Annotated in this window: 51 protein-coding genes (2 of these 51 cut by a window edge); 11 read left to right on the top strand and 40 right to left on the bottom strand. The window is 58.1% G+C overall.

What is annotated here, in order from left to right:
• From ABVF61_RS18735 to ABVF61_RS18655, 17 genes are all read right to left on the bottom strand, one after another.
• Positions 1-951 carry the 5' portion of a xanthine dehydrogenase family protein molybdopterin-binding subunit gene (locus ABVF61_RS18735; RefSeq protein WP_353995052.1) on the bottom strand. 72 nt of this gene lie to the left of the window's left edge, so only the first 951 of its 1,023 coding nucleotides appear in the window; it begins with the start codon at positions 949-951; the stop codon falls past the left edge of the window.
• 2 nt (positions 952-953) lie between these two features.
• Positions 954-2,813, bottom strand: a complete 1,860-nt coding sequence (locus tag ABVF61_RS18730) for a xanthine dehydrogenase family protein molybdopterin-binding subunit (protein WP_353995051.1) — start codon at positions 2,811-2,813, stop codon at positions 954-956.
• The gene (locus ABVF61_RS18725) at positions 2,813-3,295 is read right to left on the bottom strand and encodes a (2Fe-2S)-binding protein (protein WP_353995050.1); all 483 of its coding nucleotides are present in this window, start codon (positions 3,293-3,295) and stop codon (positions 2,813-2,815) included. The genes ABVF61_RS18730 and ABVF61_RS18725 overlap by 1 nt, the downstream gene beginning before the upstream one ends.
• On the bottom strand, positions 3,295-4,098 hold the full coding sequence (locus ABVF61_RS18720; protein WP_353995049.1) for an FAD binding domain-containing protein: 804 nt from the start codon (positions 4,096-4,098) through the stop codon (positions 3,295-3,297). Before ABVF61_RS18720 ends, ABVF61_RS18725 begins: the two co-directional genes overlap by 1 nt.
• 3 nt (positions 4,099-4,101) lie before the next feature.
• Positions 4,102-4,545: an SRPBCC family protein gene (locus ABVF61_RS18715; RefSeq protein ID WP_353995048.1), complete on the bottom strand. Its 444-nt coding sequence runs from the start codon at positions 4,543-4,545 to the stop codon at positions 4,102-4,104.
• A gap of 17 nt (positions 4,546-4,562) precedes the next feature.
• Entirely contained in the window at positions 4,563-5,021 is a 459-nt protein-coding gene (locus tag ABVF61_RS18710; protein ID WP_353995047.1) for a nuclear transport factor 2 family protein, read from the bottom strand.
• Positions 5,022-5,057: 36 nt separating this feature from the next.
• The gene (locus tag ABVF61_RS18705; protein ID WP_353995046.1) at positions 5,058-5,495 is read right to left on the bottom strand and encodes an SRPBCC family protein; all 438 of its coding nucleotides are present in this window, start codon (positions 5,493-5,495) and stop codon (positions 5,058-5,060) included.
• On the bottom strand, positions 5,495-8,977 hold the full coding sequence (locus tag ABVF61_RS18700) for a flotillin family protein (RefSeq protein WP_353995045.1): 3,483 nt from the start codon (positions 8,975-8,977) through the stop codon (positions 5,495-5,497). The genes ABVF61_RS18705 and ABVF61_RS18700 overlap by 1 nt, the downstream gene beginning before the upstream one ends.
• A gap of 21 nt (positions 8,978-8,998) precedes the next feature.
• On the bottom strand, positions 8,999-9,826 hold the full coding sequence (locus ABVF61_RS18695; RefSeq protein WP_502949977.1) for a phosphoenolpyruvate hydrolase family protein: 828 nt from the start codon (positions 9,824-9,826) through the stop codon (positions 8,999-9,001).
• A gap of 2 nt (positions 9,827-9,828) precedes the next feature.
• On the bottom strand, positions 9,829-11,997 hold the full coding sequence (locus ABVF61_RS18690) for an ABC transporter permease (protein ID WP_353995044.1): 2,169 nt from the start codon (positions 11,995-11,997) through the stop codon (positions 9,829-9,831).
• Complete coding sequence (locus ABVF61_RS18685) at positions 11,990-12,805, bottom strand: ABC transporter ATP-binding protein (protein ID WP_502949976.1); 816 nt, start codon at positions 12,803-12,805, stop codon at positions 11,990-11,992. The genes ABVF61_RS18690 and ABVF61_RS18685 overlap by 8 nt, the downstream gene beginning before the upstream one ends.
• On the bottom strand, positions 12,802-13,869 hold the full coding sequence (locus ABVF61_RS18680; protein ID WP_353995043.1) for a branched-chain amino acid ABC transporter permease: 1,068 nt from the start codon (positions 13,867-13,869) through the stop codon (positions 12,802-12,804). Before ABVF61_RS18680 ends, ABVF61_RS18685 begins: the two co-directional genes overlap by 4 nt.
• Positions 13,870-13,872: 3 nt before the next feature.
• Positions 13,873-14,886 (bottom strand): branched-chain amino acid ABC transporter permease, encoded by a 1,014-nt coding sequence (locus ABVF61_RS18675; protein ID WP_353995042.1) that lies wholly within the window; start codon positions 14,884-14,886, stop codon positions 13,873-13,875.
• Between the two features lie 204 nt (positions 14,887-15,090).
• A complete protein-coding gene (locus ABVF61_RS18670; RefSeq protein WP_353995041.1) occupies positions 15,091-15,924 on the bottom strand; it encodes a helix-turn-helix domain-containing protein in 834 nt (277 codons plus the stop codon).
• A gap of 149 nt (positions 15,925-16,073) precedes the next feature.
• Positions 16,074-17,504: an aldehyde dehydrogenase family protein gene (locus tag ABVF61_RS18665; RefSeq protein ID WP_353995040.1), complete on the bottom strand. Its 1,431-nt coding sequence runs from the start codon at positions 17,502-17,504 to the stop codon at positions 16,074-16,076.
• Positions 17,504-18,652, bottom strand: coding sequence for an iron-containing alcohol dehydrogenase (locus ABVF61_RS18660; protein ID WP_353995039.1), 1,149 nt, complete (start codon positions 18,650-18,652; stop codon positions 17,504-17,506). The genes ABVF61_RS18665 and ABVF61_RS18660 overlap by 1 nt, the downstream gene beginning before the upstream one ends.
• Before the next feature lie 83 nt (positions 18,653-18,735).
• Positions 18,736-19,992, bottom strand: coding sequence for an ABC transporter substrate-binding protein (locus tag ABVF61_RS18655; RefSeq protein WP_353995038.1), 1,257 nt, complete (start codon positions 19,990-19,992; stop codon positions 18,736-18,738).
• Positions 19,993-20,374: 382 nt separating this feature from the next.
• On the opposite strand from ABVF61_RS18655, the gene ABVF61_RS18650 reads away from it, so the two are divergent.
• Positions 20,375-20,890 (top strand): redoxin domain-containing protein, encoded by a 516-nt coding sequence (locus tag ABVF61_RS18650; protein ID WP_353995037.1) that lies wholly within the window; start codon positions 20,375-20,377, stop codon positions 20,888-20,890.
• A 126-nt stretch (positions 20,891-21,016) separates the two neighbouring features.
• On the opposite strand, the gene ABVF61_RS18645 is transcribed toward ABVF61_RS18650, so the two are convergent.
• From ABVF61_RS18645 to ABVF61_RS18585, 13 genes are all read right to left on the bottom strand, one after another.
• Positions 21,017-21,970 carry a hydrogen peroxide-inducible genes activator gene (locus ABVF61_RS18645; protein WP_353995036.1) on the bottom strand — a complete coding sequence of 318 codons (954 nt, stop codon included), beginning with the start codon at positions 21,968-21,970 and terminating at the stop codon, positions 21,017-21,019.
• A gap of 81 nt (positions 21,971-22,051) precedes the next feature.
• On the bottom strand, positions 22,052-23,848 hold the full coding sequence (locus ABVF61_RS18640) for a tetratricopeptide repeat protein (protein WP_353995035.1): 1,797 nt from the start codon (positions 23,846-23,848) through the stop codon (positions 22,052-22,054).
• 27 nt (positions 23,849-23,875) lie between these two features.
• Positions 23,876-24,832 carry a hypothetical protein gene (locus ABVF61_RS18635; RefSeq protein WP_353995034.1) on the bottom strand — a complete coding sequence of 319 codons (957 nt, stop codon included), beginning with the start codon at positions 24,830-24,832 and terminating at the stop codon, positions 23,876-23,878.
• A gap of 33 nt (positions 24,833-24,865) precedes the next feature.
• A complete protein-coding gene (locus tag ABVF61_RS18630) occupies positions 24,866-25,258 on the bottom strand; it encodes a DUF4150 domain-containing protein (RefSeq protein WP_353995033.1) in 393 nt (130 codons plus the stop codon).
• An 11-nt stretch (positions 25,259-25,269) separates the two neighbouring features.
• Complete coding sequence (locus tag ABVF61_RS18625; protein ID WP_353995032.1) at positions 25,270-26,340, bottom strand: pentapeptide repeat-containing protein; 1,071 nt, start codon at positions 26,338-26,340, stop codon at positions 25,270-25,272.
• On the bottom strand, positions 26,337-29,321 hold the full coding sequence (locus ABVF61_RS18620) for a DUF2169 family type VI secretion system accessory protein (protein ID WP_353995031.1): 2,985 nt from the start codon (positions 29,319-29,321) through the stop codon (positions 26,337-26,339). Before ABVF61_RS18620 ends, ABVF61_RS18625 begins: the two co-directional genes overlap by 4 nt.
• 59 nt (positions 29,322-29,380) lie before the next feature.
• On the bottom strand, positions 29,381-30,085 hold the full coding sequence (locus tag ABVF61_RS18615) for a DUF3540 domain-containing protein (protein ID WP_353995030.1): 705 nt from the start codon (positions 30,083-30,085) through the stop codon (positions 29,381-29,383).
• A gap of 428 nt (positions 30,086-30,513) precedes the next feature.
• The gene (locus ABVF61_RS18610; RefSeq protein WP_353995029.1) at positions 30,514-31,377 is read right to left on the bottom strand and encodes a metal ABC transporter permease; all 864 of its coding nucleotides are present in this window, start codon (positions 31,375-31,377) and stop codon (positions 30,514-30,516) included.
• Positions 31,377-32,270 (bottom strand): metal ABC transporter permease, encoded by an 894-nt coding sequence (locus tag ABVF61_RS18605; RefSeq protein WP_353995028.1) that lies wholly within the window; start codon positions 32,268-32,270, stop codon positions 31,377-31,379. The genes ABVF61_RS18610 and ABVF61_RS18605 overlap by 1 nt, the downstream gene beginning before the upstream one ends.
• On the bottom strand, positions 32,270-33,142 hold the full coding sequence (locus ABVF61_RS18600) for a manganese/iron ABC transporter ATP-binding protein (protein WP_353996455.1): 873 nt from the start codon (positions 33,140-33,142) through the stop codon (positions 32,270-32,272). Before ABVF61_RS18600 ends, ABVF61_RS18605 begins: the two co-directional genes overlap by 1 nt.
• A 109-nt stretch (positions 33,143-33,251) precedes the next feature.
• A complete protein-coding gene (locus ABVF61_RS18595) occupies positions 33,252-34,136 on the bottom strand; it encodes a metal ABC transporter substrate-binding protein (RefSeq protein WP_353996454.1) in 885 nt (294 codons plus the stop codon).
• Between the two features lie 183 nt (positions 34,137-34,319).
• Positions 34,320-35,234 carry a response regulator gene (locus tag ABVF61_RS18590; RefSeq protein WP_353995027.1) on the bottom strand — a complete coding sequence of 305 codons (915 nt, stop codon included), beginning with the start codon at positions 35,232-35,234 and terminating at the stop codon, positions 34,320-34,322.
• Positions 35,224-38,613 (bottom strand): hybrid sensor histidine kinase/response regulator, encoded by a 3,390-nt coding sequence (locus ABVF61_RS18585; RefSeq protein ID WP_353996453.1) that lies wholly within the window; start codon positions 38,611-38,613, stop codon positions 35,224-35,226. The genes ABVF61_RS18590 and ABVF61_RS18585 overlap by 11 nt, the downstream gene beginning before the upstream one ends.
• 282 nt (positions 38,614-38,895) lie before the next feature.
• On the opposite strand from ABVF61_RS18585, the gene urtA reads away from it, so the two are divergent.
• From urtA to ABVF61_RS18550, 7 genes are all read left to right on the top strand, one after another.
• Positions 38,896-40,179 carry an urea ABC transporter substrate-binding protein gene (gene urtA, locus ABVF61_RS18580; protein WP_353995026.1) on the top strand — a complete coding sequence of 428 codons (1,284 nt, stop codon included), beginning with the start codon at positions 38,896-38,898 and terminating at the stop codon, positions 40,177-40,179.
• A gap of 168 nt (positions 40,180-40,347) precedes the next feature.
• Positions 40,348-41,967: an urea ABC transporter permease subunit UrtB gene (gene urtB, locus ABVF61_RS18575; protein WP_353995025.1), complete on the top strand. Its 1,620-nt coding sequence runs from the start codon at positions 40,348-40,350 to the stop codon at positions 41,965-41,967.
• The gene (urtC, locus tag ABVF61_RS18570; RefSeq protein WP_353995024.1) at positions 41,964-43,202 is read left to right on the top strand and encodes an urea ABC transporter permease subunit UrtC; all 1,239 of its coding nucleotides are present in this window, start codon (positions 41,964-41,966) and stop codon (positions 43,200-43,202) included. Before urtB ends, urtC begins: the two co-directional genes overlap by 4 nt.
• A gap of 4 nt (positions 43,203-43,206) precedes the next feature.
• Positions 43,207-43,953, top strand: coding sequence for an urea ABC transporter ATP-binding protein UrtD (urtD, locus tag ABVF61_RS18565; protein WP_353995023.1), 747 nt, complete (start codon positions 43,207-43,209; stop codon positions 43,951-43,953).
• 3 nt (positions 43,954-43,956) lie between these two features.
• Positions 43,957-44,652 (top strand): urea ABC transporter ATP-binding subunit UrtE, encoded by a 696-nt coding sequence (urtE, locus tag ABVF61_RS18560; protein ID WP_353995022.1) that lies wholly within the window; start codon positions 43,957-43,959, stop codon positions 44,650-44,652.
• Positions 44,653-44,832: 180 nt separating this feature from the next.
• Positions 44,833-46,140: a UDP-glucose dehydrogenase family protein gene (locus tag ABVF61_RS18555; protein WP_353995021.1), complete on the top strand. Its 1,308-nt coding sequence runs from the start codon at positions 44,833-44,835 to the stop codon at positions 46,138-46,140.
• 258 nt (positions 46,141-46,398) lie between these two features.
• Entirely contained in the window at positions 46,399-47,145 is a 747-nt protein-coding gene (locus tag ABVF61_RS18550; protein ID WP_353995020.1) for a sugar transferase, read from the top strand.
• A gap of 27 nt (positions 47,146-47,172) precedes the next feature.
• Here ABVF61_RS18550 and aroQ read toward each other — a convergent pair whose 3' ends face one another.
• A complete protein-coding gene (aroQ, locus tag ABVF61_RS18545; protein ID WP_353995019.1) occupies positions 47,173-47,616 on the bottom strand; it encodes a type II 3-dehydroquinate dehydratase in 444 nt (147 codons plus the stop codon).
• Between the two features lie 199 nt (positions 47,617-47,815).
• Here aroQ and ABVF61_RS18540 point away from each other — a divergent pair, with 199 nt between their 5' ends.
• Positions 47,816-48,037 (top strand): hypothetical protein, encoded by a 222-nt coding sequence (locus ABVF61_RS18540; protein ID WP_353995018.1) that lies wholly within the window; start codon positions 47,816-47,818, stop codon positions 48,035-48,037.
• Between the two features lie 24 nt (positions 48,038-48,061).
• On the opposite strand, the gene ABVF61_RS18535 is transcribed toward ABVF61_RS18540, so the two are convergent.
• Complete coding sequence (locus ABVF61_RS18535; protein WP_353995017.1) at positions 48,062-48,592, bottom strand: response regulator; 531 nt, start codon at positions 48,590-48,592, stop codon at positions 48,062-48,064.
• Between the two features lie 253 nt (positions 48,593-48,845).
• Here ABVF61_RS18535 and ABVF61_RS18530 point away from each other — a divergent pair, with 253 nt between their 5' ends.
• Complete coding sequence (locus ABVF61_RS18530; RefSeq protein WP_353995016.1) at positions 48,846-49,025, top strand: hypothetical protein; 180 nt, start codon at positions 48,846-48,848, stop codon at positions 49,023-49,025.
• A 27-nt stretch (positions 49,026-49,052) separates the two neighbouring features.
• On the opposite strand, the gene ccoS is transcribed toward ABVF61_RS18530, so the two are convergent.
• The 8 genes from ccoS to ccoN all read right to left on the bottom strand — a co-directional run bounded on the left by ccoS (position 49,053) and on the right by ccoN (position 57,103).
• Positions 49,053-49,211 (bottom strand): cbb3-type cytochrome oxidase assembly protein CcoS, encoded by a 159-nt coding sequence (gene ccoS, locus ABVF61_RS18525; protein ID WP_353995015.1) that lies wholly within the window; start codon positions 49,209-49,211, stop codon positions 49,053-49,055.
• Positions 49,211-51,466 carry a cation-translocating P-type ATPase gene (locus ABVF61_RS18520; RefSeq protein WP_353995014.1) on the bottom strand — a complete coding sequence of 752 codons (2,256 nt, stop codon included), beginning with the start codon at positions 51,464-51,466 and terminating at the stop codon, positions 49,211-49,213. Before ABVF61_RS18520 ends, ccoS begins: the two co-directional genes overlap by 1 nt.
• A 9-nt stretch (positions 51,467-51,475) precedes the next feature.
• Positions 51,476-51,991: a FixH family protein gene (locus tag ABVF61_RS18515; protein ID WP_353995013.1), complete on the bottom strand. Its 516-nt coding sequence runs from the start codon at positions 51,989-51,991 to the stop codon at positions 51,476-51,478.
• A gap of 10 nt (positions 51,992-52,001) precedes the next feature.
• Entirely contained in the window at positions 52,002-53,465 is a 1,464-nt protein-coding gene (gene ccoG / locus ABVF61_RS18510; protein WP_353995012.1) for a cytochrome c oxidase accessory protein CcoG, read from the bottom strand.
• 190 nt (positions 53,466-53,655) lie between these two features.
• Positions 53,656-54,534, bottom strand: coding sequence for a cytochrome-c oxidase, cbb3-type subunit III (ccoP, locus tag ABVF61_RS18505; protein ID WP_353995011.1), 879 nt, complete (start codon positions 54,532-54,534; stop codon positions 53,656-53,658).
• A gap of 3 nt (positions 54,535-54,537) precedes the next feature.
• Positions 54,538-54,693, bottom strand: coding sequence for a cbb3-type cytochrome c oxidase subunit 3 (locus ABVF61_RS18500; RefSeq protein ID WP_297578633.1), 156 nt, complete (start codon positions 54,691-54,693; stop codon positions 54,538-54,540).
• Between the two features lie 5 nt (positions 54,694-54,698).
• Positions 54,699-55,433, bottom strand: a complete 735-nt coding sequence (gene ccoO / locus ABVF61_RS18495) for a cytochrome-c oxidase, cbb3-type subunit II (RefSeq protein ID WP_353995010.1) — start codon at positions 55,431-55,433, stop codon at positions 54,699-54,701.
• 14 nt (positions 55,434-55,447) lie between these two features.
• Complete coding sequence (ccoN, locus tag ABVF61_RS18490) at positions 55,448-57,103, bottom strand: cytochrome-c oxidase, cbb3-type subunit I (RefSeq protein WP_353995009.1); 1,656 nt, start codon at positions 57,101-57,103, stop codon at positions 55,448-55,450.
• A gap of 395 nt (positions 57,104-57,498) precedes the next feature.
• Between ccoN and ABVF61_RS18485 the strand changes: the two genes are divergently transcribed.
• Positions 57,499-57,671 carry the beginning of a DMT family transporter gene (locus ABVF61_RS18485; protein WP_353995008.1) on the top strand. It continues 724 nt past the right edge of the window, so only the first 173 of its 897 coding nucleotides appear in the window; the start codon lies at positions 57,499-57,501; its stop codon lies off the right edge, out of view.

The following is a 57,671-nucleotide window of genomic DNA, read 5'->3' as shown; positions in this document are numbered from 1 at the left end:
AAGCGTGTCGCAGCGCACGCCGACCGCATTGTAGACCGCGTTGGCGATTGCTGGCAGAACGGGATTGGCACACATCTCACCCGGCCCCTTGCCGCCGAAGGGTGCGTCCTCCGCCGGCCGTTCAAGCACGGCAATGTTGTGGTTCACGACCTCGCCTGGGCCCGGCATCAAATAGGAATTGAAGTCCTCCGGACCGTGGCTTCTGTCCGGATAGTAGGGCTCGGTGGTCTCGTAAAGCGCGTGCGAAACACCCATCCAGGCCCCGCCGATCAGCTGCTGCTCAACCAGGCGCGGGTTCAGCGCCCTCCCGACTTCATAAGCCGAATTGATTTCGGTGACGGAGACTTCGCCCGTCTCATCGTCCACCTCCAGATCGACGACAAGGGCGGCGTGCGCGAAGCAGGAAACCGGCGTCATCTCGCCGGTATCGGGATCAACGTCTGAGGGCGGGATCAGAAAGATCCCGCGCCCGGAGAGCGTCCGGCCCTGCTTGAACTGGGCTGCAATGGCCGTGTCGGCAACGGTGATGGTCCGCCCCGGCGCTCCTTTAACCTGGATGTTGCCCTGCCCGTCCGTTTCAAGATCGCTCGCATTGACTTCCAGCTCTTCTGCCGCCGCCTCCAACAGAGCCTTTCGGGCCTCTGTTGCCGCGCGGATGACCGCATTGCCAACCCTGTGCGTCCCGCGCGAGGCGAACGAGCCCATGCAGTGTGGTCCGGTGTCGCTGTCCGCCGTGTCGACATAGACATCCGAGACCGGAACACCGAGCGTTTCCGCAGCGATCTGACGCGTGACCGATTTCATGCCCTGCCCCAGATCGATGGAGGACAGGGACACCATGAACTTGCCGTCCGGTGTCGAATGAACCAGCGCCTGGCTTGGGTCGCCGCCGAGATTCATGCCGATCGGATAGTTGATGCAGGCAAATCCGCGCCCCTTGTGAATGGCCATGATCAGCGCCTCCTCGAACCGGACAGAAACCGCGAGACACCGGGTCGTTTGACACCTCTGGAAAACGGCTGCTCGGGCTTGTAAGGCGCAGCTTCAGCTGGCGCCTGAGGAGCTTGCGCGGCAGGAGCCTGTGGCGCGGCTGGTGGTGATGCAGGCGGTGGTGGAACAGGAGGCTGTGACCACACGGGCACCGACGGACTGCTCTGCGGAGCCGGCGTGGCCGGTGGCACTGGCGGTCTCGCCGGTTGGCTGGGTTTTTGCGGCGATGCCGCCGGGGCATGACGGAACCCCATGCGCACCGGATCTCCAACCATATCCTCGTCCTGCGGCGCAGCGGCAACAATCGGCACGCCCTGCGTCCCGGCAGCAACGCGGCCCTTTGACGGCGCCCCCTGCCCCGGCTCGGTCGGGATCGAACTTGTCCGGCGCTCTCCGATCCGGCCAACGCTGTCCGTGAGGCTCTCCGGAATATTTGCCCTGTCGCCGCCACCGCCAGAAAGGCTGGACTGGCGCGCGGCATCGGCGCTGATCGGCCACCCGGCTTTCTGGCTGGCAACCTGACAGCATTCAATAAGGGCCGCGTTCTTGGCGAGCCTGCGATGCGGTTTCATGTCCCCATCGCGATAGGCATTCAGGATCCTGAGTTCTATCGGGTTCATGCCGACAGCCTCGGCAACCTTGTCCATATGGCACTCAATGGCGAAGTCGACGCCGGTAATGCCGAAGCCGCGCATGGCCGTTGCCGGCGTCCGGTTGGTGAAGACGCAAAAGACATTTGAGGCGACATTCGGGATCGAATAGGGACCCGGGATATGGCCGGTACACTTGATGATGGCGTATGAGGACAGCCGCGTATAAGCGCCGGCATCGAAGAAACCGGTAAAGGCGCGCGCCAGGATCCTTCCATCACTGGCAATGCCGTCCTTGATCCGCCAGCGCTCCGCACCGCGCGGTGCGCCCACCTGCATTTCCTCCGCGCGGTCCCACATGAACTTGACGGGCCGCCCGGTCAGGACGGCTCCCAGAACCGAGAGCGGTTCCACGATGCTGTCGACCTTGCCGCCGAAGCCGCCGCCCACCGTACCGCCGACGAAATGCAGTCTCGACGATGCCATATTCAGGAGCTTCGCCGTGGTGCCGAGGGAGAAGAAAAGCGCCTGGGTCGAGGTGTAGCAAACGAAGCGGTCGTTGGTTTCCGGTGCTGCAATTGCACCGCAGGTCTCAATCGGAGCCTGTTCGATGGGCGACATCTGGTATTCGCCCTCAACAATGTGATCTGCTTCGGAGAACCCTTTTTCGATATCCCCGAAGCGCAGTTTCTGGTGATCGTAGCGATCGTGATAGTCGAAGGTGTTGTTGGGATAGACCTCATTGACGACAGGCGCGTCCGGTACCAGCGCCTCTTCCGGATCGAGCACATGCGGCAGGACCTCGTAGTCGACCCTTATGGCCGCACAGGCAGTCCGTGCCTGACCTTCCGTCTCGGCGATCACCGCGGCGACTGGTTCGCCGACATAGGCAACCTTGGTGTCCTGGATGAGTTTTTCCTCATCCTTGCCGAAATTGATCAGCGACAGCAGCGTGTTCAGGTTGTTCGGAACATCGCGTGCCGTCACGACACGAACGACACCGGGCATGCGTTCGGCCTGAGAGGTGTCAATGGACCGGATGCGGGCATGGTGATGCGGCGAACGCACACACCGCATATGCAGCAAACCGTCGAAGAGGTGATCGTCATAGTAGGGCGAGCGGCCCGTGACGTGTCCCAGAATATCCTGGCGGCGCGTCGGTTTACCGATTTCCTGCAGGTTGTCGTCCCGCTCATCGGCAAAGAGATCTTTTCTGAATTCAACCGAAGACATCAGCTGGCCCTCCTGACGGGCTGACCGCTGGCTGCCATGATGGCGTCGATGATCGGCTCATAGCCTGTGCACCTGCAGATGTTGCCTGAGATTGCCTCGACAACTTCCTCCCGGCTCGGCCTGGGCGTTCGGTCCAGCAGTGCCTTGGCCGCCATCAGCATGCCTGGCGTGCAGTACCCGCACTGGGCGGCGAAATTTTCCATAAACGCTTCCTGAAGCGCATGAAGATCGGGGCCGTTCGCGAGACCGTTCGTGGTCTCGACACTTTGGCCTTCCACGGTTTCAGCCAGCGTCAGGCAGCTCAGGCGCGGCTCTCCGTCGATAAGAACGGTGCAGCTGCCGCAGGTTCCCTGACCGCAGCCATATTTGGGTGACAGATCCCCCACGCCTCGGCGCAGCAGATCAAGGAGGTTCTGGCCTTCGTCGGTGAACACCGCAACGGGAGACCCATTCAGCTGAAACTGGACCGGACGTTTCGTCATTATCTGCCTCCCTCACCCAAAAGCAGGCGTTTCAGATGAACCGGCGCGACCTGAGTCCGGTACCAGCCGGACGCAAGTGGATCATCCGGTGGATTGAGCCCCTGCGCTGCAGCTGCTATTGCGCCGCTGATGCTGTTCGCATCGAGTCTCACCCCTTCGAGAGCAGCTTCAACGGCCTTGATCCTGACGGGTGTCGGCGCCATTGCGCCGTAGGCAACGCGTGCCCCGGCGATCCGCCCGGCGCGGCGCGGAAGCCATGCCGCCAGGCTCATCAGAGACACGCCCTTCGGCTTGACCCGGCTGACTTTCCGGAAGCGGAAGTCGTCCCCAGCCGGCCTTGCGATGGAGACCGATTCGACCAGGCGCCTTTCACTGCCGCGCGCGGCGAGCAGGGTCTCCAGATCAAGATCACTGCCATCCGACATGCGCAGCCGCGCATCAAGCGCAAGCAAAGCAACAGCAAAGTCGCCATAGGGGTGAGGCGCGAAGATATTACCGCCGACGGTCGCCATGTTGCGGACCGCGGGACCGCCCACCTGACGGGCAACGGTATGAAGCGCAGCACAATCCGAGGATCTAAGAACGTCACCCATCGTCGCAGCCGCACCCAGGACGATACGGTCACCTTTGGACCGGATACTCCGCAGGCTATCCTGGCTGCGCAGGCGCACGATTTCAGAAATCTGCTGGTCACCATAGTTCACGCCGCGCATCACGAGGGTTCCTCCCCCGAGATAGACAGCTTCGCGCCCGACGCCTGCTGCGGCCTCCTGAAGCGTATCGACTGTCGTTACCGTAACCATTCGCTACGCCTCCACACCCATATGTTCTGCAATTGCCTTGAAACCGGCGACGTAGATGTCATCGCCAACCAGCGAGGCCAGTTCCTTGTCCCGCCCGGCGGGCGTATCGAACCGGCTCTCCCATTCCCACACGGTCCAGTCCCCGTCGGTTACCGGGAAGAGCCGGACATGTGCGACGTAATTGAAGAGCGGAACCGGCGTATCGAGCAGGCAATAGGAAAAAGCCTGTTCCAGATCGGAGAGTGTCAGCAGTTGCTCGCGCAGTTCCGAGCCATCCTGCAGCCGGAACCGGCGGACCGCGCCGACCCTGTCCGAGCTCTCACCCCGTTCCATCTGGCTTGTTGTGACAGCGGGGTGCCAGCGGTCGTGGCCGTTGAAGTCGCGCAGGATCTCCCACACGGCGTCAACCGGTGCCTTCAAAACTGTACTGCGGACAACCTTGACCACGACCTTGCCGCCTTCGCCTACTTGAACTTCATGTCGTTGGGATCGAACGTGGTGACCTGTGCGTACATCAGTCCGTCGCGCGTCACATATGCATCCGCGCCCTTGTAGGGCTCAGCAAGAAAATCTGCTTCCACGCGCCAGGACACGTTCACCGTGTCGCCGATTGTCTTCACTTTTTCTGCAATGAAAGTCGCGCCCTTGAAGCCGCCTTCTTCACGCGGTTTACAGAAACCCGCAAAGACGTCGCCGATGTTCCTGCGGCCTTCGATCCATACACCGTTCGGCAGGATGAAGAGCACTTCTTCGGGATACTGGGCCATCAGCCGGTTCCAGTCGCAGGCATTGAGCGCGTCGATATGTTCGAAGGTCACACGCTCGGCGTTAGGCTGCATCACGAGCGGTGGCAGATCCTGTGCCGAAGCCGCGGTTGTGCAAAGGGCGAACCCCAGTGCGCCCAAGATAGTCCGGTATGTCATTGTCCTTCCTCCTCTTTTGACAACGAAACCTTGCGTTCAGCCCCCAAAGTGCCTCTTCAGCGCGTCGAAACCTCCCTGAAAAACATTGCTGCCAATCCCGGTGACCAGGTCGTCCTCGTTTTCTGCGCTGCATTCAAATTCCGCGGACCACTCAATGAAGGTACGATCGCCTTCCGTGACGGGTGTCAGCCGGAGTGTCGCTATGTAGTCGCTGAGCGGCATCGGCCCCTCGAGCATTGAGTAGCTGTAGAAAAGGTCGTAGTCGGACAGCCCAAGCAGCTGCTCGCGGATATTGTCCCCGTTCTGCAGATTGAAGTTGCGGATGCAGCCGATCTTGTCTGCGGGCAGAGCGTCTTCAATCCGGCTCTCGCGAATCCGCGGATGCCATTTCGGCAGGCCGTTGAAGTCGCGGATCCGCTCCCAGACCTTTGCGGCCGGCGCATTGATCACGGAAGAGGTATAAACGCGGGCCATTATTTGCTCTCCTTCGAAGAGCCGGACCCCTTGGGCTTGTCATCCGCTTTCAGCCGCTTCATTTCATTGGCCGCGCGCGTCATGTCGTTGGCCGTACGCATCACGTCAGACTTGGCCAGGTTCGAGCCGTCGATGCCGATATCGCTCAATAGGCTGTCGACCATCGGCGCCTGGACGCGGTAACGCAGGGCCGAGTTGATGACCTCGTCCGTCGGGCTGCCGCCTCCGCCGCCACCGCCACCGGTGGCCGCTCCGTTGCCGTCCGCCCATCCGAGACCGGCCGCACCGTTGCCGCCGAGCTGCATGATCTTGATATCGTTGATCTTCTCCAATGGCTTGACCGACGCGGCGACAATGCCTTCGACGTGCTCGAGCATCTTGCGCTTGAAGAGGGAATGACGGGCGCTGTCCGTAAGCACGTTTTCCGCCTCGTTGATGAGCTTCTGAGCTTCGGCTTCCACTGCCTTGCGAATGCGCTCGGCTTCCGCCGCGATGCGTTTTTCCTCCGCATCCTTTTCGGCCAGAACCACGTCGACAGACTTGCGGCGCGTGGCAACTTCGGTTTCCTGAGCCGTCTTGACCTTTTCCGCCGCTTCGGTAGCGCGCGCCCGTGCAGCCTCGGCCTCTACGGCAGCTGCGCTTTCATCAAGCGACTTCTTGTAGAGCTCGATTGCCTTGTCCATCTGGGCGCTTTCGACAGATTTCTCGCGTTCGATCTCCAGACGTCTGCGCTCCGTCTGATGACCGATGCGGGCATCGTCGAGGCCACGTTCTGACGCAATCTGCGCGCGTTCGATCTCTTCCTGGCTGACGATTTCGGCTTCGCGCAATGCCTGGACGCGGGCGATCTCGAGCTGCTCGAGCACCTTTCTGCGCTCCAGCTTCTTGGCGTCGATTTCCTGCTCGGCGAGGATCTTTTCCGCGTCGATGGATTTCGCCTTGGCAACCCTTGCCGCCTCGACGGCCTGATCTGCCGCCACCTGGGCTTCGTCGATCGCCTGGTTGCGGGCAATTTCCAGGGCGCGGATCTTTTCGTCCCGCGCGATCTTTTCCGCCGTCGTTTCCTGTTCCCGCGCAATCCGGACCTGTTCGACAGTACGTCGGGACGACACTTCCGCCGTTTCGATCGCTTCGGTCTTTTCGATCTCGCGCGTGCGGATTTCCGCGTCCTTTGCGATCTCGGCCGTACGGACCTTGTTCTCCTGCGCGATACGTGCAGCTTCCACCAGTTCCTGAGCGGAGATATTGGCGACATCGACCGCGCGGTTGCGGGCGATTTCGCGCTCTCTCAGATCCTGCTCGTATGCGATACGCTCTGCCGCGACTTTCTTTTCCTTGGCAATGCGTGCCGCTTCCGTTGCCTCGATCTTGGCAATTTCCGCCGCCTCGATGGCCTTTGCACGGGCGACGTCGCGTTCGCGTGTCGTTTCTTCGCTCTCGATCCGCTGCAGCGTGATCTTGGCTTCCTGCGCGATCCTTGCCGCATCGACGGCTTCGCGCGCGGCAATCTCGGCTTCCTCGACGGCCTTGTTACGCGCGATCTCGAGCCCGCGGGTCTCCTGTTCGAAAGAAATGCGTTCGGCCGCAATCACCTTCTCCTGGGCAATCCGCTTGGCTTCCGTTGCTTCCTTGGCGGCGATATTGGCCGCATCCAGGGCTGCCTGGCGGGCAACATCGCGCTCGTCGGTCGCTTCCTGCGCTGCAATGCGCTCGAAGGAGAGTTGCTTGTCCTGGGCGATCCGTGCCTTCTCAACGGCTTCACGTGCGGCGATCTCTGCTTCATCGATCGCCTTGTTGGAGGAAATTTCAAGGTTCCGGATACGCTCTTCCTGGGCAATCCGGGTCTTGTTGGTTTCCTCGCGCGCGGCGATCTGGGCGATATCGATCTCGCGCTGGCGTTCAATCTCCAGTGCGCGGGTCGCCTGTTCGGAGGCAATGCGCTCGGTGGAGAGGGCCTTTTCGCGCGCGATACGTGCCGCTTCTGTCGCCTTCTGGCTGGCGATCTCCGCCTCTTCCAGAATTTTCTGACGCTCGATTTCAAGGCGGCGGGTTTCGCGGTCGGCCTCAATACGCGAAGCGTTGACCGTCTGCTCCTGTGCGACCCGCAGTTTTTCAGCCGCCTCGCGCGAGGCGATCTCGGCCTGCTCTACCGCGAGATTGCGGGCGATTTCCCGCTCGCGGGTCGAGCGTTCGAACGTAATCCGCGCTTCCGTGACGGCTTCTTCCTGCGCGATCTTCGCCTTTTCGATCAGCTCACGCGCGGCGATATCCGTCTCCTCGATCGTCTTCCTGCGTTCGATTTCGAGAGCTTCCGTTTCGCGATCCTTGGCAATGCGCGCCTCGGTCAGCGTCCGTTCCTGAGCAATCCTCGCCTTTTCCACCGCTTCCTTGGCGGCAATGTCGGCGGCTTCCGTCATCTGCTGCGTCTTGATGCGCTCTTCGGTGAGGTTCTTTTCCTGGCCGATGCGCGCTTTTTCGACGGCCTCACGCGTTACGATTTCCGCTTCGTCGATGACCCGCTGCCGGTCTATTTCCTTCTGGCGGACTTCCTTTTCCGAAGCGATCCGCGCCTCGGAAATCAGCCGTTCGTTTTCAATCCGTGCCGTTTCGATTGCTTCGCGGCTCAAAAGCGATGCCTGTTCGGCTTCTTTCTCCCGCTCCGCACGCTCCCGGACGAGATCCGTGTGCTGCTGCGCGCGGCGGAATTCAATCTCACGTTCCTGCTCCAGGCGCGCATTTTCGCTTTCACGTTCAATGTCGAGCACCTGCTTTTCCGCTTCCAGATTGCGCGAACGGATGCGGATCATGGAATCCTGCTCGATGTCGTTACGCAGTTTCCGGCGATCTTCGATTTCACGGATAACGGTTGTCAGGCCTTCGGCGTCAAACCGGTTGGAGGGATTGAAATACTCGATACCGGTCTGGTCGATGTCGGTGATGGCAACGCTTTCCAGCTCCAGCCCGTTCTTGTCGAGCCCGACCTGAGCCGCTTCCAACACCCGGTCGACATAGACATGCCGGCTTTCGTGAAGCTCCTCCATCGTCATTTCGGAGGCGACGGTTCTCAGCGCCGAGACGAATTTACCCGACAGCAAAGAATGGATGCGCTCCGGTTCCAGCGTGCGCCGCCCAAGCGTTGACGCCGCCAGGCTGACCGCAGTTTTCGTCTGACCGACGCGGACGTAAAACTCCGCATCCACGTCGACGCGTAATCGGTCTTTCGTGATGAGCGCGTCTTCCTTTTCGCGTGTCAGCCCCATCTGTAGCGAATTCATGTTGACCGGCGTGATGTCGTGGATGATCGGCCACACAAAGGCGCCGCCGTCGATCACGACCTTCTCGCCCAGGAACCCCGTTCGCACGAAGGCAACTTCCTTGGTCGAGCGCCGGTAAAGCCAGTGCATCACCCAGTAGAGAATAAAAACAACAATGACCGCGAGAATGAGCCAAAGCACCAATTGCCCGATGAGCTGACCAGCCATGATCGATCCTCCCACCCCGGCTCAAGAGCCGCGGATTTCCTTGAATTTTTTGGTTTGTTCGACGAGCGCGATTTCTGTCGGCAAACGCTCCATTGACGATGCGCCGTAGAAGCCGTGGCAGTTGCGCGTATTCTTCAAGACGAATTCTGCGTCCTCGGGCATGGCGACCGGGCCGCCATGGACCAGAACGACGGCGTCCGGATTGACCGCCAGTGCTGCAGCGGACCATTCATCGACAATTGCCGGACAGTCTGAGAGCTTGAGCGAGGTTTCAGCGCCAATGCTCCCGCCCGTCGTCAGGCCAAGGTGGCAGACGATGATGTCCGCACCGGCCTTTGCCATCGCCGTCGCATCCTCAGTGGAAAAGACGTATGGCGTCGTGAGCATGTCCTTCTCGTGCGCCATCGCAATCATGTCCACTTCGAGCTGATAGGACATGCCGGTTTCCTCCAGGTTAGCCCTGAAGTTGCCGTCGATCAGGCCGACGGTCGGAAAGTTCTGAACGCCTGAAAATCCAGCGGACTTCACTTCATCAAGGAACTTGTCCATCAACCGAAACGGATCCGATGCGCACACGCCTGCCAGAACCGGCGTGTTCTTCACGACCGGCAGGACCTCGCCGGCCATTTCCATCACCACGGAGTTGGCATCACCGTAAGGCATCAAACCGGCGAGGCTGCCTCGGCCCGCCATCCGGTATCGTCCGGAGTTGTAGATGACGATCAGGTCAATCCCGCCAGCTTCCTCGCCCTTTGCCGAGAGCCCCGTGCCGGCACCGCCACCAATGATCGGCTCGCCGCGTGCGATCATCGCCCGGTACTTTTCGACAAGCTGTTTGCGTTCAAACATGGTCAGTCTCCTGCTGCACGGCTGCGCCGGCTGGAATGGAAGCCGCGGAAGGTTTCGACGATCAGGTCGGCAAATTCCGGGTCGTTGATGTTGTGGGGTACCCTGATCAGCCTGCGTTCGCTGGTCTGACGGACGGTGTCTTCGAGAGATCGGAAAAGGGCCTCGTCGGCGGCCGGGTCGTGGAAGGCCATGCCAGGTGCATCCAGCAGAGAAACTCCGCCTTCCGGCAGGAAGAACCGCACGGGACCTGTCATCTCGTTGAGCCGCGATCCGATAAAGCGGCCCATTTCGATATTCTCATCGACGGTCGTGCGCATCAGCGTGATCTGCGGATTGTGCTCGTAGAAAAGCCGGCTGCGATATTTTTCAGGCACTGTTTCGGGCGCATTGAAATTGACCATGTCGAGCGCGCCGCATGCTCCGATATAGGGAAGGCCTGCCCGGATCGATGCGCCGAACCTGTCTTCGTTCGCAGCGAAAACACCACCGGCGACCATGTCGCAGATTTCCGTTGTCGTGAGATCGATAACGGCTGACAGCATGCCGCTGTCCATAAGCTTCTCCATGGAACGCCCGCCGACGCCGGTGGCGTGGAAAACCAGGCAGTCGAAATCACTCTCGAGCGCAGCCGTCACTTGCTGAACGCATGGGGTGGTCACGCCGAACATGGTCAAGCCGATTGCAGGCTTGGCGTTCTGGACCGGCTTGCGCTTCTTGCGGGCGCGCACTGCCCCTGCAAGCGCACCGGCCCCGTTGCCGAGGACTTCCCGGGTGATCGAATTCAGTCCCTGCACGTCCGCAACCGAGTGCAGCATTATGATATCGGACGGGCCGACATATTGTTCCACGTTGCCGCTGGCGACCGTAGATACGATCACCTTCGGGATGCCGACCGGAAGCGCCCGCATGGCTGGGCTCACAAGCGCCGTGCCGCCGGAACCGCCCGCGGAAATGACACCCGCTACATCGGTCTGCGCCCGCATCCATCGCTCAAAAGCGAGGGTCATGCCGGCAACCGCGGTACCCCGGTCGCCGGTGAAGACACCATTGGCGCCACGTGGGTGAAAGGCAGCGACCGCGTGTGGCGGGACTTCCGCGCCGGACGGTTTCCCGCTAGTCGACAAGTCCACAAGGCGAACCGTCAGGTCCTCGGCTTTCAGCACATCGCGAATGTAGCGCAGTTCCTCGCCCTTGGTGTCGAGCGTTCCGGCGACATAGACCATTGCTCCACCGGATGTCCGCTGTGCATAGAGCGGCGTGACATTCTGTTGTGCCGTCGCGGCCACAGACGTGCTTGTCCGGGAGGTGTTTTCAATGACACGGACGGGCACAGGCCGCGACCAGCGTGTCGGCGTTTTCGGGTTGGAGAGGTAGATCCGTTGGACATGCGGTGATGACGGCACGGCCTGATCCGGCTCCTGATCGCGAACCGGAACCGGTGTTTCGTCGTGGGCATGGCGACCGACACCCAGGAGAGCCTGTTGCAGGTCCCGATCGGACGCCAGTTGGGACGACGGCAAGATGCGGTTGATGCGGCCATTGACCATGATCGCGACCTGATCGGCAACCGCGCAAGCAACACCTATATTCTGCTCAATCACCAGAACGTCGATATCGCCTTCTTCGCCAAGGCGAACCAGCATCTCGGCGACCTGATTGACGATCACGGGCGCAAGCCCTTCCGTGGGCTCATCCATGACCAATAGTCTCGGATTGAGCAGCAGGGCCCGGCCGATCGCCAGCATCTGCTGTTCACCGCCCGAGAGCTGTGCGCCGCCGTTGCTGCGCCGCTCCGCCAGTCTGGGGAAGACTGAATAGACCCGCTCCGGTGTCCAGGCACCACCACGCCTTGCAACCAGTTTCAGGTGTTCGTCGACGGTCAGCGATCTCCAAAGACGCCGCCCCTGCGGCACATATCCAATACCGAGACGCGCGATTTCTGCAGGACCGAGCCCCGACAGATTGCGACCGGACAGGCTGATTGAACCGGACGCAACAGGGACGAGACCCATGATTGCCTTGCAAGTCGTCGTCTTGCCCATACCGTTGCGCCCGACAACGGACAGGACGCCATGGTCAAGCGTCAGATTGACGCCTTGGAGTGCGTGCGACTGACCATAGAAAACGTTGAGATCCTTGATCTCCAAGGCGGGGGATGAACGGTCAGCCATGGCCAAGCCCCTCCTCTCCGCCCAGATAGAGCGCCTGTACTTCCTCGTCGTCTTCGATTTCTGCCGGTTTGCCCTCTTTGAAGATCCGGCCGTTATGCATCATCGTGACTGACTCAGCGACGCGCAGGGCGACATCCATGTCGTGTTCGATGATGATGAAACCCATGTGCCCGGGCAATCCGGTCAGAATTTCGATAAGCTCCTGCCGCTCTGTCGGCGAGAGCCCGGCCGCAGGTTCGTCAAAGAGAATGAACCGCGGTGCTCCGGACAGCGCCATGGCGATTTCCAATTGCCTTTGCTGTCCGTACGAGAGTTCCGAAACCTTGGTGTCCCGCGATTCATCCAGATGCACCACATGCACAAGGTTCTCGGCGCTCGCCATCAGCGCATCGTCCCGGCGGGGTCGAATGAACGAGAACCGTCCGCGTGAGACACCGCAGCACGCGAGATAGACGTTGTCGAGAACCGAAAGGCCGGTGAACAGAAGCGAGATCTGGTAAGTCCTGCGCAGTCCGCGCCGAATGCGCTCCTGTGCCGGGAACGCAGCCACTTCCTCACCGAAAAACCGGATCGAGCCCGTTGTCGGCGCGAAGTCTCCCGTGATGCAATTGAACAATGTGGTTTTTCCGGCGCCATTCGACCCCAGCACCGCGCGCCGTTCGCCGGGCTTGACGATCAGGTCGATATCAGAGAGTGCGGTCAATGCGCCAAACAGCTTGCTGACGCCGCGCAACTCCAGCGCATTCGCCGTTCCGGTAACACTCAGCCGGTCAGAGACAGATGTGCTGGGGGCGTCGAGGAGCGTCACAGGCGATCCTCACTTCTGTCCAGAAGGGGATCGCGCTTGCGGTATTCCTGCCAACGATCCCATAGCCCCAGCAAGCCGTCAGGTGAAAAGAAGACGATCGCCAGGAAACCAAGCCCGATCAGCAGCTGAAACCGTTCGCCGCTCAGGCCGACCGACAGCAACACGTCGATGGCAAAAGTTTTCAGGAGCACGTAGATGAACGCGCCGATGAACGGTCCGATCGGGCGGCTCATTCCGCCGATGACCGCAATCACGAGAATATCGATGGCAGGACCGATCCCGGCCGTTCCAGGGGAGATCTGGGCGGATTGCCAGGTCAGCAAAATGCCGCCGGTTCCGGCGATCAGTGCAGCGAAGGCATAGGCCGCGATCCGGTGGGCGTTCACGTTGTAGCCGAGCGCCGCCATCCTGCGGGGATTGTCGCGCACGCCTTGCAACGCAAGACCGAAGGGAGCGCGCGATATGTAGAGCACTGCAAAATACGAAACTGCCGCCCAGAACAGTGTCAGGTAGTAAAACGGAATACTCTGCCGCCAATCAACGCCGAACAGATTTGGTGGCAACACTCCGTTAAATCCGGAAAACCCGTTGAAGACGGCGTAGTTCTGACGCGTGAAGTAGAAGAACGCCGCTGCCACCGCGAGCGTGATCATGATCGTGTAGATACCTTCGGTGCGCACGGCGAGCGAACCGACGATCGTGCCGAACACGATCGCAACCATCAACGCAAGGGGAATGGCGATGTACCAGGGCCAGCCCAGACTGATATCCGTGATCGCACTATCGCCAAAGATCGCGACCATGTAGCCGGCGAGGCCCGCCACTGACATCTGCACGAGGCTTACCATCCCGCCATAACCGCCGAGGAACATCAGGCTGAGCGAGATCATGCCGAGAATGAACGACCAACCGAACACCTGGTAAAGCGTGAACTCGCTTGCGAAGGCCGGCATGATCAACAGGGCTATGCAGACAACCCAATAACCCGCCGGGATCCGCTCGAACCAGTCCCGCTCACGTGCATCGCGCACCTTGTTTGCCGGGGTGCCTTCAACCAACGCCATGGATCACGACCTTCCCATAAGGCCCTGAGGACGGAAGGCTAGCACCAGAACCATGATCAGGAATGTGAGCACGACCGCATAAGTCGGGAAGTAAACCGAGCCGAATTGTTCCGCGAGGCCGATCAGAAGTGCACCAAGGGCGGCGCCAGTGATCGAGCCCATGCCGCCGACAATGACGACGACAAGCGAAGCCAGGAGAAACCTGATGTCTTCTCCCGGGGCGACGGACTGGAACGTGCCTCCAACAACGCCCGCAATCCCGGCAAGACCTGCGCCGAAGGCAAAGACGCCGACAAAGACCAGCTGAATGCGCGCGCCGGTCGCCGACAGCATGTCACGATCATCGACACCGGCCCGGATCATCATGCCGATCTGTGTCCGGTTGAGGATCAGCCACATGGCGACGCCGATGACGACCGAAGCCAAAAAAATCACCACCCTGACCACCGGATACTTCAGGTAAATCAGTTCGCCCGACGAGCGCTTCACGCCCGTCACCAGCAGTGTTTCCATTGGTCCACTCAGCCAGCTGGGTGGGGAGATATTGTAGAAATCTCCGCCGAACCCCCAGAGCATCAGGTCCGCCATGACGATGGAAATACCGATCGTGACGAGCGTTTGCCTGAGATCCTGACCTTCCATCCGGCGGAAGATGAATATCTGCATGAAGATGCCGACGATCGCGACGAGAACAAAGGCAACGGGAAAGGCAAGAAGCCAGTAGCCGGTGGAACTGGCGACGAAATAGCCGATGTATCCGCCGAGCAGATAAAGCGAGCCGTGGGCCAGATTGACGTTGCGCATCAGGCCGAAAATCAAAGTAAAGCCGCTGGCCACAAGGAAATAGAGACCACCGAGTGTGATGCCGTTGAAGACAGCGTTCAGGAACACCTTCTTGCGGCCGATGACATCTACAAGCTCTTTCGGCCATACGGCAAAGATCAGCCAAATGAAGACCGCAACTGCCAGCAGTATGATGATCGTCCAGACCGGATGCTTTGATGCGAAGTCCCTCATGCGAAGCTCCTGCATCCTTCACCGGTTGTCTGACCGACAAAGTCATGTCGCATCTTGCGACGCCCTCCCATAGCGCGTTCGACACTCAAGTCGTTGGCTTTAGGAAAGGCTAAGTGCGAAGCTCCGGATTCGACGTACCCGATAGTCTTCTCTGTTGGCCTATCATCGGCATAATTGAGATCCGCCGGCTACCGGCCGGACCGCTCAAGTGACGTGAGCCACACGGCGGTAATCGCTTGGCGGAATGCCGACGTTCGAAGAGAAGAACCTTGTGAAGCTCGCCTGTGAGGAAAAGCCAAGATCATAGCTGATTTCAGTAACCGACTTGTCAGTCGTCATGAGATCGGAAATGGCCTGTTCCGCACGCAGCGTGTTCAGATACAGATTGGGCGTGATGCCCATTTGCTTCTTGAAAAGCTTGAAGAAATGGGGACGCGACAAGCCGACCTCACGTGCCAGCCACTCGACTTCAACTTCTTCCGTATAGTTTTCCTGCATCAGTCTGAGCGACCGGCGCACCCTGTAGTCGGTGAAGCGATGACGACTGTCGCTCAAAACCGAATTGCGGTCAGCATGCCGCCAGGATTGCTCGAAGCACTGTAACGTTGTGCGGTAGAGATATCCGTCGAACAGATGTTCATTGCCGCCATCCAGAAGCAGCGATGTCAGACGCTTGACCCAATTGGAGACATCAGGCGTCATGGAGATAAAGGATCTTCCGAAATTCAAAGCGAATTCAGCGGATTGGCTGTTTTCTAGAAACCAGATCGGCTTGATGTAGAGGACAAGGCAAAGACATGCTTCTGCCGGATACTTGTCCTTCAGATGGAAGCTGTGCTGCTCCCATGGACTTACGGCCACGGCGGTATTCTTGTCCGCGGCAATCCAGCGCCCCGAAACACTGACCTTTGCTTCCGCTCCGCTCAGGTAGAAGATGAGATGCCCTTCCCGGTGGGCATGCGTGATGATTGGCTTATCCAGCTTATAAAGAGCTGCGCGCCCGAATTCACCGTGGTGAACGGATATCGCTTCGCTCATAGTCCCCTCCTCCCGAGGATTATCGCGGCCGTTTTATTTTTTGTTTCCTGAATTAAACCTCGTAAAATTGCTTATTTGCAAGACAAAGCGCCTCACAAAGAGACTTAGAGTTACGAAATCAGACTGAAATTCATGCTGCATTGCAGTAGTCAGGCGCGCACATATCCCGTTTTTACTGTGCTGAAAAACTCGCGCGCGTAACTGCCCTGTTCCCTTGGCCCGTAACTTGATCCTTTCGTGCCACCAAACGGAACGTGATAGTCCACGCCTGCGGTGGGCAAGTTGACCATGACCATGCCTGCCTTGGAGTTCTTGCGGAAATGTGCCGCGTGTTTGAGGCTGGTCGTGCATATGCCCGAGCACAGTCCGAAGTCGGTTTCGTTGGCAGTCCAAAGAGCTTCTTCGTAGTCTTTCACCCTGATCACAGCAGCAACGGGTCCAAAGACCTCCTCTGTGTTGATCCGCATGTCGTTGGTCGTATCGGTAAAGAGCGCCGGCTGCAGAAAGTAACCCTCCGTCTCTCGGCGCAGCAGCTCGCCACCGCAACGCAGATTACCGCCCTGCGACCGGCCGATATCGATGTATTTCAGATCCGTTTGAAGCTGATCAGCGCTTGCGACAGGACCAACATCTGTTCCTTCTGCAAGGGCGTGCCCGACGCGAAGGGTCTTGCACCTATCAACCAGCCGTTCCACAAAACGGCTGAAAATTCCTTCGGTTACAATCAGGCGCGAGGAGGCCGTGCAGCGCTGCCCGGTCGCGAAGTATGCGCCATCGACGGCAACCTCCACGGCCTGATCGAGATCCGCATCGTCAAGCACCACCAGGGGGTTCTTGCCACCCATTTCGAGCTGAACCTTGCGGAGATGCTTGAGGCATGCCTCTGCGACCCGGTGACCAACGCCCTGTGATCCGGTAAACGTGATGCCGTTGATCTGCGGCGCGTCGAGCATCGTTTGACCGACAACCGACCCTTTTCCGGTCACCAGGTTCAAAACGCCATCGGGAAGCCCGGCCCTTTTGAGAATGTCCGCCAGAACCCACGCGCAACCCGGCACCAGTTCAGCCGGCTTGAATACGACGGCGTTGCCATGGCATAGCGCCGGCGCAATTTTCCAGGACGGGATGGCGATCGGGAAATTCCAGGGTGTAATAATACCGACAACGCCCAGAGGTTCCCGTGTCACCTCAACATCTATTCCGGGGCGCACCGAACGGATCAGGTCGCCCGTCTGGCGGACGCATTCCCCGGCAAAGAAACGGAAAATGTTCGCGGCGCGGTCCGTTTCCAGAATGCCTTCGCGAAGCGTTTTCCCCTCTTCGCGCGACAGCAAAGTGCCGATTTCCTGCTTGCGGGCAGTCAGTTCATCCGCAGTCCTGTTCAGGATCACGAACCGTTCCTGGGGTGTGGTCTCAGCCCATCCGGGGGCTGCCGCAACCGCTGCTTCGATCGCTGCCTGTGTCTCGGGAACACCGGCATGGGCATAAAGGTCGATGACGTCACTTGTGTCGGAAGGGTTCCGGTTTTCCGCAGCGCTTGCGGACGTCACCCATTCCCCATTGATAAGCAAAGGTTTCATCAGGCGACCCGGTTTTCCAGGTGGACAGATTTCATGATCGAAAACAGGCTTGAGCTGCTGAGCGCACGCGGGCTCCGCACGGCCGCGAGATCGGATGCGGCAAGATCTGCGGCAATCCGAAGTTCTTCTTCGCCAATGCCCATCTCCGCAAGGCTTCCCGGGAGCGGTAACGCCTGAAGAAACTCCGTGACACTGCTCGCGGGCGTACCGCCTCCTCCCGGACTGAAGAGGTTTTGCAAGGTCATGAACTTGTCGCGCGCAGCATCCGCGTTGAATTGCAGGACAGCAGGAAGCAACAGGCGGCTCAGGGCGCCCGGATCGAGACGCCGTTTCACGACGGTTTCCAGCGCACACCCGATGGCGTGAATGGTTCCAAGTCCCTTTTGAAGCGCCAGCGCGCCATTCAGACTTGCGGCCATCATTTCCCGGCGCGCGGTTACGCTGTCATTTTCCAGCACAGAATGAAGATTGGCGAGAACCCGGCCCAGCCCATCGAGGGCGATACCGTCCGCCGGCGGGTTATAGCCGGGCGACAGATAGGCTTCGACACACCGGCCAAGAGCATCCGCGCCTGCACTTGCGCTTTCAATGGGGCTCGCCCCCAAGGTCAGCGTAGGGTCGCAGATCGTGACGGTGGGCACAAGTTTCTTGCACATCAGCCGGGTGCGTTCACCGTCCATCAGAACGACAGGCGCGTGCGCACTCACCGCGGATCCGAACCCCTGAATGCCGGGAACCGCGTAAAGATCCGGCAAACTGTCCCCGATTCTGCGGGAACCGCCGGTGGCATAGGAAAAGGTCTCCAGCGGAGCGTCATGCGCAATCGAGATGCGCGAGATTTTCGCCAGATCGATCGCCGTATTGCGGCCAAAGGCAATCAGCAGATCGCGACCGGTCGACTCAAAAGTCTCGGCAACGCGGCGCGCGGCCTGTTCATTGGGTATTTCGGGAATATCACTGATGACTTCAACTGACGTACGGACGGGCAGTCCGGCAAGCAATCGCTCGTAGAGTTCGCTGTTGAGGTGTGTTTCGTCGGTTACGATGAGCGGCCGGATCTTGCGATTGACTTCCACTTCCGACCATAGCGCTTCTTCCAAAACGCCATCGGCAAAGTGCACTCGCGTGACGTATGTGATCAAAGTCATGGCCAGATCTCAAGAAGAAGCTGTGACAGCCTGCGGCCTGGAACGTGAACCGGGCGGCGGCGAGGCCGCCCGGTACTTTGCGGTCAGTAAGACGCCTTGCACTCAGGCGTTTCGCGGCTTGGGAGGCCGATCTTTGCAAACACTTCCGGATCAATGCCCAGCGTTTGCGGAACATTGTCCTTGATCGCGACGAGCTTGGTGACCAGCGTACCGTCTTCCTGCTCTGCAACTTCAGACACGAAATTGGCACCAATCGCCTGGCGGTTGCCATCAAGTGTTATCTTGCCGTTCGGCGCGTCCAGTTCGAGGTTGGAAAGGCATGCGCGGAACTTGGCATGACCGTCGGACAAGTCACCGCCGACTTCGTCTAGACACGTCATCGCCGCCGTGGTGGCGTTGTAATATCCGGTCGCCAGAAGCGACGGACTCGGGAACCGCTGATCCGGCGGGAACGCGTCCTGATAAGCCTTCACATAGGCCTTCCAGTTGGCATCGTCCCAGGTATCTGCCTGCGGACCGGCAGAAGGTGTGCCGATGAGCGCGTTTTTCGCGTCACCCTTGGAATTGAGAACCGTGCCGTCAACCATGATCGAGCCGCCGATCAGGTTGGCATCGCCACCGGCCTGCTGATACTGGTTGAGGAAGTTGACGGCATCACCGCCACCCAGGCCGAGATAGATCGCGTCAACGTCGTCCGGAAGCGATGCAATGATCGAGCCGAAATCCTTGGTGCCGAGAGGAACCCAGAAGCGTTCGGTGATTTCGCCGCCGGCCTGGCAGAATTCAAGCGCGAAGCCGAAGACCTGCGTATAGATGAAGGAATAGTCCTCGCCGATCGTTGCGACGGATTTCCAACCCTTTTCGTTGAACACATAGTCCCCAAGGCCCGCGGACCACTGGGCGCCGTCCGTGTTGAAACGGAAGAAGTTATCGGACGGTGTGACGTAAGTTGTCTCTTGCGCGCCGGAGATCCCGTTCAGGAACGTGACTTGTGGCTGTGTCTTGGAATAATCACGAATGGCGATGCCTTCAGATCCCGAAAGGGGACCGATGACAATATCGACCTTGTCCTGCTCCACCAGCTTGCGCGCACCGCGCACAGCACTGTCCGGAGACGCATCGGTTGACTGAATAATCAGTTCGATATCTCGGCCGCCGGCCTTTTCACCCTTGACGGCCATTGCAGTTTTCAGACCGCGCACGCCATCTTCGCCCAGGACCGTATAGGTGCCCTCAAGCGTTGCCAGTACACCCACTTTCAGGGGCCCGTCCGACGCGAACGCAGCGCCGGTCGACAGGAATGCAGCCGCGGAGACAGCGGCCAGAAGATGCTTTTTCATCCGTTCCTCCCAACGAATCATCAGCCGCTTTTGATTACGCAGGAGGCCGGAAACCTTCAGAAAAACCGGCCAGCACTTGCGTCAACGGCAATGCAGTCAGCATGCGTCAGACAGGGGTTTCGACCTATCTCGGAGAGTACGGGTGATATAACGCACAGTCTGTTTTTGAGGGTGTCCGCGTTTGAACGGGACGCGCAGATTGTTTGGCAAAGGGCCCTATATTAGTCGCCGTGCCGTCAAAGAAACGCGGTCAAGACGCTCGCGGAACCAATTCGTTGACGCGGCTCCACTGCCAAATCAATCCCGACAATAACTTGAAGGTACAGGCATTGGCGGGTATGCAGGACTTCCTTCCCGCAACCCACATTTGACAGGATTTCCAGTGACCTCGCCCAAGCCCAATGTCGACGCTCCGGTGCCCACCCTCAACTTGTCGAAGCTCGGAGGCGGTTCCGTACAAGTCGGTGCGCCAAAGGATCGGTGGACGATGCTGTTCGTGTATCGCGGCAAACACTGCCCGCGCTGCAAGCGGTTTCTAAACAAGCTGGATGCTGCGCTGTCGGATTGGACCGCCGTCATGGACGTGGTGGTCGTATCTACGGATACCGAGGAGAAAGCCAAGGCAGATCAGGCTGAATTCGGTTGGGCCTTTGATTTGTGTTACGGGCTGAGCGAAGATCAGGCGCGTGCGCTTGGGCTCTACGTGTCGGACCCTCTGTCCGAAGCCGAAACCTCGGACCGCTTTGCTGAGCCCGGGGCGTTCGGCATCCGCCCTGACGGCACCTTGATGCTGGTTGATATTTCAAACGGACCTGCGGCGCGGCCCGACCTCGAAGAGTTGCTCGACGGCATGATTTTCAACATCAACAACAACCGCCCGACCCGAGGCACAGCTTAGCGTTTTAAATGGCAGTGGCCTCAAATCATCACACGCCTGACTGAAGCCGGCCAACTCGTGTCCCCGCTTTTCGTTTCATGTACCGAGCAGCCAAGCGCCACGGCACAGCGCCACGATAGCGACTTGTTATTCCGCCGCCTGACTGCCGATATCGGTCAGGCGTGCGTCCTGAATGGCTTTCCCGAGCGCCTCGATGTCCTGTTCGCGCACCGTGCCCGTGCGATAGACAAGCCCGATTTCGCGTGAGGGGATCGGATCCTTGAAGTGTACGATTTCAAGGTCAGGGTTCCGGCTTTCCACCTTCAGCGCCATTTGCGGAAGCAGGGTTTCGCCAAGGCCATTGGACACAAGCTGAATGACAGTCGCCAGACTGGTCGTTCCAAGCGCCGGCAACTGCACGTTCTGGCTGACACCGCAATGCATCAGCGCGTGCTCACGCAAACAATGACCGTCTTCGAGCAGGATCAGCCCTCCCGGATCGACCGCACGAGGATCGAGACCATTCGGCTCGATCTCATCGGTGCCGAACGTCACCATGGGACCGGCGTCAGGCGCCCCGCGCCGGCGTGCGAGAACCAGCGGATCTTCAAAGAGCGGTAGAACGGAAACATTTGGCTGATCGACAGGAAGCGCCAGCAGCAGTGCATCTACAGAGCCGATAGACAATTCGTCCAGCAGCGCCTTCGTGCGCGTTTCCCGAATTTCAAGGTTCAGTTGAGGATATGCCGACTGCAGCCCTGGCAACAGAGCCGGTAGAAGATATGGAGCTATCGTGGGTATCACTCCGAGACGGAAACGTCCCGTCAGTGCTGGCCCGGACATAGATGCGCGCAGTTCTATTTCGTGGGTCTGCTGCAGGACCTTGCGCATGCGTTCGGCGATCTCCTGACCAGCCGGTGTCGCCTCGAAAGTGTCCCCATGTTGGTTGTAGAGCGGCACCTCAGCGCTGCGCTGAAACTCTTCAACCTTTTTCATCATTGCCGGTTCTGAAACGGAAAGATGCCGCGCGGCTTCGGAGACGCTCCCAAGTCTGACAAGAGCTTCGAAATACGTCATGATTTTGAGCGTAATCTGGGCCACATTGTCCTCGTCAATTGAAACTCGACGCCCGTCGTGCCACTCATGGCTTAACTGTTTGTTTACAATATTTGGCGTCGAATTTCATGACAAATGCATGTCGATTTCCGATGAAAGTGCACAAATTGCATCTTTCCAGGTCGGATCGATCGGCCTGACAATTCGCTTCACAGACGGATACCACAGGCTCTCAGCGCCAGTGCCCGCCCAATACCATTCATGATTTTCCGGCAGAACTGCAACGCCTTTGCGTCCCAGCGCACCGGCGATATGAAGTGGAATACCGTCCGGACCGACGACGAGATCCAGGCAGTTAACCACGTTGACAATATCTTCCAGGCCAGCAAGCGCGACACCTGCATCGATCGCCTCCGGCCACATCCGCAGCTGGTGCCGTGCCTCATCGAACTGAAGACTGACAGGAACATAAGGCTTGCCTGCAAAAACCTTCATCAGATGATCGATCTGCAGTCCCGGCGCTGTCCCCTCCCAGAAAACACCAACAAGAGGCCTTTCATCCTGTGGCAACGCCTGTCGCCATTCGTTCTCTCTTGCAGGTTCAGCAGCAAGATAGGGTTTGAAGCACGCCATGTCGTGTGCGTTAAGGCAGGTACGCGCAGCAAGGTCTGCCAGAAGTTCACCACGCCCATTGAGACCAAGCTGCGGGTCTTCGGATACGACGTCAATTCCTGACGACGCCGTGAGCTTCTTCCAGAGCCCGTCGATCAACGACGGACCCGATCTTTTGATCGGACCAACGTTCGCCCAGGCATTGGCAAATCGCATCAAGACAAGTTCGTCCAACAGTGGCGTGCGGCCGGGCAGCGTCACATGAAGGGGCGTTTCCGGGCGTCCGGGTGCAAGTTCGCGGCGTGCTGCCCACGACGCCCAGGCCTCTTCAGATCGCCCGAGCGCATGAAGCGCTTCTTCCCGCAGACTGCGGACCAAGTCGCGCGCGCTCACATCTTCAGGCAGCGTCCCGCACATCTGGTCGATCTGTTTCCAAGCGCCTGCCTTTTTCAGAACTTTCAGGAAACCGACAATCCGGACTGCATCGGCTGGTGACTTTCGCAGCCATGCCGCGCAGACCGACAAGGCCTCGGCAACCTGACCACGGGCAATCAGGATTTCGGCGGCTTGCAACACCACCGGGGCGTAATCCGCATACCGGTTTCTGAAACGCTCTATCAGCTTTTGAGCGTCGGCAAGCGCGCCCGCTTTCTGGTAGGTTCGCGCCAGGATCACGGCGGTATCGGGATCTGTCGGAGCAAGGAGATGTGCCCTTTTCGCAAGTTCGCCAGCTGCTTCATAGTCTCCCGCCAAGGCACGTAACTGGGCGAGGCCTGAAAGCGCCGGGACATGATCAGGGTCGATTGCAAGTGCCTTGTCATAAAGCGCCGTTGCCTCGCTGATCCGCTCGCGGGACAGTTCAAAAGCGGCGCTTGCAACCAGAACATCAGTATTGCCGGGCTTGAGCCTGGACGCCTCGGCAAGCCACTTGGAAGCTTGGCGCATATCGCCAGCCTGTTGATGGATCTGCGCAAGCAGAAGTACGGCCGGAAAGAAATCCGGCTGAAGAGCGTTGGCTTCCAGCAAATGTGTGATCGCGTCGGGCACGCGGCTTTCCAGCAAAGCGAGGCTGGCCATGTTGCTCAGAACGAGCGGGACACCGGGGTTCTTGTCGTAGGCGCCTTGCAGGCAACGCTTTGCATCAGGAAGCCGGCCCGCTTTCATATGCAGCCCAGCCTTGGAAACCAGTGCTCGCATCTCAGAAGGATGGCTTTCCAGCACCTGATCGAGAAGAAACTCGGCGTCTTCAAACCTGCCTTTTTCGATCAGCCGTTCAGCCGCATCGCATTTTTCCGGAGTAGTCAGGTTCATCTTGGTTGCTTCTGAAAAGAGGCCTTGTCAGGACATGATTTGCAATCCGGTCGCAAGTTTGACCGCCGTTTTGGACAGGACTGCGCTCGCATCCGTGATCTCGAGCGCATCTCTTGTCTTCACTTCCGCAAGAGCTCTCGAAACCTCGATATCCGTCATGTTCATGTTGAGATAGGAGACTTCAATATCGATCCGGGTGTAGCCCATGGTTATGGCGCTGACTTCCATACTGATATTGGAAACCGATATGTCGAGCAGCAGACTGATGTCGATGCTGATCGAAAAGGCCAGAGAGATCGTGCCGGCAATCTTGAATTCGAAGGACCCGCCGTAATACTCCTCCGTGGTCCAGCCACCGAAGCGGCTGTGTGTTGTTCCCGTCGTCACATCGATCGCATCGGCGAAGTTCGTCTCCCACAGACCTTCGCTGGAAATCTTGGCATAGTGACTGCTGCCAACCGCGAGTTTCACACCCTCGTCGCTTTCAATATCGACTTTGTTGTCGGATTTCAGCCGGATATCCTTGGTCGCGTTCGGCTGAATGTCCGTATAGCTTCCGGTCGATATCGTGATGCTCTCACCCGTCTGCCGGCTGAGCCCGGTCGTATTGACATCACTCGTCCCGGAAATTGTCGTCGTGCTGTTTCCGTCGACGGCACTGGTGACATTGCCTGCTATATGAATGTCGAGATTGGATTTGTACTCGTGATAGGCATCTTCGTTGGCGGTGAAGAAAAGGCCGCCGGTGGTTTGTATCAGGACACCCCGGGACGCACTGGTCATGTTGGACGGTGACCTGTCGCCTTCTTCCGTTGCGTTGTATTGGCCGATGCGCAGGAAGCTGCTGGTGTCTTTGGTCAAAGACGAAGCATCAGCCGAGGCGCTGCTGGCATCAGGGATCAGGACCGTCGCGTTCAATTGGTCCGCGGTGTCACTTTGTGTGACGACATAATCTGCGTCGTCGACGGTCTCACTGCCTGACATACCAGTTTCCTTTCGGGTTTCAGGGTCCCCTGACTAACTCAGCACCAACACTTTGCATTGGCTCGGCGTCAGGGTTGTTCCTACCGAATTGGTCGAGTTCTGCATGGTGCTATCCAATAGCCGCGTCGCCGGTGCGGTGCTGAAAAACGTCTTGAATGATCCGAGCAGATGGCGGCTGGGGCCGATGATGGTTCCGGAGGCCACTCCGAGCGCCGTGCCTGCCTCGTCACCACTTGTGATCGTGGTGGACGTCAGGAGATTGTGGACGGGCGACGCGGTAATGAAGATGTTCAATACGTTCGGCACCGCGGTGGTTGATGTCGCTATGTTGACAAACGGCGTTGGCACCGGTCCGGCAGGGGTCGTGATGTTGCAGACATCAACGATGCCGAGGCTCATGGCTCCGAGGCTTGTATTGGCGAACAAACGCGTCTCCTTCAGTCAGCCAGCGCGACCGTGCGCGGGTCGTAGATTTCGCGGATCAATCGTTCATCATCGGTCCTGCGGATCGAACCATGTGCTCCTGCCGTGAAGGCGGATGTCACGCTGGCATTATGAAAGTCGGCCATATCGAGCTTGGTTCTCGACAGGTTGGCGCCGTCGAGGTTGCAATTCGAAAAATTCGACAAACTCAAGTCGCCGCCTGAGAAAACGGTTCCGCGGCAGTCCGCCTTGTCAAATTGGGCTTTGGCGCACGAACTCGCAGAAAGATCCGCCATGCGCAGATCGCTGCCGTTGAAGTTGGCCATATCGAGCTTTGCCCCTGTAAAAACAGCCTGTTGCAGGTCTGCGCCGCTGAAAATCGTCATTTCCGCGATTGCCTCGGCGAAGGAGACGCCCGCCAGGCGGCTGCCGGCCAGGATACTGCCGGACAGATCAGCGCGTTCAAAGAGGCAGCCTGTCAGTTCACTCTCGATAAAGCCGCATTTCATGACTGGCGTGTCGGACAGGTCCAGTGCACTCAAATCGCATTTGATGAACATTGCGGACTGAAGAATGACATCTTCAAACTCGGCATTCGACAGGTCGGCTCCGACCAGAACCGTTCCCTCGATGAGCGCATCGGAGAGGACCATGGTTCCGGCCGTGCAATCAATCATCGCGCTGTTCAAAAGCGCCGCGCCGCTCAAGTCCGCGCCATCAAAGCCGACGTTTATGAACTGGCTGGCCATGATGTTTGCGCCGGCCAGACTTGCACCTTCCATGGACGTTTCCACGAATGATGTCTTTTCGAACCAGCATCCACTCATCCCGGCGCGGGCCAAACGCGACTTGAAGAAAACAGCCTGGTCGCTCTTTGTGCCATCGAAGCGCGCGCCTTCCAGTTTGCAATCCGTGAAGACGCAGCGGGAAAGATCGGTTCCGGTCAGATTGGCACTCGAAAAGTCGGTGCGCAGGAACACCCCGCCGGCAAGATCCATTCCGGAGAAGTCGCTACCGGCAAAGTTTGCGTCGATAACCGGAGCCTCATGGCGAATGAAATCGGAGAGGTCATCAAGCGTGATCACGGCCGCGCCTCCAAATTGGTAAAGTGCAGGTTCGAGCGCGTGAGATCGGCGAAAGCGAGAACGGCCTCGGACAAGTCCGTCTGGTGAAAGTTTGCAGCACGCAGGCTGCTCTGCGTCAGATCAGCCGCATGCAGACTGGCTTCGCGCAAATTTGCACCGAAGAGATCCGCACGCCGGATTTTCGAAAAGGCGAAGAGACTGCCGCGCCACGAAGAAAGACGCATATCCGACAGCTCAAGATCGGTGCCGGCCAGGTTAGATTCTTCAACGACAGCGCCGACGAACGCCGTTTCACGCATTACTGCGTCCTGAAACCCGCACTTGAACGCGTGTATGTGCGAGAAATTTGTTCCGCGCATGTCGGTTCCGCCGAACCAGCCGCACTCTTCAAGCTGTGCCTTTTCCACCACAACATTCTTGAAGCTCACATCAGCATAAGAGACTTTCGTCATTGCCGCTCCCGACCAGCGCGAGCGGTCCAGCCCACAGGATAGGAAACCGGTCTTTTCGAGCTTTGCGTCGTCAAATGCGACCGCATTCATGTCCGACTGGGCAAAAGAACAGTTTTTTAGGGTGGATCCGGCAAAACGCGCTTTCGAAAATCTGCACTCGACAAAGGTGCAGTTTTCAAAGGACGCGCCAGAAAAGTCGCATTCTGAAAAGTCTGCCTTGAAGACCGTCATATCCTTGAAGACAGCTTGCTCAAAGATGGCCTGCGAAGCACCGACACCACTCAGGTTTGCTTCCGAAAAATCAGCCCGGGTGCAATCCGTTCCTGAAAGCGCCCCTCCACTGAATACCGCCTTTTTGCAATCCGAACCGCGCATGGACGATCCGGAAAGTTCGCAGCGCTCCAGAAAGCTGCCCGAAAGGTTCACGCCATCCAGGGCAAGGCCCGCAAGCTGCGCGCCGGCAAGATCCCGGCCCGCGAGGGAGCCGCCTTCTTCCAGATACGATCTGACAAATGAACCGAGGAGTTCTGCAGCTTCTGCTCCGACCGGTTCCAGTGGTGCGATTGCTTCAACAGCGGTCCTGCGAACACTTGCAAGTGCATCTTCCAGTTCGTCCTCAGCCGCGTTCAATTGACCCTGCGCGGAGCTGATCGCCGCGCCGGTATCGGGTTCTGCGGACTTTTTGCCTACTATCGCGGCAGAGATGGTATCCAGCGTTGACCCTTCGCCATTGTTTGCAGCCGGAAAGGCACCTGCCAGAAAGTCGTCGAGAGCCGCGTTTGCGGGTTTCGCCGGCTTATCGGAATTGGCAACTGCCGCCCCCTGAGGCTGGTCCACAAGTGCCGGGGCAGACGGGCTCGCAGGGATCGTATTCATCAGGTCTTTTGCGGCGGATAACAATCCAGCGGCCGGCTCTTTCAGAAACCTTGCCTTGGCTTTTTCGAATGCCAGCGCCGGGTCGGGCTGCGAAGGCGCATCCAGTGCCGACTTCGGCGCGTTCTCGAAATCCTGCAAAATCTGATCGAGCGTTTGTTGTGGCAGCAGCTGATCGAAAGACGGCAGGTAGCCCTTTTCCGGACTTGCGCCATGGCCGAGGGCTTCCATTTCGTCGAGACTTGCTGGCGGGACAATCGGGGGCGTTACTCCGATCTGTTTCACCAGACCGTAGATTTCGGCATTCGCCATGTCCGACTTGAGTTCCGCCTCACGGCGCAAGTCTTCCACGTCTGAGATAAGCCGTGCAATATCGACGTCGCCGCGCTCTACATCTTCTTTGCTCGGCAACGAAAGCGGTTTGATTTCAGGCTCATCGATCGCCGGGACGAGCGTTGCCGGGAGGCCCTGTTCTGAAAAGAGGCGTTCAAGACGCCACTGCCGGCTCTCCGTCCATTTCGATTGCCTGGTTTCCGCTGCTTCGCGGCGGCCCTGCTCGCGCCGCTCGATTTCCTCCGGATCTTCTGCGGGAGACAACTGACCATCGGCCAGGAGATACTTGTGTGCCTCGTCAGGATCGGTCCGCAGTCTGAACACTTCCCTGTAATGATCACCAGACCTTGGCTCGTCGCCCATACGCTCGTAGGCAATCATAACATCCGTGATATCACGGCCATCACGGTCGGAGACCGGCATGACCCCGCGATGGACAACGACTCCCTTGAGTTCAGATCCGAAGATCCAAACGGTGTCGATATGCATCGCGATCTCACTGAGACCGGACTGTGAAGACGCATCTTGAACAAATGTTCGGGCCCTCAAGCCCGGCAGGCATGACTTTATGTCCGGATGATGCGCCGACATGCCGACAACGCGTATCGGTTCATCGCCTGTGAAATAGGACTTGGTCTGCTGACTCGCTGCTGCCGCCATGAAAAATTGCGGATTGAAATCAGCCGGCCAGTCCGGCATCCGTTGCTCAACCCAGGCCTTATCATAGGTTCCCGCAAGCGCAATGCGCGCCGGGTCATCCAACGCGATCGGGCCGACAAGGGCAGGAGCCGGGCGATCGGCAATCGAGATGATCTCCGAGCCCGCGACCTCCACATTCGGCAAAGTTAGGCGCGGGATTGCCGCACCCAATTCAAGCGCATGCGCACCCTGCCCCGCAGGGTTTGGCGCGAAGCCCTCTCCGCCGTAAGCGCGCGCCGGCGTCAAAGGGATCTCGGTGAACGGTAGTGGCTCGGAAAATGTCGGACCATCGGGACCCGTTTCCCAGTAACGGTCGCCGAATACGGAGAGATACCTACCCAATTCCCCAACAGAAACAGCCACATGCATGGCACGAACCGGCTCGCGGGACATGGCCCTGCCGGCGACCAGAAACTCGCCATGCGGCTTGGGATACGCAGCATCGAAGACCGCACCTTCCGGCAACTCCTTGGCAACAAGGGGCCACATTGCGGTTTCTGCCAGTATCTCGTCCGGATTGAGAAGATCGAACATTGAGAACGTGGATACAACAAAGAGCCCTGCCCCTTGGTAAGGCATGGTTTTGGTCAGAAGACCAAGACGCTGGGGCTTTATCACGCGCATTCGAGGAATCCTGGAAACAGACGGCCGGTGATCAACGCAAAACTCAAGACCTGCATGGCTTAACCCATGGTGATCCGCTTGCCGTCCATCCGCACGTCTTCCTTCGCAACAACGATCGCCGACCCTGCCTGACTGATGGCAACCGTTTCCGCCTGCGTCTGGATCGACCCTGCTTTCAGCTGGTCAGTCTCCGTGACACTGTCGATACGGTGCTGCGCACGCGTTGAAGTCATGTCATACGTCGCAAGAAGCTTGCCCGCCTGCGTCAGGATCTCCTGCATTGATGTCACGAGTTTCCGCCCGACCATCGCAACCTGATCGCCGCTCATGAGCAGGTTCTTGAACTGAAACGCAATCTCGCCCGCCGATGCATCCAGCCTCTCGTCTGCCTCCAGTTTGAGGCTGCCAGCAGACAAAACAGCCTGCTGCGGCGAGCCATCCGCGCGGGAAAGATCTATCTTCAACGATCCGGCAGCCTCCGCCTCTCTGCGCAATACATCCGTAATGAAAGCGCCCTCGCCGGTGTCCATCAGGACAACGATGTCGCCGACTTCCGGCCCAACGAGACAAGACACAGCTCTGGAAGAGGTGACAGGTTTGCCGCCGGATTGAACCACGAAGGAGGCCCCGTACTGCGACACGATTTTCCCGGTTGTGCGCGTGACAGGCGTTTCCTTGACCAGCGGCGCAATGACGCTCAGGAGATCGGGTTCCACAGCTTGTGGCCCGGCCTCAAAAACCCTGGTGTTTGCCTGCTTTCCCAAAACCAGCCTCCCATCCCGTCTTCGTCTCTTGCAATCGCACTCTTTTTGATTGCAGTGCCTGCACTGGTTGAGGGATAGCAGATAGTCTTTTCAAGTTTCTAAACACTGGGGAAATTGTTCAATTGGTTCGACCGCAGTGCATCCGGCCATTCAAATTGGGCATCGCGGTATTTGCATGATTTTACCAGGACATAAGTTCAGTTGCGGAAACCAGTTTTTGCGCCGCTTTCGGTGTTTCCGGTTTTCGAGCAACTCTCGGCATCTGATTTGTTGCCGGTGCCGCAATATTTGATGACGCGACAAGGTTCGGGATCGTCGTGCCTGCCAATGCAACCATTCAACTTTACGGCGAAGCGCTGCTATTGCCAAACGGGCCTCCCGTCGAACCTCCGGGTTCGGCGTGAAGACCCAGACAATCCGTTATCTGGTCAAGCCGCTTTGCTGCTGCTTTCTGATACGCGATCAAGCGACGCTTTGCGTGTTGCGGCAAGACGCCTGACAAGCGCCAGAAGAAATGCGCCAGTCAGGATCAAAATGATCGTGGGCGCAGGGGCGCTGTCGAGATAAAAGCTGGCATAAGTCCCGGCCAGCATCGAAGCCATGCACACGATCACTGACACCCAGAGCATCGCCCCGAACGTTCGCACGAGCAGAAAAGCAATCGCGCCCGGCGCGATCAGGAGGCCGATGGCCAGGATGAGGCCCGCCGCCGACAAAGTCGCAACAATGGTCAGCGACAGCGCGGCCAGAAGTCCGTAGTGAAGCAGATTAACGGGAAGGCCCGATGCCTTGGCCTGTGCGGCATCGAAACTGTGCAGTACCAGGTCTTTCCATTTCAGTATCAGCCCTAAACCGACGATCAGCGCGATAATGCCCGCCGTCAGCAAATCCTGCGAACCGACACCGAGCATGTTGCCGAAAAGGATGTGGTCCAGATGGGCATTTGTCTCGACCGCCACGTAGAGCACGATGCCAAGACCAAACATGCCGGAAAACACCACGCCCATGACCGTGTCCTGCTTCACTCGGCTGTTTCCGGCAAGGTAACCCGTCGCCAGTGCGCAGATCATTCCGGCCGCAAAAGCACCGATCAGAAGCGGGATGCCGAGAATATACGCAACCACGATCCCTGGAAGGATCGCATGGCTGACCGCATCGCCCATCAACGCCCAGCCTTTCATTACCAGAAAACAGGACAAAAGCGCCGTGGGTACAGACACGATGATGCAGATCAGGAAGGCGTTCTGCATGAACGGAAACCTGAAGGGCAGCAAAAGCGTCTCAACGTCCATCAGACTGCCTCTCCGCTCTTTGCCGCAGCTGCGTCACGCCCGCCGTTACGCAAAGCAGCAGCGGCCTTGCGCCTGGCAGCCAGAAGCCCGTGTTTGGGTGCGAACAGAAAGGCGATCAGGAAGATGAGCGTCTGGAGCGTGACGATGATGCCCCCCGTTGCCCCATCCAGAAAATAGCTGACATAAGCGCCTGTGAAACTCGTTAAAGCCCCGATGGCGACCGAGAGCGCGATAAGCCTCGGGAAACGGTCGCACAGAAGATAGGCCGTTGCGCCCGGTGTGACGACCATCGCGATGACCAGAAATGCGCCGACGGTCTGCATCGCTGCGACGACACACGCCGACAAAAGTACGAAAAACACGGCCTTGAGAGCCGTGGGTTTCAAACCAATGGAGCGTGCGTGATTTTCGTCGAAGAAAGTGACCATCAGGTCTTTCCACTTCGCGAGCAGCACCGCGAGCGAAACAAACCCTATGACGGCCAGCTGAAACGTGTCCTCGGGCGTGATCGCCAGAATGTTGCCCATGGTGATGGTCTGGATTGAGACCGACATCGGATTGACCGACACAATGAAAAGTCCGAGCCCGAAGAAAGAGGTGAAGATCAGACCGATAATGACATCGGCCTTCAGACCGGACCGTTCCGACAAAAACAGCATCGCGCCGGCCGCCAGACCTCCGGCAAGGAAGGCACCGAGCGAAAACGGGAGGCCAAGAATGTAGGCACCGGCAACACCCGGAACGACCGAGTGGGACAGGGCGTCACCGATGAGGGACCAGCCTTTCAGCATCAGATAGGCCGACAGAAAGGCGCAAACGCCGCCAACCAGAGCCGATACCCACATGGCGTTGACCATGTAGTTGTAGGAAAACGGCTCCAGCAGCAGATCCATTACTGGCCGCCCTCGGTGGTCTGAACCTTGTCGCCATACTGGACAAAGGGGCGCTCGTCGTCCGTCAGGATTGTTACCTTGCGCTGGTCTCCATCCGTATGCAGCGTTTCGTCGGAAATGGTGAAGTGACGTAAAACGCCACCAAAAGCCTGCTCAAGATTCTCACGCGTGAAGATTGCCTGTGTCGGGCCATAGGCCAGAACCGTTCCCTTCACCAGAACCGTGCGGTCGCAAAACTCTGGCACTGAACCCAGATTATGGGTCGACACCAGCATCACCCTGCCTTCGTCCCGAAGCTCCCTGAGCAGTGACACGATCTGCTCTTCCGTCTTGACGTCAACACCTGTGAAGGGTTCGTCGAGCAGAATGACCTGTCCATCCTGTGCCAGGGCGCGGGCGAGGAAAACGCGTTTGCGTTGGCCACCGGACAATTCGCCGATCTGACGATGGCGAAAGTCCTGCATGTTGACGCGTTCCAGTGCGAGACCCACCGCCTCGTGGTCGGCGGGTTTCGGCCGGCGCAGAAACCCCATGTGGCCGTAGCGGCCCATCATCACGACGTCCTCAACGAGGACCGGGAATGACCAATCGACTTCTTCGGACTGCGGAACATAAGAAACGAGGTTATCGCGAAGGGCTTCCTTAACAGAACGGTCAAGGATCCGGATCGTGCCGTATGCGGCGGGAACAAAGCCCATAATCGCCTTGAAGAGGGTTGACTTGCCTGCCCCGTTTACACCCACCAGCGCAGTGACCGTGCCGCGGGGGATGGCAAAGCTGGCGTTCCACAGCGCCGTGTGACCGTTCCGGTAGGTGACGGTGACATCCTCGGCGGAAAGTCCACCGGTATCCGCGGTCACGGTCGCATCCATCTCCGGGTCCCTGACGATTTGCAGCAAAGCTCACTCCATTAAAGAGCACTATTCAAGACAGAACAAATTCAAACCCGCCGGCATGTGCCGGCGGGCTCCGGAGACTTCCTCAATTAGCAGCGGATTTGAGGCCTTCTGCGACGGTGCTCGCGGTCACTTCCAGCAGATCCAGATATGTCGGCACATTACCGCCGGCTTCACTCAAAGAATCCACGTAAAGCTCGCCGCCATAGCTTGCACCTGTTTCACGGGCGACCTGTTTTGCCGGTGCCGTATTGACCGTACTTTCGCAGAAGACAACCGGGATGTCGTTTTCCCGCACACCATCAATGACGGCGCGCACCTGCTGCGGTGTCCCGACCTGATCGGCGTTCATCGGCCACAGGTACAGCTCCTTCATGCCGAAGTCGCGGGCGAGATAACTGAAGGCTCCTTCACAGGTAACGAGCCAGCGCTGTTCCTCGGGGATCTCGGCAACGGCTTGCCGCAACGGTTCGATGGTGGCGCGGATCTTGTCCTTATAGGCCTCTGCGTTCTTCTTATAGATCTCAGCGTTGGCCGTGTCCTGGGCGGAAAACGCCGCAACGATATTGTCTATGTAAATCAACGCATTGTCGAGACCCATCCAGGCGTGCGGGTTCGGTTTGCCTTCATACGATCCGGATCTGATGGCGATCGGGTCGATGCCGTCGGTCAGCGTGGCGGCCGGCACATCGCCGAGATTGGAGAGGAATTGCTCAAACCAGAGTTCGAGGTTCATGCCATTCCACAGGATAAGATCGGCATCGGATGCGCGCACGATATCCTGGGGCGTCGGCTGGTAGCCGTGAATTTCAGCACCAGGCTTGGTGACCGAGACCACCTCTGCCGCCTCACCGGCAACATTGCTCGCAATGTCGGCAATCACGGTGAAGGTTGTCACGACCTTCATCTTGTCTTCAGCCAAAGCGCCTTGAGCAAAAACAGGCAAAAGCGCCGTCATTGACGCGGCCATACCAAGTTTCTTGAGCATTCGGGTCTCCTGAAAAACCAGCCTTCACTTTTGCAATTCGTATTGCAAATCATTTGCAACTGTCAAGCTTGTTGCGAACGGTTTGCATTAAAACTTCGTAACAACGATGCAACTAGGGTTCAGGTGCCAAAAGAAAAGGAGCAAGGCCGGTGCAACTTCTCCGCCTTATAGGGCGTAGATGATTTCGGCGGCCCGAACCGCCGCCGAAGCGCGATTTTCAACGCCGAGCTTTATGAAGATCTGCTCCAGGTGCTTGTTGACGGTGCGCGGCGACAAGCCAAGGATCTCGCCAATGTCCTTGTTCGATTTGCCTTTCGCAATCCAGATCAGCACTTCCGCCTCGCGTTGGGTTAGCGTGAACCGCTCCTGCAGGGCCTTGACCTGACCGGCTTCATCCTCTGCCGTCACGCGGAACAGGTTTTCATCCGGCCCGACCCGCCCGAGCGGGTGGAGTTGCACGGCGAGGTTTTCCGACAGTCCGAGCATGAAACTCTTGTGATAAAGGCCTGACGGTTCTGCCGTTTCGAGCCAATCCCCGAGTGCACGACCTAATTGCAGGAGGCTTTCCTCCGCATTGCCGGTCCGCTCGAGCAAAGAGTGGATCTGCGGCGTCGACCAGAGGACGCCACCTTCGGATGTCACCGCAACGAGGTGCCGACCCGCCGCATCGAGCGCCACATGCGCGCTTTGCACGGAGCGGGCGTTCTTCAGATGGACCTTGATGCGTGCCTTCAGCTCGTCAACATCTATTGGCTTCGTCAGAAAGTCGACACCGCCTGATTCCAGCGCTTTGACGATATGCTCCGTTTCGGAGAGCCCGGTCATGAAGATCACCGGAACGTGCTGCAAAGCCGCGTTTTCCTTGATCCGCCGGCAGGTTTCGAAGCCGTCGAGCCCCGGCATGACCGCATCCATCAGGATCGTATCAGGGCTCACCTTATCGCAAATCGTCAGAGCGGCCTCGCCGCTGGTTGCCACAAGAACGGCAACACCGGTCTTCTTCAGGGCTTCGGTCACGAAGCCAAGGGTCTCCGGACTGTCATCCACCACCAGGACCGTATCGCGGCGATCATCCGTCATGAGGTTCCAATTCGTTCAATACGTCCCGGTAGGCATCGAAATCGAACCGGTTGAGGTGTCCGTGCAAAGTGTCGACGAGCGGCTTGTTCTCCGGTGCGTCCGCGAGTTCTGCGAGTTTGGCTTCAATACCTTCAACGTAACCGATTTCCGCAAGTGAAATCAGATCCGCGACATGCTTGGCGCCCGGTGACTGCAACCGGTCGGCGCTCGTTTTTGCAGGCTCCTCCGTTTGCTGTGTCTCAGTCCAGCTTAGCCCCATGTGTTTTTGCAAAAGGTCCAGCAGCTGGCCGATATCGAACGGTTTGGCGAGCGTTGCATCGTGGAGCGCGGGTCCGTCGGGACGCAAAGCGTGGTCGCCAATGTTTGCCGACAGCATTATTATCGGCGCCTGTTCGTCCTTCCGGCGAAGGGCTTCGGCTAGTTGCCAGCCGTTCATTCCCGGCATCAGAACGTCAATCAGGTACAGATCCGGCTTCAGGTCACAGACACCGGACAAGCAGTGGTCGCCGTTTTCAGCTTCCAAAATGGTGAAGCCGATGGGCTTGAGGATATCCCTGACAAGCCCGCGGTGATCAGGATTGTCATCGATCACTGCGATTGTTTTGCGCGGCCCTTGGTATCCCCTCACCTGGCGCTCCAAGCGCACGACATCAATTGGTCGATCGACCGCAGCCAGCATGAGCCTGACCTCGAAAGACGCGCCGTTGCCCGGCTCGCTCGAAAGCGCAATAGCGCCGCCCATTGTTTCCGTCAGGAGCTTGGTGATAGTCAGACCAAGGCCAAGACCAGGCGCGGCACGGGTGCTTGCCGCCTTGCTCCGCCCGAAAGGCTCAAACACCTTGACCTGTTCCTCAAGTGCGATGCCGGGGCCGGTATCCGCAACGACGAATCTGGCGACCTGTGACCGGTACCCGACGCGAAACGACACATTGCCGGTATCGGTGAATTTGATCGCATTGGACAGGAGATTGACGAGGATCTGGCGCAGGCGCTTTTCGTCGGTGCGCACGAATACAGGCAGATTGGCGACTTTTTCAAAGTTAAAGCCAAGCCCCTTCGCACTTGCCTGCATCTTGAACATGTCGACGATCTGATCAAGAAACTCGTGAATGTTGATTTCGTTGGAATAGATCTGCAGCCGCCCGGCCTCGATCCGCGAGATGTCCAAAAGCCCGTCAATCAAACCAGACAGATGCTCGGCGCTGCGCCGGATGGTGCTGACCGCCGGTCTGCGCGCCACAGGCACAGTTTCGTCGCGTTCAAGAACCTGCGCATACCCCAGCACAGCGTTCAGCGGCGTTCTGAGCTCGTGACTGAGACCGACGACGTACCGGCTTTTGGCAAGGTTGGCCGCTTCCGCATCCTCTTTCGCCTTCTGCAGAGCAGCGTCCGTCACGCCATGCGCGTCGATTTCCTTTTGAAGCAAAGCGTTCTGCCGGGCGGATTCTTCCTCGGCGACCTGGCGCGTATCATGAGCGAGCACGAGGAACCAGCTGGCAATGCCCGCGACAATCGTGAAGACGAAAAAGATCAGCGTCACGGTTTGCGCGATGATGCCTGTGGGATCGCCAAAACGGCTTGCCGCCTGGGCGTAGATGACCCAGAGCACAACGCCAATGCCGGTGATCGTGAAAACCGACACCAGCGCATACCGGCCCAGACGGGACCGGAAGTAGGCGAGCACCCTTTCGGGCAGGAAAAGGGAGGCAACGCTTGCTATTTGAAAGGAAACGCGGGCCTTTGGTTTGCAGGAGTCGTGGCACCGGGCATCAAGCGAGCAGCAGAGCGAACAGATCGGCGCCTGATATGCCGGACAGTAAGCCATGTCCTCCGGCTCGAAGGGATTCTCGCAAATGGAGCAGGCGATGTGCGATTTGCTCTGCCAGCTAACGCGTGGCTTACGCGCCAGGTAGTAGCGCCCTTTGGTTGCGAAAGCGATTAGCGGCGCTGTCACGAAGGCTATCGCCATGGCAAGAAACGTTGCGAGCGCGGCTGCCACTTCGCCGAACTGACCGAAATGCGCTGCCAGGGCGACACCGGCTGCCAATAGCATCGCGCCCGTGCCGACCGGATTGATGTCGTATAAATGCGCCCGCTTGAACTCGATGCCGGGCGGCGACAGACCAAGGGGTTTGTTGATGAAAAGATCGGCCGAAATCGCAGAAAGCCAGGCCATGGCGACGATGGAGAAGACACCCAGCGTCTCTTCCAGAAGCTTGTAAATGCCGAGTTCCATCAGCAACAGCGCAATGCCGACGTTAAATACCAGCCAGACCACACGGCCGGGATGGGAATGCGTCAATCGGGAGAAGAAGTTCGACCACGCGAGCGAGCCCGCATAGGCATTCATGACATTGATCTTGAGCTGCGCGACCACGACAAAGGCAGCCATGAGCAGCAGCACGACCGTTTCATTCGGGATCATATAGCCGAAGGCGACAGCGTACATGCGCGAAGGCTCATCGGCATGTTCAACCGGAACGCCATGAGACAGCACCAGGACCGCCAGAAAAGACCCGGCGATCATCTTCGGTGCCCCAAGGATCACCCAGCCGGGACCGGCCAGGAACAACGCGAGACGATGCCGCCGGCGGGCGAAGTCTTCCGCCGGCAGGAAGCGCAGGAAATCCACTTGCTCACCGATCTGAGCCATCAGGGCGAGAATGACGGCTGTCGCAGCTCCGAAGCTTATCAGATTGATGCTGTCCCATCCGCCCGGGGCCGTTCTTGGCGCATTTGTGGCCGGATCGATCCCGGCAAATGTCAGCCACTGGCCAACCGCCTGCCAATCGGTAAAGGCAATGAACATGAAGGGCAGGATGTTCAAGATGATCCAGAACGGCTGCGTTGCGATCTGGAAACGGCTGATCCATGTGATGCCGTGCGTCACGAGCGGAATGACGGCGACCGCGCTTATGATGTAGCCGAGCCACAGCGGCAGGCCAAAGGCAAACTCCAGCGCGCTCGACATGATCGAGGCTTCGATGGCAAACAGGATGAAGGTGAAACTGGCATAAATCAGCGATGTAATGGTCGAGCCGATATATCCGAACCCGGCCCCCCGGGTCAGAAGATCAATGTCAACGCCATAACGCATGGCATAGCGGCTGATCGGCAGACCGACAATCAGGAGCACAAGGCTGCCGACCAGGATGGCGACAAAGGCATTTGCTGTGCCATGAGACAGCGTGATGGCTCCGCCGATTGCTTCCAGAGCCAGAAAGGAAATCGCACCGATTGCCGTTTGCGAGATTGCGCGTGAGGAGAATCGTCTCGCCCCTTTCGCCGTGAAGCGAAGCGCGTAATCCTCGAGTGTCTGGTTATTGACCCATTTGTTGTACTGTCGGCGAATGGGCAATATGCGTTGACGGGCAGTCACCGCGACGGCCCTGCCCAGTATTTCATCTTCTGCATAATTTTGCGGCATCCAGCCGTCTGCATTGCCCCGGATTCCCATTTCTTTTGCACAAGCGTTCCTGCTCAGCACATTTCGTGCCGAACCGGCGTGCACACTGCCAAAGCGCAGGAAAGGCGTCTTACGTCAATTGACGTATGTTGCGGCGCAGCGGTTCCAGCGCACGATCTCTCCCCGATGGCGGCAGTCCTTCCAGCCGTCCTGCACCGGCGGGGAACCGGTGTCTTTTTATCAAGGGGAAATCATATGAAAAAAGCATTCACCAAATTCGCGCTGGCCGGCCTCATGGCGTCCACCATGATCGGCGGAGCCTTTGCGGAAGACACGATCAAGGTCGGCGTTCTCCATTCGCTGTCAGGCACCATGGCGATTTCGGAAACGACCCTGAAAGACGTCATGCTGATGCTCATCGAAGAGCAGAACAAAAAAGGCGGCCTTCTTGGAAAACAGCTTGAAGCGGTTGTCGTCGACCCGGCTTCGGATTGGCCGCTTTTTGCTGAAAAGGCACGCGAACTGATCGAAGTGAACGAAGTCGACGCCGTGTTCGGTGCCTGGACATCCGTGTCGCGCAAGTCCGTTCTTCCGGTTTTTGAAGAACTGAACTCCCTGCTGTTCTATCCGGTGCAGTATGAGGGTGAAGAATCCCAGCGGAACGTCTTCTACACGGGCGCGGCTCCAAACCAGCAGGCGATCCCCGCTGTTGACTATCTCATGAATGAAGAAGGCGTCGAGCGCTGGGTCCTGGCCGGTACCGACTATGTCTATCCGCGCACGACCAACAAGATCCTGGAAGCCTACCTGAAATCCAAGGGTGTTGCTGAAGAAGACATCATGATCAACTACACGCCGTTCGGACATTCCGATTGGCAGACGATCGTCTCCGACATCAAGACTTTCGGTTCGGCTGGCAAAAAGACCGCTGTTGTGTCCACCATCAACGGTGACGCGAACGTCCCGTTCTACAAGGAACTCGCAAACGCCGGTATCAAGGCGGAAGACATTCCGGTCGTTGCCTTCTCTGTTGGTGAAGAAGAACTTGCCGGTCTCGACACCGGACCGCTCGTCGGCCACCTGGCTGCATGGAACTACTTCCAGTCCGCCGACACCGACATCAATGCCGACTTCATCGACGCCTGGCACGCATTCATCGGTGACGAAGACCGTGTGACCAACGATCCGATGGAAGCGCATTTCATCGGCTTCAACATGTGGGTCAAGGCCGTCGAAAAAGCAGGCACGACCGACGCAGACGCCGTTATCGACGCAATTGTCGGCGTATCCGTGCCGAACCTGACGGGCGGTTACTCTGCAATGATGCCGAACCACCACATCACCAAGCCGGTCCTGATCGGCGAGATCCAGGACGACGGACAGTTCGAAACCGTCTGGGAAACCTCCGGTCTGGTGGTTGGCGATGCATGGTCGGATTACCTGGACGGTTCTAAGGACCTGATCTCCGACTGGCGTGCGCCTTTGTCCTGCGGCAACTTTAACACCGCAACCGGCAAGTGCAGCGGCTCCGGGTCTTAAGGGAGGAGACGGAGCGGGCTTCCTGAGCCCGCTCCAGTTCAAGCGCACCAAGCGAACCGGCCTCACGCTCGATGACTGCCTTCCACGGTCAAGAGTCGGGTGTGAGGCGAACTCCCGAAATTGAACCCAAAGTTGTCAAAAGGCAGACAACAAACAGGGCACACAAACATGCCATTGCTTAGATCGCTTCTTTTGCTGTTGAGCTTCATTGCCGGTCTCGCCACTCCGGCATTCGCGCAAAGCGACACCGAGACACTCCGTCCGTTGATCAACGAACTGGCCAAGGGAAAATATGCCGAGACGGAGCAGCAGATCGGCGCGCTGGTCGCAACCGGCGACCCGGCCGTTGCCCCGGCACTCAGAGCGCTCGGTGAAGGCGATCTTTTCTTCAGGAAATCAGACGGCCAGGTGTTCATTACCGAGAAGGTCGGCAAGTCCTATAAACTCACCGATCCGCTGACGCTGGAAGCTGAGGGTGAAGCCGGGCGCCGGGACGTCAAGAAAATCAAGGTCAACAACAAGCTGCGGCGTGTCATCCGTTCAGCGCTCGGATCGCTGACGCTCATGGCTTCCGATCCAAAGGTGCGCCGCGCGGCGGCCGAAGCTGTCTTCAAAGCGCAGGATCCCGAGAGCATCGAGGCGCTCGACACGGCGATCGCAGCAGAAACGGACGACGCAGTCCGTCGCGTGATGGAACAGGCTCGCGCCGCGGCGGTCCTGAATTCCGACCTTGAAGAAGCTCAAAAGCTCGCAGCCGTCGAAACACTTAACGAGATGGGCAACCGGAGTGCACTGTCTCTTTTGATCAATGTCAGGGCCAATTCCGAGGGTGCCGTTCAGGAAGCAGCAGCTGGCGCTGTTACCAGCATCGAAAAGTCAATCGCAGCCTGGGATTCAGCCCAGAATATCTGGTACGGGCTATCTCTCGGTTCGGTCCTTCTGCTGGCGGCCATTGGCCTCGCCATCACATTCGGCGTGATGGGCGTGATCAACATGGCCCACGGGGAAATGGTGATGATCGGCGCTTACACGACGTTTGTCGTGCAGGAGCTGATCCGGACATCCGCACCGGGCTTGTTTGACTATTCGCTCTTTATTGCCCTTCCCCTCGCCTTTCTGACGTCAGGACTGATCGGCGTCGCGATCGAAAGGGGCGTTATCCGCTGGCTCTACGGGCGCCCGCTTGAAACGCTGCTGGCGACCTGGGGCATCTCACTTATTCTGCAACAGGCGGTCAGATCGCTGTTTGGACCGACGAACCGTGAAGTCGGCAACCCCGACTGGATGTCCGGTGCGTTCGAGCTGGGCCAGATGACGATCACCTATAACCGCATGTGGATAATCGTGTTTGCGCTTCTGGTCTTCGCCGGCCTGATGCTAGTCCTGAAGAAAACACCATTTGGCCTTTACACGCGAGCGGTAACCCAGAACAGACGCATGGCCGCTTCCATGGGTATCCGGACGCCCTGGATCGACGCGCTGACATTCGGCCTCGGGTCCGGGATTGCAGGTATCGCCGGTGTCGCGCTCTCGCAGATCGACAATGTCTCGCCCAACCTCGGCCAGGGCTACATCATCGACAGCTTCATGGTCGTTGTCTTCGGTGGTGTCGGAAATCTCTGGGGAACGCTTGTGGGCGCCATGACCCTCGGCGTGGTCAACAAGTTCCTTGAACCCTATGCGGGCGCCGTTCTCGGCAAGATCTTCGTCCTCGTCTTCATCATCCTCTTTATCCAAAAGCGTCCACGGGGTCTCTTCGCCCTCAAGGGCCGGGCAGTGGAAGCATGATGTCGTCATTCCTCTTTCGCGCCATGGATGCCCGCGCAGGCGTGTTCCTGGCGATCATGGCTGCCGCGATCATCCTGGTGCCGGTCTGCAATCTTTTCGTGCCGGAAGGTTCGCCCTTTCACGTTCCGACCTATGCGGTCACGCTCATGGGCAAATACCTGACCTACGCCCTGCTCGCCCTGGCGGTCGATCTGGTCTGGGGGTATTGCGGCATTCTTTCGCTCGGCCATGCTGCATTCTTCGCCCTAGGCGGCTACGCCATGGGCATGTACCTGATGCGCCAGATAGGAACACGTGGCGTCTACGGCGATCCGATCCTGCCTGACTTCATGGTCTTTCTGAATTGGCAGGAACTGCCCTGGTACTGGTATGGCTTCGACATGTTCTGGTTCGCAGCCCTCATGGTATTGCTCGTTCCAGGGCTGCTTGCCTTTATCTTCGGCTGGTTCGCATTCCGCTCCCGGGTCACCGGTGTCTATCTCTCAATCATCACCCAGGCCCTGACCTATGCCCTGCTGCTCGCGTTTTTCCGCAACGACATGGGCTTTGGCGGCAACAACGGCCTGACGGATTTCAAGGACATTCTCGGCTTCGACATCCAAGCCGACACGACCCGCGCCGGGCTGTTTGCAGCCTCTGGCCTGGCGCTGGTCCTCTGCTTCCTGATCTGCCGGTCGATCACGCGGTCCAAGCTCGGCAAGGTTCTGGTTGCGGTACGCGATGCGGAAAGCCGGACGCGCTTTCTGGGCTACCGGGTTGAGCACTACAAACTCTTCGTCTGGACGCTCTCGGCCATGATGGCCGGCGTTGCCGGCGCGCTCTACGTACCGCAGGTCGGCATCATCAACCCCGGAGAATTCGCACCGGCCAATTCCATCGAGGTGGTTATCTGGGTTGCTGTCGGCGGCCGGGGAACTCTGGTCGGTGCGGTCCTCGGTGCTGTTCTGGTCAACTTCGCTAAGACGTGGTTCACCGCCGCGCTTCCGGACATCTGGCTCTTTGCTCTGGGTGGTCTCTTCGTATTCGTGACGCTCTTCCTGCCGAAGGGGATCGTCGGAACCGTCAGTGACGGCTGGACGGCACTGCGCCAGCGCAAGATCTCTTCCGATTTCGGAGAAGGCTCCGGTGATCCGCCGGCGCAGCCGCCGCAGTCTCCGGCAGCGCAGGCCAATCTGTCGGAGCCGCCACCGGCAACGTCGCGTGCCGGCGCAGCCCACCCCCAGCCTGCGGAGTGAGATCATGACCAGAGCAACAAGCCTGCTTTATCTCGACGGCGTCTCGGTTGCCTTTGACGGTTTCAAGGCACTCAACGAACTCTCGCTGACCGTTGCCCCGGGCGAAATGCGTGCCATCATCGGACCCAATGGCGCCGGCAAGACAACCATGATGGATGTGATTACAGGAAAGACGCGGCCCGACAGCGGCGAGGTTTTCTTCAACGGCACCATTGATCTTACAGGCGAAGACGAGGCATCGATCGCCGAACTCGGCATCGGCCGCAAGTTTCAAAAACCGACCGTTTTTGAAAGCCATACGGTCTGGGACAATCTGGAACTGGCTCTAAAGGCACCCCGCGGTCCTTTCGCAACGTTGTTTCACGTGATCACAGGCGGCGAAAAAACGCGCATCAACCAACTCCTGGACCTGATCAGGCTCAGCGACAAACGCAGCGAACTTGCCGCAAATCTCAGCCACGGGCAAAAACAGTGGCTTGAGATCGGCATGCTGCTTGCCCAGGATCCGAAACTTCTCCTGGTGGACGAACCCGCCGCCGGAATGACGGACGCCGAAACCGCAGAGACAGCAGAGCTCCTGAAGGATATCGCCAAGGATCATTCGGTTGTTGTGGTCGAGCATGACATGGTGTTCGTGCGTTCGCTCGGTGTGAAAGTCACCGTTCTTCACGAGGGCTCCGTGCTGGCCGAAGGCTCGCTTGATCATGTGTCCGCAAATGAGCGGGTTGTCGAAGTCTATCTGGGACGCTGAGCCATGCTGAACGTTGAACAAATCGACCTTTATTACGGGGCAGCGCAGGCGCTCAAGGGTGTTTCGCTGACTGCTGAAACCGGCAAGGTAACCTGTCTGATGGGCCGCAACGGTGTCGGCAAGACATCAACCCTGCGGGCTGTTGCCGGCCAGCACGGCATCTCTGCCGGGAAAATCATGTGGGACGGAGCGGATATCTCTTCCCTGCCCGCACATGCACGCGCACGCAAGGGGATTGCGGTGGTTCCTCAGGGACGCGAAATTTTCCCGCTGCTTTCGGTCAAGGAAAATCTCGAGACGGGGTTTGCCCCGATCAGCCGCAAGGAGCGGTTCATTCCCGACACGATTTATGAGCTTTTTCCGGTTCTCAAAGACATGTTGAACCGTCGTGGAGGAGACCTTTCCGGCGGACAGCAGCAACAGCTTGCAATAGCGCGCGCCCTGGTAACCCGGCCAAAGCTGCTCGTGTTGGACGAACCGACCGAGGGCATTCAGCCATCCATCATCAAGGACATCGGCCGCGCAATCGCCTGGCTCCGGGATCAGGGCACGATGGCAATCGTTCTCGTTGAACAGTATTTCGAGTTCGCGCGCGACCTGGCCGATACCTATGCTGTGATGGATCGCGGTGAGATCGTTCTTTCCGGTACAGGCACCGACCTTTCGGAAAACGAGGTCCGGCGCTACCTCACGGTTTAACTCCGCCAGAGCGAACCCTTGGAAACCATAAGGCGCAGCAATGCGGTTCCAGCCCCCTTTATGGGTAGAAATGGGATCTCCAGTCGTGCTAGGGGCTGTGCAGCTTTAAAGCTGCCCAACAAATCGAGATGCTTTTGATCCCCTGTTTGCCGGGTCTGCATTTAGAACTGGAAATTTGATATGCGCGTTGCAATGATTGGGACCGGTTATGTCGGTCTCGTATCCGGAACATGTTTTGCCGATTTTGGTCACGTCGTGACCTGCATTGATAAAGACACGACAAAAATTGACTCCCTGAACAACGGTCAAATTCCGATCTACGAGCCGGGTTTGCAGGAGCTTGTTGCGAAGAACGTCGACGAAGAGCGGCTCTTTTTCACAACAGACCCAGCCGAAGCAATCCGAACTGCCGACGCAGTGTTCATTGCGGTCGGAACTCCGACGCGCCGGGGCGACGGGCACGCAGATCTCTCCTACGTCTATGCGGCAGCGGAGGAAATCGCGGGTCTCATCGAAGGTTTCACCGTCATTATCACCAAATCCACCGTTCCGGTCGGCACCGGCGACGAGGTTGAGGATATCATTCGCAAGACCAATCCGAACGCTGAATTTGCAGTGGTTTCCAATCCGGAATTCCTTCGCGAAGGCGCTGCAATCAACGATTTCAAGCGGCCCGACAGGGTTGTCGTTGGAACGGAAAGTGAAAGGGCCGTTGAAGTGATGCGCGAGCTTTACCGCCCGCTTTATCTCAACGAAACGCCGATTATCGTTACGAAGAGACGGACGTCCGAGCTTATCAAGTACGCCTCGAACGCTTTCCTTGCGGTCAAGATCACGTTCATCAACGAAATTGCCGATTTGTGCGAAAGTGTTGGCGCGAACGTCCAGGAAGTGTCCCGCGGTATAGGTCTTGATAATCGTATCGGATCGAAATTTCTTCACGCCGGTCCGGGGTATGGCGGCTCCTGCTTCCCAAAGGATACCCTCGCCCTGTCAAAGATCGCCGCAGATGCCAAATCGGATCTGAAAATCGTCGATTCGGTCATCGAGGTGAACGCAGAGCGCAAAAAGAAGATGGCTGACAAAGTCATCAACTTCATGGGCGGTGATGTGAAAGGCAAAACGATCGCGCTCCTGGGTCTTGCCTTCAAGCCGAATACCGATGACATGCGCGAAGCGCCGAGCATCGACATCGTCGAAAAACTGCAGGCGGCCGGTGCGACCATTCGTGCATACGATCCAGCAAGCATGCATGAAGCGGCAAGCATGATGTCCGATGTGCTGTTCTGCGACGGTCCTTACCACGCGATCGAAAACGCCGACGTTGTCGTTATTGTCACCGAATGGGATCAGTTCCGTGCACTCGATCTCGATCGGGTAAAGACGCTGCTCAAAGCCCCCAAGGTGGTGGATCTGCGGAACATCTATACACCCGACTATATGCTGACGCGTGGATTTGAATACACCAGCGTCGGACGCAGCTACTGAACGCCGCCATTGCGATCAGCGCCGCAGCTGAATGCGGCGCTCAAAGTCAAACTTGTTAAACGAATTATTACATAAATTTTAACAACTGAAGCGATCTCGGGCGTTGCGGCGGCTGAATCGAGATGCTAACAAGTCCAGCAATAAGCAGGGATTTTACGTTTCTCGTTCACCATCCGTTAACGATGCGGCGGTGACGCAAAAAAGATCCGCTAGGTTGTTTGGGCGCTACCTATCGATCCACAATCATAGGCTTGAGGCTTGCGACGCTTGGCGAACAAAACTCTTAGATATGCCGGTGACAACCAGTGCCGTAATATCGATAAAACAAACAATATCAAATTAAATTCATTCCATTTTGGCCAGGACAACGCCCCGCAGATATCTCGGCGGGTCGAGGCCCGCAAACCGTCTGTTCTGAAACGATTTGTCGACGTGGTTGGCGCAGGAACGGGCTTGATCCTTCTGGCACCGCTTCTTGCTATGATCGCCGTTGCCGTCAAGTTCACAAGCCGGGGCCCGATTATCTTCCGCCAGGAAAGATACGGCTTGAACGGCGAGCGCTTTACGATCTTCAAATTCCGGACAATGCACGATCATATGTGCGACGGAACGGGCGTCTCGCAAACCGTCTCGAATGACCCGCGCGTGACGGCCGTCGGAAATTTTCTGCGCCGCAGCAATTTCGACGAACTGCCGCAGCTGGTGAACGTCCTGAAAGGGGATATGTCGCTGGTCGGTCCACGTCCCCATGTACCAGGTATGTTGGCAGCGGGAATAGCTTACGAGAAGTTCGATTCAAGATATATGGATCGCCATCTGGCGCGCCCCGGCATTACGGGTCTTGCGCAAGTCAACGGGTATCGTGGAGAAACCGCAGACGCACTTTCCGCGCGGATGCGGCTGGAGCATGATCTCGCTTACTTGGAGAAGCAAAGTCTCACGCTCGACCTCAAGATCCTGGCGAGAACATTTATCCGCGAATTCTTCCGCGGTAACGGCTACTGACGCAGGCCACTCGGTCAGGAATTCAACTCACTTGCTTTCCAGAAGGGTTGCGATGCGTCGGAGCGCAAGCAGATAACCCTCGACACCGCACCCGGCGATGACGGCATCGGCACGATGCGACACATAGGAGTGGTGCCGGAAACTCTCCCGCGCGTGAATGTTTGAAACATGCACTTCGATCACCGGACATGGACAAGCGTTCAGCGCGTCCAGAATGGCGATTGACGTATGTGAGTACGCAGCCGGATTGATAACAACGGCATGGGCGGCCTCGCGCGCTTCCTGGATCCAGTCGACGAGCTCATGTTCGGCATTGGTCTGACGGAATATGATCTGCAATCCATGCTCTTCAGCCGCTGCCACGCACAAGTCACGGACATCATCCAGAGTTTGATGACCGTAAATCTCCGGCTCCCGTTTGCCCAGAAGATTAAGGTTCGGTCCGTTCAGGATGTAGACAACATTTGGCATGAGATATCCTTGATTTCCTCGCCGCAAAATGCGGTCCGTTTGTCATAATTACCAGTTATTACGCAAAGTCTTCCCCAGAAGACTGTGGACTGTCGAAACCGTCCGTTAAACGGGCATTCCTCACTCTTGCGCCTGTCAGATTTACGCAGTATTAACCATAAATCTTCATGCTGGCGGAAACTCAATTCAGCGGACAAAAATGATTAAGCTGCGTGAACGGTTGGATACACCCGAAGCTCTGATGGCCGCAATAGAGGGCTATCAGCATCTTCCGATTGAGATCCTGTCCCAGTTTCTTCTGGACAATTATACCGTGGACCTGGATGTTTTGGCCCAGTTTGCCGATGCTTTCGAAGCGAAAACGGCCGGGACGCTGAAGGTCGCGAACGAAATCGGCTCTTCAGCCCAGTCGGCTGCCTGACACTCATCACAGTAGAGTAAAAGCTTAGCCGATTGCGGTAACGTTTTCAGGCGCTTCGCCGCCTGGCTGGCCCTGTCCCGGAGGTCCGCCCTGCCAGATCTTCTGCCTGTTCCTGATCTCGCGCGGCGCCGGTCCGAAATAGGTCGCCGTCTTGATAAAATCACGGGGATGCAGGATGACACTGGAAACGCGCTGGTAGAGCGATTTCGCGGAGATCGGCTTCGACAGCAATTCGTGTACGCCCAGCCTGCGGGCCTCGACGATCCGGCTCCGCTCCGTATGGGCCGTCACCATGATGATCGGAATGTAAGCGAACGGGTTGTTCGGGCTGCGGATCATGCGGACCATATCGGCGCCGTCAAGGATCGGCATCACCCAATCAAGGATCAGGATGTCAGGATTTGCACGATCCATGGCCTCCAGGCCGGATGCGCCATCCTCGGCTTCAACAATGCGACGTGCGCCAAATCCTTGCAGCATTGTGCGCAGGATCGTACGCATGTACGCGCTGTCTTCGACCAGCAAAAACGTCAAAGAGGCAAGATCCAGGCTCACCCATTCCTCCTTTGTTGTGACTGTCTTGCCACAAAATCCTGAAGAATGGGTTATCTCCCGTAGCGCCGGTTGCAGAAGCGGAAAACGGGTTGCGTTAAGAAAGGTAACCCTTTGAAAGGTTTAATGCGACGGCTGCTTTCATGACTTGGTAATGTTGCCCGTAATTAATCCTTTTGCGCGCTCCGGATTAACGCGACTTTCAGAGCTCCCGGTCATCCTGAAGGCAGAAACAAAAATGAGATGCCATTCATCAATGATCACGAGCCTAATGACCACAGATCCGGACCAGAGCAGACAGGACGAGCCGCTCGCGGGAAATCACAAGCCGTCCGCACCGGGCTCGAACGGAACGCGCGAAAACATCCTGCTGTTCTCCGGCATTGGGCTCGTGCTTCTGGCGGTTGCCATGGCACTGTCCAACATTCTGGTCTAGCTCTTCGGCCTGCCCTGCCTCTTTGCGTCAGCGGTTGTTTCCGGGCAAATCGTCATCATCAAGAATTCGCCATTTAGCGCCTTCAAGATCGTCGTACTGACCGCTTTTCAAAGACCATAAAAACGCTGTCAGTCCGAGCGCTCCAAGGAAGAGCGCGATGGGTATCAGGAAAATGAGCACATCCATTAGCGATCGCCTCCCGATGCTGGATTGTTTGAGCCGGCATCCTCGTTGTACCGCGATAGCTGTTTTCTCTCACCCCACTTCAGTTTGAGCGCGTTTGCCGTCACTGCAAGCGAGGACGCGGACATCGCAACGGCAGCCATGAGCGGTGTCACGAACCCGGCGACCGCAATAGGCACTGCCACCACGTTGTATAGCGCGGAGATCCAGAGGTTCTGTTCAATCGCCGCGCGCGCCTTCCCGGACAGTCGAAGCGCATCGACGACTGGCCTCAATCGATCGCCCAGGAAAACCGCGTCAGCGGCAGCCTGACTGAGATGGACAGCGGAAACGGGTGAGAGTGAAACGTGAGCACCAGCAAGTGCAGGCGCATCGTTCAAGCCATCGCCAACCATAAGTACCTTGCGTCCCTTGGCCTGCAATTCTTCCAGCCGTGCGATCTTTTGCGCCGGCTTCATGCCTGAGCGCCATGCAGGCACATCCAGAATACGCGCACAATCGGCGACCGCCGGCTTCGTGTCGCCGGAAACGATCTCGATCGCGTAGCCTTGATCTCGAAGTGCGTCGATCACCTCTTTGGCGTCGGATCTGAGTTTTTGCCGGAACGCAAGCAGGCGTGCGGGCCGGTTGCCATGGCGTATTGCAAGCATCGAAGCGCCGGGAACCAAATTCAGCGCCTGCTCGGTTTCGACCTCGTCCACGCCGCAGAACGATGGACTGCCAAGGCGAAGCTCTTCGCCTTCATAAAGTGTCCGGAGCCCCGCGCCGGAAATTTCCTCCACATGCGGCAGCGGAACGATCGCGCCGCTTGCCTTGACAAGGGCGGTTGCGAGCGGATGCCGACTGGCAAGAGCCAGGCGCCCGCCCAGGCTTACCAGCTTGTCTTCCGGATCTAGTTTTTCGAACAGTTCCGGTTCGGGTTGCGTCAGCGTTCCGGTCTTGTCGAACAGGATCGTATCGATGTCGGCAAAACGCTCGATCGCATCGCCGGAATTGAGCAGAATTCCGCACCGGAACAGCTGACCGGAGGCAACAACCTGCACCGCCGGAACCGCAAGCCCCAATGCGCAGGGGCATGTGATGATCAGCACCGAAATCGAGATCACCAGCGCCGGCTGCCACGCCATTCCTGCCAGCAACCAGCCCAGAAAGGTCAAGGCGGCAGCTCCATGAACCAGTGGCGCATAAAGACGGGCAGCGCGGTCGGCAATGCGCACATATGCAGACTTCGCCTGAGAGGCCGTTTCCAGCAACCGGTTGACTTCATCAAGCAGCGTTGCACCCGAAGCGGCTTCGACCCGGACATGCAAAGCGCCGGAACCGTTCATGGTGCCAGCATAGACCCTCTGGCCAGGTTTGACAGGCACAAGGACGCTTTCACCTGTAACCAGGCTCTGATCGATATCAGACAGACCCGTTTCAACGACACCGTCAACCGGAACGCGTTCACCACCAGCGACCATAACCAAATCGCCGGTGTTTATTTTGGAAAGAGGTACTTCGCGTACACTGCCGTCTGCGCCGATGCGGGCGGCAACCTCGGCTTTCAGTGCTGCAATATTCTCCGCGAAAGAACGGGTACGCCCGCGCATGTTATGATCGAGATAACGGCCGACAAGCAAGAAGAACAGCAGCATCACCGCTGACTCGAAATAAGCGTGGTGATGGTGCTGAAGCGTCTGCACGACGGAGAGCGCAACGGCAAGGAAGACACCGATCACAATCGGCACATCCATGTTCAAACGCCCGGCCGCAAGCGCGCCAAAGGCGCTCCTGACGAAGGGCCGCCCTGCGTAGGCAACTGTCGGAAGCGCAATCAACGCGGAGAGCCAATGGAAGAAATCACGCGTTTCCGGGGTAATGTCCGTCGCGTTGCCGGACCAGACGGAGACTGACAACAGCATGATGTTCATGCCTGCGAACCCGGCGACTGCCAGGCAACGCAAAAGCTGCTTGCCGGTCTGGTCCTGGCGCTCCTTCTGGCTCGCCGGATCGAAGGGATGAGCCGTGTAACCGAGCTTTGACAGCTCCCTGACGATTTCCTCCGCGCCTGTCTGATCTTCAACCCAGTCAACTGCGAGCCGTTGACTGGTCAGATTGACACGCGCACTGCGAATACCCGGCAAGCGCTTCAGTCCGCGCTCGATTTCGCCCATGCAGGCGGCGCAGGTGATGCCGTCGACCGCGAGGTCCATATGGACCGCGCCATCCTTTGCGGGCGTAACGAAAGCCTGCCAGTCTCGCTGATGTATTGTCACCGGATCATCTCACTCGCTGGCCAGAAAAATCCGGTTTTCCGACCTGAACTTCCGGGCTCCGTCCTCTGTGATCTCGAGGACCAGGGTCCAATTTCCGGCCGGAAGCCCTTCCACGTCAGCGACATACTTCCCGCCACCGTCGGCGCGAAGAACCGTTTCCCTGTCCAGGTTCGCCTGGGCCGGATGCCGCAAGAACGCACGGATCTCGACACCATAAAGAGGTGAGCCTTCAGCATCCGCAGCGGTGACAACAAGCCTGGCACCGTCGTTCCCAGAACGCGAAATGTCACTCGAAATCTGCCAGTTACGTTCCGTTTGCGCCTTCGCCGCGGCAATCTCCTGATTATAGGCCTGCCCCGCCTCATAGGAGCTGTCGACGACCACGCCCGGGAACGTTCCGAGGGCGAGGTAGATGAAGATCGCGTTGGCAGCAAAGATAACTCCAAAGAAACACGCGAGCCACGCAAGGACGGTCTTGCCCGTAATTGCCTTGGGATCTTTCATGTTCGACTGGACCATCGTCATTTCATTCTCCTCAAGGCTCACCAGGTGCTTTGAACGTGTCTTTGGTGGTCACGACCTCACCCATGACGCTTTCGGTGATCCGGAAAGTGACCGGTGTTGATTGCGGCATCTTTTCCCAGGGCGGCGAGCTGACCAGCACGCGCACTTCCCGCGTGGTGTCGGGCCCAACCTCGATGATCGGGCGCCCGGCGAAGGTTGAATCGGCACCGACGGCCTCAACCTGCGTGTTCGGAGGCATGCCTTCTACGTGCAGCATGAAGGCCCTCGTGTGGCGCCGTTTGTTGGACAGGCGAACCGTATAGCCGTTTCGCACCGAACCATCAGATTGCTCAACAAACACCGGATTGCGGTCGTGAAGGACGCTGATGTCGGCAAAATCGCGATTGAGCAGCGTGAACAGCATGATGGCACCGACAACCGCAATGATCGCCGCATAGATGATCGTCCGCACGCGAACGATCTCGTAGACGGGTTCTTTCCCCTCGATCCGGCGCTCGATGTTTTCGTCGGTGTCATAGGCGATCAGACCGGTCGGCTTGCCGATCTTGGTCATGATGTTGTCGCAGGCGTCGATGCAAAGACCGCATTGAATGCAGTCGAGCTGCATGCCCTTTCGGATGTCGACGCCTGTCGGGCAAACCTGAAAACACTGATAACAGTCGATGCAATCGCCCGCAGGCATGCCCTGGGCGGCGAGTTCCTTGTTGTGTTTCAGCGAACCACGTGGTTCGCCCCGGTCCCACCGATACGTGACGTTGAGCGCCTTTTCATCTGTAAGGGCCGCCTGAATGCGCGGCCACGGACACATATAGATACACACCTGCTCACGCATGAAACCCGCGAGCAGATAGGTCGTTGTGGTCAGAATACCGATCCACACATAGGCGATCATCGGGGCCTGAAACGTCAGCAACTGCCAGACAAGCGTGGGCGCATCGTTGAAGTAAAGCACCCAGGCTCCACCCGTCCACCAGGCAATCATCAGCCAGAAAAAGTGTTTCGTGGCGCGCTTGCGGATCTTGCCGAATGTCCAGGGATCCTTGTCGAGGGCAATGCGCTCCCGCCGGTCACCCTCGACCTTGCGTTCGACCCACAGGAAGAGATCGGTCCACACGGTCTGCGGACACAGATAGCCGCACCAGACGCGTCCGGCGACCGCGTTCATCAGAAAGAGCGCAACGGCTGCAATGATCAGCAGGCCGGTGAGGTAATAAACTTCCTGCGGCCAGATTTCGATGAAGAAGAAGTAGGCCCTGGTATGATCCATATCGATCAGGACCGCCTGTCCCGGCGCGTCCGGTCCGCGGTCATAGCGGATGAACGGCAGGAAGTAATAGATGCCGAGCGTGATGAATAGCAACGTCCACTTGATCCTGCGGAACAGGCCGTGGGTTGCCATGGGGTAAATTTTCTTGGCCGACGCAAACCACTCTTCCGAGTGTCCGCCCTCATGCGTTTCGGTGTCCGCAGACATACCGTCCGTCCTCTTTAACGCGATCCTGCCCCAATAGGATCTCATTGAGTTCCGGAGCGGGTCGAGCCCGCTTCCGGGTGCCGATCTTAATCAGCGTCCTGTGAAGTTAACCCGGCGCAAAGCGTCACACCTTGCGCCGGATCAAAGTTTTCGTCTGGTCCGGCGCTTTTGCCGCACCTTTTTCGTGCGCTTACTGCCCCCCGCCGAAGGAGTGGACATAGACCGTAAGCGATTTGATGGTCGCCGGATCCAGGCGCTCAACCCATCCCGGCATCACGCCATTGCGCGGTGCCGCCACCTGCGCCTTGATGTCGTCCAGCGAATTTCCATAAAGGTAGTTGGCTGACATCAGGCTCGGTGCGCCGACTTCCTGGATACCTTCCAGATTGTCGCCATGGCACGCGGCACAATTGTCTTCATAAAGGACCTGCCCGGCCGCCAGATCAACGTCGGCATCCGTTTCAACGCCTGCACGCGAGGCAACGAAGTTCGACACCTGATCGATCTCCTCGCGGGTGAGCAACTCGTCGGTGCCGAAGGCCGGCATGTCACCGAACCTGGCATCGTCGTTGTCTGTCCGGATGCCGTAAAGCAACGTCGTGTGGATGTCGTCCAGCGTACCGCCCCAGATCCAGGTATCGTCCTGCAGGTTCGGATAGCCTTCCGCACCCGTTCCACCGGAACCGTGGCACGGCGCACAATTGTCGCCAAATGCCGCCCTGCCATTAGCCAGGGCGTATTGGAGCAGATCCTGATCCTGCGTTATGTCTTCCAGAGAAGTTGCAACGATCTTGTCGGCGAATTGAGCCCGGTCCGCGACGCCCTTGTCATAGGCGGCGGTCGCTTCCTGCCGCTGGTTCGCACCCAAAACGCCCTTGGTGTATGAGGACACCAGTGGCCACGAGGGATAGAGAACCCAGTAGATCACCGCCCAGACAACGGTGGCGTAAAAGATGTAGAGCCACCATCTCGGCAACGGATTGTTCAATTCCTTGAGGCCGTCCCACTCGTGGCCCGTGGTCTCGACCCCGGAGATTTGGTCGACTTCCTTGTTGTGTGTGTCTGACATGGATCAGTCCTCGCGGAACGGGATCTGAGCAGCATCGTCGAACTTTTTGCGGTTCTTCGGCCACAAGGCGTAGGCCAGAACGATGCCAAACAGGATCATGAAATAGATGAGGCCCCAGGTCTGAGCGAAGCCGGCGAAAGCGCTATACGTCTCGTTCATGGCTCTTACCTCGAGTTTGCCGCATCATCGTAGATGGAAAAGTCAACCATGGTGCCGAGCACCTGGAGATACGCGACCAGCGCATCCATCTCGGTGACTTCCCGCGGATTGCCGTCGAAATCACGGACCGTTGCGGTCGGCCAGCGTTCTTCGAAATCATAGGCCGCATCCGAATCCGGCATAGCCTGGCCAAGGACATCCGACGCGGCGTTTTCGATCTGTGCGTCCGTGTAGGGAACGCCGATGAAAGAGTTGACCGACAGCGACGCCTTGATATCGCGGGTTTCCAACCTGTTTTCAGCCAGGAACGGATAACCCGGCATGATGGAGGCCGGCACCAGCGACCGAGGGTCGATCAAGTGCTCCACATGCCAGTCGTCGGAGTATTTCCCGCCGACCCGTGCCAGATCCGGACCCGTCCGTTTGGATCCCCACTGGAACGGATGGTCGTACATGCTTTCCGCCGCCAGTGAATAGTGCCCATAGCGTTCCAGCTCATCGCGCATCGGCCTGACCATCTGCGAGTGGCACAGATAACAGCCTTCACGGATGTAGATGTCGCGCCCGGCCAGCTCCAGCGGCGTATAGGGACGCATCCCCTCGGTCTTTTCGATCGTGCTCTTCAGATAGAAAAGCGGAGCGATTTCTACCAGACCGCCGACGGAGACCGCGACCAGAATGCCGACCAGAAGGACAAAGGAGTTCTTCTCAAAGATTTCGTGTTTTTTCCATGCAGACATTTCGTGTCCCTCCCTTATTCGGCCGGAGCCAGGGAGCCTGCCGGCGTGGTGTCGGCTTCTTCAGCCTCGCCATGACGGACGGTCATCCAGAGATTGTAGGCCATGATCAGGGAGCCGAGCACGAAGAGTGCACCGCCGAGAGCACGGATGATGTAGAAGGGATGCATCGCTTCCACGGTTTCAACGAAGGAGTATTCCAGGAAGCCGAGGCTGTCGTAGGCGCGCCACATCAGACCCTGCATGATCCCGGACACCCACATCGCGGTGATGTAGAGAACGATACCGAGCGTCGACAGCCAGAAGTGCCAGTTCACCAGCTTCAGCGAATAGAGGCTCTTCTTGTTCCAAAGCCAGGGAACCAGGCAGTAGAGCGCACCGAAGGAGATGTATCCGACCCAGCCGAGTGCACCGGAGTGAACGTGACCGATGGTCCAGTCCGTATAGTGCGACAGGGAGTTGACCGAGCGCAGGCTCATCAGCGGGCCTTCGAAGGTCGACATTCCGTAGAAGGCGACGGACACAACCATCATGCGCAGAACCGGGTCGGTTCTCAGCTTGTCCCACGCGCCGGAGAGCGTCATCAGACCATTGATCATGCCGCCCCAGGAGGGCATCCACAAAATGATCGAGAAGGTCGCACCGAGCGTCGAAGCCCATTGCGGCAACGCCGTGTAGTGCAGATGGTGCGGACCGGCCCAGATGTAGATGAAGATCAGCGCCCAGAAGTGCACAATCGAAAGCCGGTAGGAATAGACCGGCCGTTCAGCACGCTTCGGGATGAAGTAGTACATGATGGCCAGGAAGCCGGCGGTCAGGAAGAAGCCCACAGCGTTGTGGCCGTACCACCACTGAACCATCGCATCCTGTACGCCTGCCCAGACGATGTAGGACTTGGTCGAATAGATCGAAACCGGGATCGTCAGGTTGTTGGTCACGTGCAGCAAAGCGATCGTGACGATGAAGGCAAGGTAGAACCAGTTTGCCACGTAGATATGCGGCTCCTTGCGCTTCCAGAGCGTACCAAGGAAGAGAAGCAGGTAGAGGACCCAGACAACGGTCAGCCACAAATCGGCATACCATTCCGGTTCGGCGTATTCCTTCGACTGGGTCGCGCCCAGCAGGTAGCCCGTTCCGGCGATGACGATGAAAGCGTTGTAACCGAGGATCACGAACCAGGGCAGGATCTTTCCGGGCATGCGAACACGGCAGGTTCTCTGGACAACATACATCGACGTTGCCAATAGAACGTTCCCGCCAAACGCAAAAATCACCGCCGAGGTGTGCAGCGGACGCAGACGGCCGAAATTCGTCCAGGGAAGATCGAAGTTCAAGGCCGGCCAGGCAAGCTGCAGGGCGATGATCAGCCCGACCAGAAATCCGGCGACGCCCCAGAACATAGCGGCAATCGCACCGAATTTGATCGGCCCGATATTGTAGTTCGGTTTTCCATTGATTTCCGCCGGGATCGGTTCCCCGCCGTCATCAAAGTAGTTCTTGAAGATCATGAAAACGCTGACGGCGGCGAAAAGCGCGCCAAGACCAGCGTGAAAAGCCATGACCTGATCAAAGGTCTTGCCTGCAATGATGATGCAGACGAATGCAAGCAACACGAGAAAGATGGCGAACCCACCCTCCTCGAGCGAGACCAGACCGGTCCTTTTTTGTGCCATTTCAGCGCCCCAGTTATTAGAATCCATGCAAGGTGCCAACGATGGCACGACCATGCACACGACTCCCTGTGAGCCGCGTTGATTCATATCAAGAGGGGTCATACTGCATTCGAAGATGCGAAAGTTGCATGCACAATGTCGCACACGGCAGGCAGAGTGTCGCAACGTAGTTTTGCGTATTCGGCCTGCCGTGAGGTGCTCTCGTTCGGTCTTCAACTTCACCAGGAAGTATAAATACCGAGTGCTTTCAACGATCCACAAAGGGCTGATGGCACGATCGTTTTCTGAAGGAAAGAGCTGTATTTCGTGGTAAGCGTCGCAGTAACAGGGTTCTCCCAAATCCCGGACGTACTCACACCGCACTGTGACCGACCCCCTTCCATTCGGGCCCGCCTTTGACAGTTCGATCTTTTAAATCAGCACTTCTTTCGCCGAATCTTTCCGGAAGTTTATGGATGGTCGCAGCGATGGCGGCCTTTGCGCTGGAGGATGCGTTCGTCAAACATGCCGCAAAGGATCTGCCAGTGAGCGAGGTCCTGATGCTGTTCGGATTCGGCGGGGCACTGAC

The sequence above is a fragment of the Roseibium sp. HPY-6 genome (assembly GCF_040530035.1).
Lineage (GTDB): Bacteria > Pseudomonadota > Alphaproteobacteria > Rhizobiales > Stappiaceae > Roseibium.
The sequence above is the reverse complement of the archived record's forward strand: the minus strand, read 5'-3'. Positions and strand labels throughout refer to the sequence as shown.

Excerpts from the sequence above, each read along its gene's own strand:
- ABVF61_RS18730 (WP_353995051.1), bottom strand. The coding sequence starts at position 2,813 with ATGTCTTCGGTTGAATTCAGAAAAGATCTCTTTGCCGATGAGCGGGAC.
- ABVF61_RS18725 (WP_353995050.1), bottom strand. The coding sequence starts at position 3,295 with ATGACGAAACGTCCGGTCCAGTTTCAGCTGAATGGGTCTCCCGTTGCG.
- ABVF61_RS18720 (WP_353995049.1), bottom strand. The coding sequence starts at position 4,098 with ATGGTTACGGTAACGACAGTCGATACGCTTCAGGAGGCCGCAGCAGGC.
- ABVF61_RS18710 (WP_353995047.1), bottom strand. The coding sequence starts at position 5,021 with ATGACATACCGGACTATCTTGGGCGCACTGGGGTTCGCCCTTTGCACA.
- ABVF61_RS18705 (WP_353995046.1), bottom strand. The coding sequence starts at position 5,495 with ATGGCCCGCGTTTATACCTCTTCCGTGATCAATGCGCCGGCCGCAAAG.
- ABVF61_RS18700 (WP_353995045.1), bottom strand. The coding sequence starts at position 8,977 with ATGGCTGGTCAGCTCATCGGGCAATTGGTGCTTTGGCTCATTCTCGCG.
- ABVF61_RS18695 (WP_502949977.1), bottom strand. The coding sequence starts at position 9,826 with ATGTTTGAACGCAAACAGCTTGTCGAAAAGTACCGGGCGATGATCGCA.
- ABVF61_RS18690 (WP_353995044.1), bottom strand. The coding sequence starts at position 11,997 with ATGGCTGACCGTTCATCCCCCGCCTTGGAGATCAAGGATCTCAACGTT.
- ABVF61_RS18680 (WP_353995043.1), bottom strand. The coding sequence starts at position 13,869 with ATGGCGTTGGTTGAAGGCACCCCGGCAAACAAGGTGCGCGATGCACGT.
- ABVF61_RS18675 (WP_353995042.1), bottom strand. The coding sequence starts at position 14,886 with ATGAGGGACTTCGCATCAAAGCATCCGGTCTGGACGATCATCATACTG.
- ABVF61_RS18670 (WP_353995041.1), bottom strand. The coding sequence starts at position 15,924 with ATGAGCGAAGCGATATCCGTTCACCACGGTGAATTCGGGCGCGCAGCT.
- ABVF61_RS18665 (WP_353995040.1), bottom strand. The coding sequence starts at position 17,504 with ATGAAACCTTTGCTTATCAATGGGGAATGGGTGACGTCCGCAAGCGCT.
- ABVF61_RS18660 (WP_353995039.1), bottom strand. The coding sequence starts at position 18,652 with ATGACTTTGATCACATACGTCACGCGAGTGCACTTTGCCGATGGCGTT.
- ABVF61_RS18655 (WP_353995038.1), bottom strand. The coding sequence starts at position 19,992 with ATGAAAAAGCATCTTCTGGCCGCTGTCTCCGCGGCTGCATTCCTGTCG.
- ABVF61_RS18640 (WP_353995035.1), bottom strand. The coding sequence starts at position 23,848 with ATGAACCTGACTACTCCGGAAAAATGCGATGCGGCTGAACGGCTGATC.
- ABVF61_RS18635 (WP_353995034.1), bottom strand. The coding sequence starts at position 24,832 with ATGTCAGGCAGTGAGACCGTCGACGACGCAGATTATGTCGTCACACAA.
- ABVF61_RS18620 (WP_353995031.1), bottom strand. The coding sequence starts at position 29,321 with ATGCGCGTGATAAAGCCCCAGCGTCTTGGTCTTCTGACCAAAACCATG.
- ABVF61_RS18610 (WP_353995029.1), bottom strand. The coding sequence starts at position 31,377 with ATGGACGTTGAGACGCTTTTGCTGCCCTTCAGGTTTCCGTTCATGCAG.
- ABVF61_RS18605 (WP_353995028.1), bottom strand. The coding sequence starts at position 32,270 with ATGGATCTGCTGCTGGAGCCGTTTTCCTACAACTACATGGTCAACGCC.
- ABVF61_RS18600 (WP_353996455.1), bottom strand. The coding sequence starts at position 33,142 with ATGGATGCGACCGTGACCGCGGATACCGGTGGACTTTCCGCCGAGGAT.
- ABVF61_RS18595 (WP_353996454.1), bottom strand. The coding sequence starts at position 34,136 with ATGGCCGCGTCAATGACGGCGCTTTTGCCTGTTTTTGCTCAAGGCGCT.
- ABVF61_RS18590 (WP_353995027.1), bottom strand. The coding sequence starts at position 35,234 with ATGACGGATGATCGCCGCGATACGGTCCTGGTGGTGGATGACAGTCCG.
- urtA (WP_353995026.1), top strand. The coding sequence starts at position 38,896 with ATGAAAAAAGCATTCACCAAATTCGCGCTGGCCGGCCTCATGGCGTCC.
- urtB (WP_353995025.1), top strand. The coding sequence starts at position 40,348 with ATGCCATTGCTTAGATCGCTTCTTTTGCTGTTGAGCTTCATTGCCGGT.
- urtC (WP_353995024.1), top strand. The coding sequence starts at position 41,964 with ATGATGTCGTCATTCCTCTTTCGCGCCATGGATGCCCGCGCAGGCGTG.
- urtD (WP_353995023.1), top strand. The coding sequence starts at position 43,207 with ATGACCAGAGCAACAAGCCTGCTTTATCTCGACGGCGTCTCGGTTGCC.
- urtE (WP_353995022.1), top strand. The coding sequence starts at position 43,957 with ATGCTGAACGTTGAACAAATCGACCTTTATTACGGGGCAGCGCAGGCG.
- ABVF61_RS18555 (WP_353995021.1), top strand. The coding sequence starts at position 44,833 with ATGCGCGTTGCAATGATTGGGACCGGTTATGTCGGTCTCGTATCCGGA.
- aroQ (WP_353995019.1), bottom strand. The coding sequence starts at position 47,616 with ATGCCAAATGTTGTCTACATCCTGAACGGACCGAACCTTAATCTTCTG.
- ABVF61_RS18540 (WP_353995018.1), top strand. The coding sequence starts at position 47,816 with ATGATTAAGCTGCGTGAACGGTTGGATACACCCGAAGCTCTGATGGCC.
- ABVF61_RS18530 (WP_353995016.1), top strand. The coding sequence starts at position 48,846 with ATGATCACGAGCCTAATGACCACAGATCCGGACCAGAGCAGACAGGAC.
- ccoS (WP_353995015.1), bottom strand. The coding sequence starts at position 49,211 with ATGGATGTGCTCATTTTCCTGATACCCATCGCGCTCTTCCTTGGAGCG.
- ABVF61_RS18515 (WP_353995013.1), bottom strand. The coding sequence starts at position 51,991 with ATGACGATGGTCCAGTCGAACATGAAAGATCCCAAGGCAATTACGGGC.
- ccoG (WP_353995012.1), bottom strand. The coding sequence starts at position 53,465 with ATGTCTGCGGACACCGAAACGCATGAGGGCGGACACTCGGAAGAGTGG.
- ccoP (WP_353995011.1), bottom strand. The coding sequence starts at position 54,534 with ATGTCAGACACACACAACAAGGAAGTCGACCAAATCTCCGGGGTCGAG.
- ABVF61_RS18500 (WP_297578633.1), bottom strand. The coding sequence starts at position 54,693 with ATGAACGAGACGTATAGCGCTTTCGCCGGCTTCGCTCAGACCTGGGGC.
- ccoO (WP_353995010.1), bottom strand. The coding sequence starts at position 55,433 with ATGTCTGCATGGAAAAAACACGAAATCTTTGAGAAGAACTCCTTTGTC.
- ccoN (WP_353995009.1), bottom strand. The coding sequence starts at position 57,103 with ATGGCACAAAAAAGGACCGGTCTGGTCTCGCTCGAGGAGGGTGGGTTC.